The organism is Citrobacter sp. Igbk 17 (assembly GCF_028069775.1).
In the GTDB taxonomy this organism is placed as follows: Bacteria; Pseudomonadota; Gammaproteobacteria; order Enterobacterales; family Enterobacteriaceae; genus Citrobacter.
Window position 1 is genome coordinate 1 of the sequence record NZ_JANEWI010000031.1, and the last position, 56,929, is coordinate 56,929.

Here is a 56,929-nt window from a genome sequence, read left to right on the forward strand (position 1 = left end):
TGACATTAAATATTCTATTGCAGATATTACTCAAACTTAAAAAGTAGCGAGAGTAATTCTTCCTTGCAGAAATATAATCTGCGATGAAGGTTTTTTGAGAATAAACCTGGTATAGATAATGAAAAAGTTAATCATGATAGCTGTGATGGGCGGGGTTCTGGCGGGTTGTTCTACCGAGGCTTCTCGCATGAATGACTGTGAGAACAAAGGTGTCAGCCGCGACGCATGCTACGTTGCTGAGCAGAATCGTCAGGCTACAATCAATGCTGCAGCGGAAAAACAGGCTATGGAAAATGCACAGAGCCTGTACAGCACAAATGACGGTAATTCCAGTCATCACCATAATCACAATAAATATTAAGGTTTTCCTCATGAAGAAATTAATTATTATCGCTGCGCTGGTGGCATCATCTGTTGCCCCTGCACATGCTATTAGCGAGGCTTATCGTCGTCAGTTACAACATGACCATAAAACCATGGTTAGTGAAGCGAATGCTCCAGTTAACACCAGTACGGTAAAACCCATACATGTGAAGAAACTGGGGGTTGATTTTAAACGTGGCACCGATGGTATCGCCTACATTAATGGTAGCCCGGCAGCAAATGATGAAAATAATGCAGATGCGCAAACCTATAGTGCAGGCTTGATTTCGGTTATTGTGTATAAGAACGGGAAAATAAACGCCATGAAAGAAGGTAAATATGTAGGCCGTTTAAAATAATCTCTGCACAGCTAACAAGTCATCTGTCTAAGCCCGGGAATAAATACTTTTCCCGGGTTTTTTATTGCATCTGATTAACGACGAACCCTCCAAATGAGGATGGTGCAATTTGTGCACCATCACAGGACACATCCCCCATGTTTTGCTTTACTGTGGTGCATGTACTCAGGGGGGAACTATGACAGTAAAACAGGTGATGTTTACCGAGCAGGTTTCGCTTCCTGCGATAGGGCAGGGAACATGGGACATGGGGGAGGATCCCTGCCGTCGTCATGATGAAGTCTCGGCGTTGCAGGCTGGCCTGGATCTGGGGCTGCGTCTGATTGATACGGCTGAAATGTATGCTGATGGTGCAGCAGAAGAAATTGTTGGCGAAGCTTTAGCGGGTCGGCGCGATGGTGCATTTTTGGTTTCAAAAGTTTATCCATGGAATGCTGGTGGCCAGAAAGCGATTGCTGCCTGTGAAGGCAGTCTGCGCCGGCTGAAAACCGACTATCTGGATCTCTATTTGCTGCACTGGACGGGGGACTTTACTTATGAAGAAACCGTCAGCGCCATGGAAAAACTCATCGCACAGGGGAAAATTCGTCGGTGGGGTGTTTCAAATCTCGATTATGACGAGATGCAGGCGCTATGGCAGGTTGCGGGTGGACAGCAATGCGCCACTAACCAGGTGCTATATCATTTAGCGTCGCGCGGCATTGAATATGACTTGCTGCCATGGTGTCAGCAACAGCAGATACCGGTTATGGCCTATAGCCCGTTGGCACAGGCAGGACGGTTGCGCAGTGGTCTGTTCACTCATTCGGTGATTAACGACATTGCACGTGCACATGATGCCAGTGCCGCCCAGATCCTGCTGGCATGGGTCATTCGTCAACCGGGTGTGATCGCGATTCCAAAAGCGGCGAGTGTGGCGCACGTCGAACAGAATGCGGCTGCGTTAGAGATAACGCTTTCTGCTGATGAGTTAAGGTTATTAGATAAGGCCTGGCCTGCTCCAGCAGGCAAAACAGCGCTGGATATGGCCTGATAGCGATGTTTACTTCTCTTATCCGGCCTATGCAATGCGTCGGTAGGCCGGATAAGTCGCCATCAGGCAACAGGCAAAATCTTATCGTTTCGCAACACGAATAGTTTGCGCCAGACGAGAAGGTTTCTCTTCGGTGGTTTTCTGCGGTGCGGTTGCGTACGCTGTTTCTACGCAAACAAACGTTTTGTAGCCATCGTCCGGCATGTCACCCATGCTGACCGACAGCGCCGGACCCGGGTTCCAACCCACAACGTTCAGATGGTGGTGGTGCACGACATCGATATTACGCTTGAGCGAACCATCATGGATGACGCTGCATGCTTCCGGGTTCAGATAAACGCGGTCAGTACGATCCGGGAAGGTCTGGATACCATCGGCCAGCATATCTTCTTTTGCATCGTTCACTTTATCGATCAGGCGGTCGCCAAGACCACTGACTTTCACTGCGGCAATATCACCTACGTTGAAGTAGGTATGCAGTGCGGAGGTAGTTTCAAACTCGCCGTGTGCTTCCAACTCGATTTCACAGGTTGCGCCGACTTTAAAGCGGGCAAGCAGGGTAAAGTCGTGTGGCCAAAGCTGACGCGTTTCAGCGTTGCTTTGCAGCTCAAACGTCAGAACCACGCCGTTGTCATCTTCGTTATGCGCCTTCAGCGTCCAGGGCAGGTTACGCGCGAAGCCGTGAGAAGGCAGACCTTGCTGAGTCGCCGGGCCAAACCACGGCCAACAAATCGGTACGCCACCCCGCAGCGCTACGCCAGTTTTAAACGGTGTGTTATTGCTTAACCAGAGAACTTCGTCCTCGCCGTTTGGTTTCCAGGACAGAAGGTGCGCGCCCTGCAGTGCGAAAGAGGCTTTAACCTGAGGGTGATCGACAACAATAACCTCCAGCTCATCAAGCTGGCGGCGGGAGAGAACAGGGGCAATTTGTTCGACTACCGGAAGTGCAAAAATTTTATTAATCATTACGCAATCCTTTCTTCAGGCAAAAAAAAGAGCGACCTGAGTCGCTCTTACAGATTACTGTCTCATCTCAACTTATTTGGAGATGTGAGCAATCAGATCCAGAACTTTGTTGGAGTAGCCAGTTTCGTTGTCGTACCAGGAAACCAGTTTCACGAAGTTGTCGTTCAGAGCGATACCTGCTTTAGCATCGAACACGGAAGTGCAAACTTCGCCGTTGAAATCGGTAGATACAACGTCGTCTTCGGTGTAACCCAGAACGCCTTTCATCGGGCCTTCGGAAGCAGCTTTGATTGCTTTCTTAATTTCTTCGTAAGAAGCAGCTTTTTCCAGACGAACGGTCAGGTCAACAACAGATACGTTCGGGGTCGGAACGCGGAACGCCATACCAGTCAGTTTGCCATTCAGTTCTGGCAGTACTTTACCTACAGCTTTAGCAGCACCGGTAGAGGACGGGATGATGTTCTGGGATGCGCCGCGGCCGCCGCGCCAGTCTTTGTGAGACGGGCCATCAACGGTTTTCTGAGTAGCGGTGGTCGCGTGAACAGTCGTCATCAGACCTTCGATGATGCCGAAGTTGTCGTTGATAACTTTGGCCAGCGGAGCCAGGCAGTTAGTGGTGCAGGAAGCGTTAGAAACGATGTCCTGGCCTTCGTATTTGTCAAAGTTAGCGCCTTTAACAAACATCGGAGTGTTGTCTTTGGAAGGACCAGTCAGAACAACTTTTTTCGCGCCAGCAGTGATGTGCTTACGAGCGGTTTCATCTGTCAGGAACAGGCCAGTAGCTTCAGCTACTACGTCAACACCAACTTCGTCCCATTTCAGGTTAGCCGGATCACGTTCAGCGGTAACACGGATTTTTTTACCGTTTACGATCAGATGACCGTCTTTCACTTCAACGGTACCGTTGAAACGGCCGTGAGTGGAGTCATATTTCAGCATGTAAGCCATGTAGTCAGCGTCTAACAGGTCGTTGATTGCAACGATCTCGATGTCAGAACGTTCTTGAGCAGCACGGAAAACAATGCGACCGATACGGCCAAAACCGTTGATACCTACTTTGATAGTCATATATTCCACCAGCTATTTGTTAGTGAATAAAAGGTTGCCTGTAAAATTACAAAAACCTTACGCAGCGTCAAGCGGAATCGTGTCAATCATTGCGACAAATCAAACTGCTGCTTAAGCTTTGCGCAACTGACTCGCCTCACTCTTCCTTTGGGCTTGAAACCACATGGGGGCGGCGGCCCGAATTTTAAAGGGCAATCAAGATAAAAACGTGATGTTGATCACGATTCCTGGGCTGCCATTTCGCACGGATCAAGTTTAGAACAAAAGTTCGCACTACGGTGTTAATGTTTTGTTAGAATCTGTCTCGCGATGTGAGTTTAGATAAAGCGAGATGTGAGCAAATGGCTAAGCAACCTTCCCCAGAAGAACTGAAAAAAAATTTGTCCGAAATGCAGTTTTACGTGACACAAAATCATGGGACAGAACCGCCATTTACCGGGCGTTTGCTGCACAATAAGCGTGATGGCATCTACCACTGTCTTATCTGCGATAATCCCTTGTTTCGTTCAGAGACAAAATACGATTCTGGCTGCGGCTGGCCTAGCTTTTACGAGCCGGTGAGCGAAGAGGCTATCCGTTACATAAAAGACACGTCTCATGGCATGCAGCGCATTGAAATCCGCTGTGGAAACTGTGATGCGCATCTCGGGCATGTCTTTCCGGATGGGCCTCAGCCCACAGGCGAGCGCTACTGCGTTAATTCAGCGTCATTGAACTTCACAGACGGCGAAAACGGTGAGCAAACGAAAGGCTGAAGAAACGATTCAGCTAATTATTCTACGGAGAGTGGATTTAACATGAATCTTGATGAGATGATCGACAGCATGACGCCGGAAGTTTATCAGCGCTTATCGACAGCCGTTGAACTGGGAAAATGGCCGGATGGCGTCGCGCTGACCGCAGAACAAAAAGAGAACAGTTTGCAACTGGTGATGTTATGGCAGGCACGTAACAACACGAATGCGCAACACATGACTATCGATACCAACGGTGAGATGGTGATGAAGAGTAAGCAGCAACTAAAAGTGGAGTTTGGCATTACGCCTGAGCCGATTGCGACGTTTAAATCCTGATGATAAATGCCCGGTGAGCGTTTATGCCGGGCATATGCAGTAGGCTACTTTTTGTTCATCATCGCTTTAAGGTCAGCAAACGGATTATATTTCGCTTCGCCGACGGCCTTCTGCGCATCTTCTCCGGCAACCACTGTTGAACCATACTGGTCCGCTTCCGTATATTTGGAATGCTCATGATCGTGGCAGTACAGGCACAACATCTCCCAGTTGCTACCATCTTCCGGGTTGTTAGAGTGGTCGTGATCGATATGGTGTACGGTCAATTCGCGCAGATTTGAGTACACGAACTCGCGGGAACAACGTCCACAGACCCAGGGAAAGAGCTTAAGTGCCTTTTCCCGATAACCGACTTCCAGACGGGCGTAATTTTTAGGGATGAAAGCCATACCAGCTCATGCCTCCAGTAGAAGATGAAAAGCTGCGCCAGAGAATGGCGCAGCGGATTGCGATAATCATAACCTATTGTGGCAAGCGTTGGGATCAGTGTTTGATACCCAACGAATCGGCCAACTGCTTCGCTAACTGGTTTTTATCATCCGCACCATACTCCCAGAACATAGCGCCTCCCAGTCCCTTGCTTTTGATGTAGTCCGCTTTGATGGCAACAGATCGCGGATTTTCGTAGGAGAGGGCGAAAAGTGCTTTTCCGTCGGCAGACTGCACCGACAACCACGGCACTTTTGCTTCATCGTCCCAGTGTTGGGTAAAGCGTTTTTGTGGATCGTTGATGAGCTTCGCCACAATGTCGTTGTACTTCACATAGGTATCTTTGCTCAGATCAACGCCCAGTGATTTGAACAGCGCAATGTGCTGTGGCTCAAAATAGGGCTGAGTGGCTGGATTTTTCTGTGCGTCGGGTTTGCTCCAGTCAATCCCTGGCTCAACGGCGCGTTTAGGCACGCGACCATAGAACCCAATACCCAGGTTCATCTGAGCAGGCTTTAGCCCTGCTGCGAGGTAGTTATTGACGACAAAATCGGCGCTGTACTTATCCGCTTCGGCGACCGTTGGCCACGCTGTCGAATCGTACAGGTTTGAGTTGAAGTACTGAGTACCGTAAGCCATATCGTAGGTCATCAGATTGATGTAATCGAGTAATGGCGCAATGGCTTTGACGTCTACCCAGCTTTTCGGGCTTTCAGCGTTTGCACCGACTGCGATGGTCACCAGTTTTTTATGGCCCACTGCGGCACGTAACTCCTTCAGCAGCGTAGTAAAGTTTGCACGATCGGTCGGTTTACTTTCAACTAACCCCCATGCACCGTTTACCGGATACTCCCAGTCGAGGTCGATACCATCCAGGCCATATTTCGCAATGATGTCTTGCACCGACTGAATAAATATCGCCCGGGATTCTTTTGTGGCCGCAGCGCCTGAGAATCCACGCGCCCCCCAACCACCAACGGAAAGCAGAACTTTAAGATTCGGGTTCTGTTTACGCAATTCCGGGATCTTATGCAGATCAGACTGCACTTTTTCTGAAAGCCAAATTTGATGCAGCTTACTGGCATCTTTTAGCGCGTCATTGGTTTCGTCCTTCTCGTTGTTATAGATCAGGCCAAATGAGTAGTTCAGGTGGGTTATCTGGCGAACATCCAGTTTGTCGATATCGCCGCCAGGACCGGCAGTGACGTCGCCGCCGCCGTTGAAGTAGCCGACAGACATCAATGAGTTAGCGGAAACAACGCTGGCACAGAGCAGGGGTAATGCTGCCAACAAAGGCAAAAGTTTCATCGGAGTTCCTCTTTGACAATTAAAAAAGCAAACACGCCACGGAAATGGCGTGGCGAAAAAAACAGCTCTTGTAGGTTAACAGTTTCATAACAGGAAAAATGCGAAGGGGTTCACGTCACTTTAGCGAAGCGGCTGCCATGTTCCTTTGTTTTTCAGTTCATCGTTGCACTTATTTGTGATCTGAGTTGTGAAATACAGAACTTTATCTGCGTTGTAAAGATTTGATGTTGACCTCAAAAATTATATGGATAAGTATGATGACCACTGATGCAAAACTAAACACAAAGGAAAATTCAATGAAAGCACTGGCAAGATTTGGCAAGGCCTTTGGTGGCTACAAGATGATTGATGTTCCGGAGCCGGTATGCGGTCTGGATGACGTTGTGATTGAAATCAAGGCGGCTGCTATCTGTGGCGCAGACATGAAACACTACAATGTCGACAGTGGGTCCGACCATTTTAATTCGATTCGTGGTCATGAATTCGCTGGGCAAGTTGTACAGGTTGGCGACAAGGTTAAGGACTGGAAGGTGGGGCAGCGAGTGGTGTCTGACAATAGTGGACATGTCTGCGGCGTTTGCCCAGCCTGCGAACAAGGCGATTTTCTGTGTTGTACAGAAAAAGTGAACTTAGGTCTCGACAACAACACATGGGGCGGAGGGTTCTCGAAATATTGCCTGGTGCCGGGGGAAATCCTCAAAATTCACCGCCATGCGCTGTGGGAAATCCCGCAGGGCGTTGATTATGAAGAAGCGGCAGTACTGGACCCCATCTGCAACGCCTACAAATCTATCGCCCAGCAATCTAAATTCCTTCCAGGCCAGGATGTGGTGGTTTTCGGCACCGGTCCATTGGGACTCTTTTCGGTCCAGATGGCGCGCATTATGGGGGCCGTCAATATCGTGATGGTCGGGCTGGAAGAGGACGTCGCCGTACGCTTCCCGATCGCCAAAGAGCTGGGGGCGACTGCGGTTGTCAACGGTTCCACCGAAGATGTGGTCGCGCGCTGCCAGGAAATCTGCGGTAAAGACAATCTGGGGCTGGTCATCGAATGCTCCGGTGCCAATATCGCCCTTAAACAATCGATCGAAATGCTGCGCCCAAATGGTGAAGTCGTTCGCGTTGGCATGGGCTTTAAACCTCTCGATTTCTCCATCAACGACATCACCGCGTGGAACAAAAGCATCATTGGTCATATGGCCTATGACTCCACGTCCTGGCGCAACGCCATCCGCCTGCTGGCCAGCGGCGCGATCAAAGTTAAACCGATGATCACTCACCGTATCGGCCTGTCGCAATGGCGCGAAGGCTTTGACGCCATGGTCGATAAAACCGCGATTAAAGTGATCATGACTTATGACTTTGATGAATAACTCCATTTATTAAAGGAAGGTTCCCGGATGGAACAGATAGCAAAACCGCACTGCGGCGCCAGGCTGGACAGGCTGCCTGACTGCCGCTGGCATTCGTCGATGTTTGCCATGGTCGCCTTTGGATTACTGGTGTGCTGGAGTAATGCCGTCGGCGGGTTAATTCTCGCGCAGTTAAAAGAACTTGGCTGGACCGATAATTCCACCACCGCTACGTTTTCCGCCATTACGACGGCGGGAATGTTTCTCGGCGCGCTTGCCGGGGGAATTATCGGGGATAAAACCGGGCGCAAAAATGCCTTTATCCTGTATGAAGCGATTCATATTATCGCCATGGTCGTGGGGGCGTTTTCGCCAAATATGACCTTCCTTATTGCCTGCCGTTTTGTGATGGGGGTGGGATTAGGTGCGCTGCTGGTGACTCTGTTTGCCGGGTTCACCGAATATATGCCCGGCAGGAATCGCGGTACCTGGTCAAGCCGGGTCTCGTTTATCGGCAACTGGTCTTATCCGCTCTGTTCGCTGATCGCGATGGGATTGACGCCGTTAATCAGCGCCGAATGGAACTGGCGCGTGCAGTTGCTGATCCCGGCCGTACTGTCGCTGGTGGCGACCGTTATTGCCTGGCGCTGGTTCCCTGAGTCGCCCCGTTGGCTGGAATCCCGCGGACGCTACGCTGAAGCTGAAAAGGTGATGCGGGCCATTGAAGAAGGGGTTGTTCAGCAGACCGGCAAGCCGCTGCCGCCTGTGGTAATTGAAGATGATGGCAAAGCCCCGCGCACGGTACCTTATTCGGCCTTATTAACGGGTGTGTTACTGAAGCGCGTTATTTTAGGTTCCTTTGTCCTGATTGCCATGAACGTTGTGCAGTACACCTTAATTAACTGGCTGCCGACCATATTTATGACTCAGGGTATTAACCTGAAAGATTCCATTGTTTTAAATACCATGAGTATGTTCGGTGCGCCGTTTGGAATTTTTATCGCCATGCTGGTGATGGATAAAATTCCCAGAAAGACCATGGGAGTGGGCTTATTAGTATTAATCGCCGTGCTGGGATATATCTACTCGCTGCAAACCAGCATGCTGCTGATTACGCTAATTGGCTTCTTCCTGATTACTTTTGTCTATATGTACGTTTGCTACGCTTCGGCGGTGTATGTACCGGAAATATGGCCGACCGAAGCGAAACTTCGCGGTTCTGGTCTGGCGAATGCGGTAGGGCGTATCAGCGGTATCGCCGCGCCTTATGCGGTCGCGGTATTGCTTAACGGTTATGGCGTAACGGGGGTGTTTGTCCTGCTGGGTGCGGTCTCCATTATTGTCGCTGTCGCCATTGCTACCATCGGAATTGAAACCAAAGGCGTCTCTGTCGAAAGCCTCGGTATTGATGCAGTTACCAGCAAATAATATTGATGGGGAAATAAAATGAAAAATTCAAAAGCGATATTAAAAACGCCGGGCACGATGAAAATTATTGCCGCCGATATCCCGGTACCCAAAGAGCATGAAGTACTGATCAAAATTGAATATGTAGGTATTTGCGGTTCAGATGTTCACGGTTTCGAATCAGGTCCCTTTATTCCGCCAAAAGACCCAAACCAGGAAATTGGCCTCGGACATGAATGTGCCGGTACGGTGGTGGCGGTAGGAAACCGCGTCAGTAAATTTAAACCGGGCGACCGGGTGAACATTGAACCCGGCGTGCCGTGCGGTCACTGCCGCTACTGTCTGGAGGGCAAATACAACATCTGTCCTGATGTCGACTTTATGGCCACGCAGCCTAATTATCGCGGCGCGCTAACCCACTATCTGTGCCATCCGGAGAGCTTCACTTACAAGCTGCCTGATAACATGGACACCATGGAAGGCGCGCTGGTAGAGCCTGCGGCGGTAGGGATGCATGCCGCAATGCTGGCAGACGTTAAACCGGGCAAGAAAATTGTCATTCTGGGGGCGGGCTGTATTGGTTTAATGACCCTGCAAGCCTGTAAATGTTTGGGTGCTACCGACATCGCCGTTGTTGATGTTTTGGAAAAACGTCTGGCCATGGCCGAGCAGCTTGGTGCGACGACGGTGATCAACGGAGCGAAAGAGGACACCGTTGCCCGCTGTCAGCAGTTCTCCGGCGATATGGGGGCTGACATTGTTTTTGAAACTGCCGGCTCGGCGATCACCGTTAAGCAGGCTCCGTACCTGGTGATGCGCGGCGGGAAAATCATGATCGTTGGGACGGTTCCCGGTGATTCGGCGATTAATTTCCTCAAAATTAACCGTGAAGTCTCCATTCAGACCGTTTTTCGCTACGCCAACCGCTATCCGGTCACTATTGAAGCCATTTCCTCCGGGCGTTTCGATGTCAAGTCGATGGTGACACATATTTATGATTATGAAGATGTTCAGCGCGCGTTTGATGAGTCAGTCAACAATAAACGCGAAATTATCAAAGGCGTTATTAAAGTTAACCATTAATTTATTGAAAAGGGAGAAACAACTATGCTGGCAGATATTAAATATTGGGAAAATGATGCCCAGAATAAACATTATGCGATTGCCCACTTTAACGTGTGGAATGCGGAAATGTTAATGGGGGTGATCGATGCGGCGGAAGAGTCTAAATCGCCGGTGATTATTTCATTCGGTACCGGCTTTGTGGGTAATACCTCGTTTGAAGATTTTTCGCATATGATGGTTTCGATGGCGAAAAAAGCCTCGGTGCCGGTTATTACCCATTGGGACCACGGGCGCAGCATGGAAATTATCCATAACGCCTGGACCCACGGCATGAATTCGCTGATGCGCGATGCCTCCGCCTTTGATTTCGAAGAGAATATTCGCCTGACTAAAGAGGCAGTGGATTTCTTCCATCCGTTGGGTATTCCGGTCGAGGCGGAGCTGGGCCACGTGGGGAATGAAACGGTTTATGAAGAAGCGCTGGCGGGCTATCACTATACCGACCCGAGCCAGGCGGCGGAATTTGTCGAGCGTACCGGCTGCGATTCTCTGGCGGTAGCGATTGGTAACCAGCACGGTGTCTATACTTCAGAGCCGAAACTGAATTTCGACGTGGTCAAACGCGTGCGCGAGGCGGTATCCGTTCCGCTGGTGCTGCACGGCGCGTCCGGCATTAGCGATGCGGATATCAAAAAGGCCATTTCATTAGGTATTTCGAAAATCAATATTCATACCGAACTGTGCCAGGCGGCAATGGCGGCGGTGCAGGAGAACCAGAATCAGCCGTTCCTGCACGTTGAGCGTGAAGTTCGCAAAGCGGTAAAAGAGCGCGCGCTGGAGAAAATTAAACTGTTTGGTTCTGACGGTAAAGCGGAATGACAATATGGATAATATCGAGGTTATTTGTATCGGGGCGGCTATTGTTGATATTCCCTTGCAGCCAGTAAGTAAAAATATCTTTGATGTAGATTCTTATCCTTTAGAACGTATTGCGATGACGACGGGAGGCGATGCGATTAATGAAGCGACGATTATTTCTCGTCTCGGACATCGTACTGCATTAATAAGCCGGGTCGGTGACGATGCTGCGGGACATTTTATTGTCGACCATTGTCGTCGGGAGAATATTGATATTCAGAGCCTGAAACAGGATGCGGATATTGATACTTCTATTAACGTGGGTTTAGTCACCGCCGATGGTGAGCGCACCTTTGTCACCAACCGCAACGGCAGCCTGTGGAAACTGAATATTAACGATGTTGATTTTGACCGTTTCTCGCAGGCAAAGCTGCTGTCGCTGGCGAGTATTTTTAACAGTCCGCTGCTTGATGGTCAGGCGTTAACGGCCATTTTCACGCAGGCGAAAGCGCATAAGCTCATTATCTGCGCGGATATGATTAAACCGCGGCTGAATGAAACGCTGGACGATATCCGTGAAGCGCTGAGCTACGTGGATTATCTGTTTCCCAATTTTGAGGAGGCAAAACTGCTCACCGGGAAAGAGACGCTGGATGAAATAGCCGATAGTTTTCTGGGCTGCGGCGTGAAAACGGTAGTCATTAAGACCGGCAAGAGAGGCTGTTTTATCAAAAGTGTCGATATGAAAATGGAGGTCCCGGCGGTGTCAGGAATTACCGCCATCGACACCATCGGCGCAGGGGATAACTTTGCTTCAGGATTTATCTCCGCGCTGCTTGAAGGCAAACCGCTTCGCGACTGCGCGCTGTTTGCTAACGCCACGGCGGCGATATCGGTACTGAGCGTGGGCGCGACGACCGGCGTGAAGAACAGAAAGCTGGTGAAACAACTTCTCGATGAATACGAAGGGTAATAACGGCAGATGAAAATGATTCCTTTAGGCAGTACGGATATTACGCTTTCCCGCATGGGATTAGGGACATGGGCCATTGGCGGCGGCCCGGCATGGAACGGCGATCTCGACCTGCAGATTTGCATTGACACCATTGTTGAAGCACACCGCTGCGGTATTAATCTCATTGATACCGCGCCTGGCTACAACTTTGGCAACAGCGAAGTGATTGTCGGGCAGGCGCTGAAAAAGCTGCCGCGCAGCGAGATCGTTGTTGAAACCAAATGCGGCATCGTCTGGGAGAGAACAGGCAGCCTGTTCAACAAAGTAGGCGATCGTCAACTGTATAAAAACCTCACGCCTGAGTCGATTCGCGAAGAGGTGGACGCCAGTCTGCAAAGATTGGGCATCGATAGCGTTGATATTTATATGACCCACTGGCAGTCGGTTGAGCCCTGTTTTACGCCGATTGCGGAAACCGTTAATACGCTAAACGCCCTAAAGAAAGAAGGGAAAATTCGGTCTATCGGCGCCGCCAACGTGGATGCCGGGCATGTCAGGGAGTACATCAAGTATGGCGAGCTGGATATCGTGCAGGCCAAGTACAGCATTCTTGATCGCGCGCTGGAAACTGAACTGCTGCCGTTATGCCAGCAGAATGGCATTGTTGTGCAGGTTTATTCCCCACTCGAGCAGGGGCTCCTGACCGGGACTATTGATCGAGATTATGTCCCTAGCGGTGCGCGGGCCAACAAAGTCTGGTTCCAACGGGACAATATGCTGCGGGTGATTGACATGCTTGAGCAATGGCAGCCACTGTGCGAGAAATACCGCTGCACAATCCCCGCGCTGGCCTTGGCATGGATTTTAAAGCAAAGCGATTTAATTACCTTACTGAGCGGCGCAACCGCGCCTGAACAGGTTCGCGAGAATGTCGAGGCGTTGACCATTCCTCTGACAGATGATGATTCATTATTGATGAGGCAAATGGCAGAGGCGTTGGATAGCAAATAAGCCAGCAGATAGGATTGACCTCTGTTTCTGTGTAAAAGAGTATTGAAATCTGTGATTCAGACATGTTCTTTTGAAAATAAACATAGCCTGTGAGATACTAGGGTCTTATTATTACTTTGCAGGAAACAGAGGTGTCATCGTGGCGGCAAAAGACAGGATTCAGGCCATTAAGCAAATGGTGGCTAATGATAAGAAAGTGGCGGTATCTAATTTAAGTTCAATCTTTCAGGTAACTGAGGAAACGATTCGCCGCGATCTTGAAAAACTGGAAGATGAAGGTTTTCTGACCCGAACATATGGCGGTGCAGTGCTCAATACTACCGCGTTGTCCGACAATATTCATTTTTATAAGCGTGCAAAATCTTTCTTCGAAGAGAAGCAGATCATTGCCCGTAATGCGTTACCGTTTATTAAAAATAAGACCACGATGGCTGCCGACTCCAGCAGTACTGCGATGGAATTATTAAAGCTATTGAAGGAAAGAAACGATCTGACGTTGCTGACGAACTCAGCGGAAGCGTTTCATGAATTAGCGCAATCTGAGATTAATGTGGTTTCGACTGGGGGAGAGTTAAATAAGAATACACTGTCACTTCAGGGCCGTATCACCAAAGAGATTATCAGCCGCTATCACGTTGATATCATGGTGATGAGCTGCAAAGGGCTGGACATTACAAGCGGTGCGCTTGATTCAAACGAAGCAGAAGCTGAGATCAAAAAAACAATGATTCGTCAGGCGGCAGAGGTCGCTCTGTTAGTCGATCACTCAAAGTTTGATCGTAAAGCATTTGTCCAGTTAGTGGATCTTAGCCATATTAATTACATTATAACAGATAAAGCACCGGGTGCTGAGTGGGTTGAATTTTGCAAGAAAAATAATATCCAGCTTGTGTACTAATGCAGGGCTAAGTAGTCGATATTTTTTAGATTGCATCCGGTTAATGCCAAATAAAAATGATGATGGTAAATGCGACAGATTTACACTGTCGCCTATTGCCATAACAAGTTTATTATATTTTGCTGCATTTGAGGCACCCAGATGGAACAATATGAACATATCGGCGCAAGGCTGGATCGCTTACCTTTTTCAAAGTTTCACTTTCGTATTTTTGGTATTATCAGCTTTGGTTTGTTGCTGACGGGCTTTCTGAGTTATTCCGGTAATGTGGTATTAGCTAAACTGGTTAGTAATGGCTGGTCGAATAACTACCTTAATGCGGCATTTACTTCAGCGCTAATGTTTGGTTATTTTATTGGCTCATTGAGCGGTGGGTTTATCGGCGATTATCTTGGGCGGCGGCAAGCGTTTCGGATGAATTTGCTGATAGTCGGTATTTCTGCAACTGCCGCCTCTTTTGTTCCCAATATGTATTGGTTAATCTTCTTCCGTGGGCTTATGGGGGTAGGAATGGGGGCGCTGATTATGGTGGGTTATGCCTCCTTTACTGAGTTTATTCCCCCGGTGGTACGCGGTAAATGGTCTGCTCGTTTGTCTTTTGTCGGCAACTGGTCACCCATGCTGTCTGCGGCTGTCGGTGTTGTCGTCATCGCCTGTTTCAGCTGGCGAGTGATGTTTTTTCTTGGTGGTGTGGGAATGCTGTTGGCCTGGTATCTGTCAGGAAAATACCTTATTGAGTCTCCCCGGTGGCTGGCAGGCAAAGGTCTGCAAGAAAAGGCGGAAAAGCATATCCTGGATGTAGAACAACAGGTCGAGAAAGAAAAAAAGATCATCTTGCCGCCATGTCCAAATCCTCGAGAAAAAACGGGGTTAAGCACGGTAAATGATTCGTTTTGGTTGTTATTCAAGGGGCAAATGTTACGCCGGACGCTGGTGGCGATCACAGTACTGATCGCGATGAACATCTCGCTGTATACTATTACCGTCTGGATCCCGACAATTTTCGTTAACACCGGTTTTGATGTGACGAAATCTATTTTCATGACCTCGATTATTATGATTGGGGCACCGGTAGGCATTTATATTGCCGCATTAATTATTGACCGCTTCCCACGACGGTTATTTGGCTCAACGCTGCTGATTATTATTGCTATCCTGGGATATTTTTATTCGATTCAAACACAGGAATGGGCGATTTTAAGCTATGGCCTGGTGATGATCTTTTTTTTGTATATGTATGTCTGTTTTGCTTCTGCGGTGTATGTCCCGGAACTTTGGCCAACCCATCTTCGATTGCGAGGTTCCGGTTTTGTGAATGCCGTGGGGAGAATTGTCGCTGTATTTACACCGTACGGGGTTGCTGTATTACTCACTCAGTATGGCGCGGTCACCGTGTTTATTGTGCTCGGCGCTATGCTGGTGGTGTGCTCACTGATCCTGTTTTGTTTTGGTATTGAAACCCGCAGGGTTTCGCTGGAGCAGATATCGAGCCTGGGGTGAGTTTTGCCTGACAGTACGCCATCAGGCAAAACGTTAGCGCTGCGTTTCTTCCCAGTCAGCCAGCGTGTACAGCGTTGCTCCGGCTGCAGCCATTTCCATAAAGGCGTGCGCGCTGTCTTCTGGCTGAATATTTACCCCACGGCAACCGTCAGTAATAACGCTGACGGTATAGCCAAGATCGAGCGCATCCAGTACGGTAAATTTTACGCAATAGTCGGTTGCCAGACCCATGATGATCAGTTCAACCATGCGATTTTCCAGCAGCCATGCATTAAGCGCGGTTGCCTGACGACGGCCGTTATCAAAAAAGGCGCTGTAACTGTCGACCAGTGGATTTTCACCCTTGGTGAAGGTTTGAGAAATCGCACGCTGGTTCAACAGCGGATGCAGGGCAGCACCTTCGCTGTTTTGCACACAGTGATCGGGCCAGAACGTCTGTGGCAGTCCGTCCAGTTGCCCCTGACTGTAAGGCGCAACCTGATGCTGGCTGGCAAAACTACCGTGATTCGCCGGGTGCCAGTCCAGACTGGCAACGACGGTGTCACCGCGTACGGCACACCAGTCGATCAGACGGTTGGCAATATCGATTGTGCTGTCGCCTTGCGGGACGGCAAGTGCGCCACCGGCACAAAAATCATTCTGTAAATCGACCAGCAATAAGGCTCGGGCCATCGTCATAGACTCCTTTACTCGTCCGGTGTGAGCTCACCACGCAGATTTTGCGTCATCGCTTCGCGAATTGCCTGGGTATCCAGGTTCTGGCTCAGCAAATAATGCAGCTTGGTAAGCGTAGCTTCGACGGTCATGTCCGCGCCGCCAATAACTCCCGCGTGCGCCAGCGCATTCCCCGTCGCGTAACCGCCCATATTGACCTTCCCGGACATGCATTGGGTGAGATTCACCACCACAATGCCACGCGAACTGGCATCTTCAAGCTCTTTCAAAAACTCTTTGTTTTGTGGTGCATTACCGACACCGTAGGATCGAAGAATTAACGCTTTCACGGGCTGGCGCAGGAAATTTCGCACCACGTCAGCAGAGATCCCTGGGTAAATCGTGACCACGCCGATCGGCTGCGGGGTGATGGGGTGAACAATCAGTGAGCCCACACCATGCGGTGCGGGTGGAGTCCCCAGCCGGCGGATGTGGATTCCCGCTTCCAGTAGTGGAGCAAGGTTCGGTGAGGCGAAAGCGTCAAAACCGTCAGCATGTGCTTTGGTTGTACGGTTGCCACGAAACAGGCGATTGTTGAAAAACAGGGTGACTTCATTAATCGGGTAATTTGCCGCAACGTACAATGCATTCAGCAAATTGATTTGTCCGTCCGAGCGTAGTTCTGCTAGTGGAATTTGTGACCCTGTCACAATGACCGGTTTACCCAGATTTTCCAGCATAAAAGAGAGCGCCGACGCGGTAAACGCCATAGTGTCGGTACCGTGCAGAATGACAAAACCATCGTAATCGTCATAGTGGGCTTTGATGTCTTCGGCAATATGTTGCCAGTCTTCCGGCGTCATATCGGAGGAATCCATCAGTGGGACGTATTCATGGATGGTGAAGTCTGGCATCTCAGGGCGGTGGAATTCAGGCATCAATGCCAGTTGGCGCTGCAGATGACCCGAAACCGGAATGTAACCCTGTTCAGAGCGCTGCATACCTATGGTACCGCCGGTATAGGCAACGTAAATCGATTTCTTTTGCATGACGATTTTCTTAAGGAGTCAGGATATTAATATAGCCGGATGGCTGCTATGCCTTATCCGGCCTAAAAGTTGCGCGATATTCGTAGGCCGGATAAGACGCCTTAGCGTCCTGTCCGGCAATAGCGACTTAACGGACGTTGGCGCAGGTCAGGCAGAACGCATAACGGTTTTGCGGGTCGTTAAACGCAGCCAGTTTATCTCCTTCAGCTTTTACCGCGCTGGCAGCAGAAGCCAGCGGTGCCGGGAGCATTGCCTGAAGGGCTTCTGGCAGCATGGCGCGCACCGAACCTGACATACTGTCCATGACCATATCCACGAAGGTAGGCTCGTCCTGATAATACTCAATGTGCCATTGTTTCAGTTTTGCCAGCTCTGCAGCTTTCGCGACGGCATCATCGAAATCGCCTAGGCTGTCTACCAGTCCGTTTGCTTTCGCATCCTGACCGGTCCAGACATGACCCTGAGCAATTTTATCAATCTGCTCCGGTGTCGTCTTACGCGCATCCGCAACCAGCGTGATAAAGCGCTTATAGCCGTTCTCGATGCTTAACTGCATCATTTGCTGTACTTCCGACGGTAACGCTTTGGTGATGGAGATATCCGCCAGTGGGGACGTTGCAACACCGTCAGTATGTACGCCAATTGAATCCAGGCTGTTTTCTACGGTATTGATAACACCAAAGATGCCGATGGAGCCGGTCAGGGTGCTGGGGTTTGCCACGATGTAGCTTGCAGGCGTGGAGATCCAGTACCCCCCGGACGCCGCCATGCCGCCCATGGAAACGACAACCGGTTTGCCCGCTGCTTTTGCCGCTGCCAGCTCAGAACGGATCACTTCCGAGGCGCTGACGCTACCGCCTGGGCTATTCACGCGCAGGACAATGGCCTTCACTTTCGGATCGAGGCGTGCTTCACGGATCTGTGCGGCGGTCGTATCGCCACCCACATTCCCTGGCGTTTCCTCTCCGTCCATAATGGCACCGTTGGCGAAGACGACACCGATGCTGTCTCCGGTATCAGCAGGTGTTTTCAGTGTGTAATCGTAGTAGCTGACAGAGCGGTAGTTTTTATCCGCTTTGCTCCAGCCAAACTGTTTGGTCAGCAACTTTTCGATTTCAGCGCTGGAGGCGAGAGCATCCACCAATTTGTTATCGAGAGCATATTTCGCCGTATCACCGTCGACTTTCGTCAGGCCGTCCAGCATCGCTTGCGCGCCAGGGAATACCTGTTGCGCCGGGATTTGTCGGTTAGCGGCGACCGTATCGAGATAGTTCTGCCACAGTTCGCCAATCCAGCGGCTGTCAGCCTCACGCGCGGCAGGTGACATATCATCACGGATAAACGGCTCGACGGCGGATTTATAGGTGCCCACGCGGAATACGTGCGTTGAGACCTTCAGCTTATCCAGCAGGGATTTGTAGTACAGACCGTTGGTGGCAAAGCCGTGCAGATCAACGGAACCCTGCGGGGATAGCCAAATTTTGTTGGCAAAACTTGCCAGGTAATACTGCCCCTGGCTGAAGTTATCGCCTACAGCAAAGACAGGCTTACCGCTGTCGCGGAACTCGCGTAGCGCTTTACCGATATATTGCATCGACGGTTGGTCGGCACCGGCGAAGTTTTTCAAGTCCATCACGATGCCGGTAATGTTGCGGTCATCTTTGGCCTGTCGAATGGTATTCACGATATCGAACAGGGAGTTTTCCTGTAGACGATCGGAACTTGCGCCAAACAGCTGACGACCGATGACACTTAACCGACTGGTGCTTGACGGTTTATCAACAATTACCCCCGAGATATCCAGCAGCAGTGCGCCACGTTCAGCATGTTCGCTGGTGTTGCTGCTACTGACCTGCATCCAGATCCCAACACCCACCAGTACTAAAAAGATAAAGAACAGGTTAAGCACAAATTCACGGACGAAATTGAGTAATCGCCATGTCCATTTAAAAAATCCGGCAATAAATCGCCACAGGGTTCGCATGTATTCTCCCTATCGATTAACAACACGCCCCCGTGAGCCACGAGAAAGGCGTTAAGATGTGGCTATCGTAATGACCCGACAGGCACTTGTCAGCAGGAATCACCACCTGTGCTGTAACAAAATCCGCCCGCGTGTTAATTTTGTGAACAAATATCATTGTTGGAGTTAAGCAAATGGATGCACTCGAATTACTTATGACCCGTCGTAGCGCTTCTCGTCTTGTCGAACCGGCCCCGGTGGGAGAGCAACTGCAAAATATCCTGCGCGCCGGTATGCGTGCGCCAGACCACAAATCGCTACAACCGTGGCAATTTTTTGTGATTGAAGGCGAAGGGCGCGAACGTTTTAGTGCCGTGCTTGAAAAAGGTGCGATTGCTGCCGGAAGTGATGAAAAAGCACAGGAAAAAGCCCGTACAGCACCGTTTCGCGCGCCGCTGATTATCGCTGTGGTGGCGAAATGTGAAGAAAGCGACAAGGTCCCGATGTGGGAACAAGAAATGTCTGCGGGCTGTGCGGTAATGGCGATGCAAATAGCGGCGATTGCGCAAGGGTTTGGCGGGATCTGGCGCAGCGGAGCCTTAACGGAAAGTACGGTAGTCCGCGAAGCGTTTGATTGTCGTCCACAGGATAAAATCGTCGGTTTTCTCTATCTGGGAACGCCGCAGCTAAAAGCCTCCACCTCGATTAATCTTGCCGATCCGACCTCATTCGTCCGTTATTTCTGACATCAACGGCAAAACTGTCTGGATTATGAGCAAAGACACCCTAATTCAGACAGTCACTCTTACCACATCATGGAATGAGCGCTACCATATCCGCATTGCAATGACAGGAGATGTCCATGAGCGAGAACGCTATTCGTTTAACACAATACAGCCACGGAGCCGGTTGCGGTTGTAAAATTTCCCCGAAAGTGTTGGAAACCATCCTGCACAGCGAGCAGGCGAAGTTTGTTGATCCGAATTTACTCGTGGGTAATGAAACCCGCGATGACGCGGCGGTGTACGATCTGGGTAACGGCACCAGCGTTATCAGTACCACCGATTTCTTTATGCCGATTGTCGATAATCCGTTTGATTTTGGCCGCATTGCTGCGACCAACGCTATCAGCGACATTTTTGCAATGGGCGGCAAACCGATTATGGCAATCGCTATTCTGGGCTGGCCTCTTGATAAGCTGGCACCGGAAATAGCCCGCGAAGTGACCGAAGGTGGGCGTTTTGCCTGTCGTCAGGCGGGGATTGCACTGGCGGGTGGACACTCTATTGATGCCCCTGAACCAATCTTTGGACTCGCTGTGACGGGTATTGTGCCAACCGAACGTGTGAAGAAAAACAGCACCGCTGAGGCTGGATGTAAGCTGTTCCTCACCAAACCACTGGGTATTGGTGTACTGACCACCGCAGAGAAGAAATCGCTGCTGAAACCGGAACACGTCGGACTGGCGACAGAAGTGATGTGCCGTATGAACAGTGCCGGTGCGGCATTTGCCGATATCGACGGTGTGAAAGCCATGACCGATGTAACCGGTTTTGGTCTGCTGGGTCATTTGAGCGAGATGTGCCAGGGGGCCGGCGTTCAGGCGCAGATCGTCTACCAGGACATTCCTAAGCTTCCCGGTGTTGAAGAATACATCGCACAGGGCGCAGTGCCGGGCGGCACGCAGCGTAACTACGCGAGCTATGGACACCTGATGGGGGAAATGCCGCAATCGGTACGCGATCTGCTGTGCGATCCGCAAACTTCCGGCGGCTTGCTGCTGGCGGTAACACCTGAATCTGAAGCTGAGGTCAAAGCCGCAGCTGCGCAGTTTGGTATCGATCTCACGGCTATCGGTGAGCTAGTGGAAGCCCGCGGCGGTCGCGCCATGGTTGAGATTCGTTAACCCGATGCGGTTGTTTATTGCCGAAAAACCGAGTCTGGCGCGCGCCATCGCCGATGTGTTACCCAAGCCACATCGTAAAGGTGACGGTTTCATTGAATGCGGAAATGGGCAAGTGGTGACCTGGTGTATCGGTCACTTGCTCGAACAGGCGCAGCCAGACGCCTACGACAGTCGTTATGCTCGCTGGAGCCTGGCCGATCTGCCGATTGTTCCGGAAAAGTGGCAACTGCAGCCGCGTCCCTCTGTGACCAAGCAACTCAACGTCATTAAACGCTTTTTACATGAAGCCAGCGAAGTTATTCACGCCGGAGACCCCGATCGAGAAGGACAACTGCTGGTGGACGAGGTGCTGGATTACCTGCAGCTTGCTCCCGAAAAACGCCAGCAGGTGCAACGCTGCCTGATTAACGACCTCAACCCACAGGCAGTGGAGCGGGCGATAGAGCGTCTACGTGCGAACAGCGATTTCATCCCACTGTGCGTGTCGGCACTGGCACGCGCACGCGCGGACTGGCTGTACGGCATCAATATGACGCGTGCTTACACTATTCTCGGGCGCAACGCAGGGTACCAGGGCGTTCTTTCTGTTGGCCGTGTACAGACACCGGTGCTTGGGCTGGTTGTACGTCGCGATGAAGAGATCGAGAACTTTGTCGCTAAAGATTTTTTTGAGGTGAAAGCGCATATCGTGACACCCGCCGATGAGCGTTTTACCGCCATCTGGCAACCCAGCGAGGCCTGTGAACCTTATCAGGACGAAGAAGGGCGTTTACTGCATCGCACGCTGGCTGAGCATGTGGTGAAGCGCATCAACGGTCAGCCGGCGATAGTCACCAGTTATAATGATAAACGGGAATCAGAATCCGCGCCGCTGCCGTTTTCGTTGTCGGCGCTGCAGATTGAAGCCGCGAAACGCTTCGGTTTAAGTGCGCAAAATGTTCTGGATATCTGCCAGAAACTGTACGAAACCCACAAGCTGATTACCTATCCGCGTTCGGACAGTCGCTATCTACCGGAGGAGCACTTTGCCGGACGTCACGCGGTGTTGAACGCGATTAGCGTTCATGCCCCGGATCTGTTGCCGCAGCCTGCTGTGAATCCCGATACGCGAAATCGTTGTTGGGACGATAAAAAGGTGGATGCGCACCACGCTATTATTCCAACAGCGCGTAGCTCAACCATCAATCTCAATGACAATGAGTCGAAGATTTACAACCTGATTGCGCGTCAGTATCTGATGCAGTTTTGCGCGGATGCTGTTTTTCGTAAGTGCGTCATTGAACTGGATATCGCCAAAGGTAAGTTTGTTGCCAAGGCGCGTTTCCTGGCCGAGGCCGGATGGCGTACGCTGCTCGGTAACAAAGAGCGCGATGAAGATAACGACGGTACGCCGCTGCCAGTGGTGGCAAAAGACGATGCGTTGCTGTGTGAAAAAGGCGAAGTGGTTGAACGTCAGACCCAGCCGCCGCGCCACTTTACCGATGCGACGTTGTTGTCGGCAATGACCGGGATAGCGCGTTTTGTGCAGGATAAAGATCTGAAAAAGATCCTCCGCGCGACAGACGGACTGGGGACAGAAGCAACACGAGCCGGGATTATCGAATTACTGTTTAAACGCGGATTCCTGGTGAAAAAAGGGCGCTATATCCATTCGACCGATGCCGGAAAAGCGCTGTTCCACTCGCTGCCTGAAATGGCGACACGCCCGGATATGACCGCGCACTGGGAGTCGATTCTGACCCAAATTAGTGAAAAACAGTGTCGATATCAGGACTTTATGCAGCCGTTAGTCGGAACGCTGTATCAGTTAATCGACCAGGCCCGGAGTACACCCGTTCGCCGGTTCCGTGGGATTGCTGCACCTGGCGGTAGTGAGAAGAAAAAGAGTGTGCCGCGTAAACGTCCGGCAAAAAAAAGCCCGCCAGCAGATGAGGCGAGCGTGTAGTGTATTCGTAGGCCGGATAAGGCACGCGTGCTGCATCCGGCAATGCCTGATGGCGCGACGCTTATCAGGTCTACGGGAGCTACAGTTCTGAATTAAATCACACCCTGGCCCAGCATCGCGTCGGCAACTTTCACAAAGCCTGCGATGTTGGCGCCGCGCACATAGTTGGTTTGTTTGCTTTCACCGCCGTACTCGACACAGGCGTGGTGAATATCCAGCATGATATGGTGCAGACGGGCATCGACTTTCTCTGCCTTCCAGCCCAGACGCGCGGCATTCTGCGCCATTTCCAGACCGGATGTGGCGACACCACCTGCGTTAGCGGCTTTGCCTGGCGCAAACAAAACGCCTGCTTCCAGGAACAGATCGGTGGCCTCGATGGTCGTCGGCATATTTGCGCCTTCGGCGACGGCTTTTACGCCATTGGCGATCAGTACGCGTGCGGCATCGACATCCAGTTCGTTCTGGGTTGCGCATGGCAGGGCGATATCAACCGGAACAGACCAGGGTTGTTTACCTTCCAGATAGGTCAGACCAAACTCACGGGCGTAATCCGCCACGCGACCGTCACGGCTGTCTTTAATCGCGCACAGACGCGCCAGTTTTTCTTTTGTAAAACCACTTTCATCAACCACGGTACCGCTGGAGTCGGAGGCGGTAACCACGCGCGCACCAAACTCCATCGCTTTCTCAATGGCGAATTGTGCAACGTTACCGGAGCCGGAAACGGCCACACGCATTCCTTCAAAACCCAGACCATGGCGTTTGAGCATCGCTTCGGTGAAGTACACCAGACCGTAGCCAGTTGCTTCCGGGCGAATCAGGCTGCCACCGAAAGAAAGGCCTTTTCCGGTGAAGACGCAGGCGCTGTTATTGGACAGCTTTTTCATCATCCCGGCCATAAAGCCGACCTCACGACCGCCCACGCCGATATCACCCGCAGGGACGTCGGTATCGGGTCCTAAATGGCGGAACAGTTCGGTCATCAGCGCCTGACAAAAACGCATGATTTCGCCTTCGCTTTTACCTTTCGGATCAAAGTCGCTACCGCCTTTACCACCACCCATTGGCAGCGTGGTGAGTGCGTTTTTAAAGGTCTGCTCGAAGCCGAGGAACTTCAGGATCGACAGGTTCACCGAAGGATGGAAACGCATGCCGCCTTTGTACGGGCCAATTGCGGAGCTGAACTGTACGCGCCACGCACGGTTAACCTGTACCTGATTGCGATCGTCGAGCCAGACCACGCGGAACTGGATCACGCGCTCAGGTTCAACCAGACGCTCCAGCAAGGACATTTGACGATAGCGCGGGTTTTGCTCAAGGAACGGCCACAGTGTCGTCATTACCTCACGAACGGCTTGCGCGAACTCGGTCTGATTCGGGTCGCGCTTTTGTACATGGTTGAGAAACGACTCCAGAGAACATGTCTGATCCATAGATATAAGAACCTCTTATGTATTGATATGGTTATATTTTTGATATTTGTGTTAAGTGTTTTGCAGTTTTTGACTATACCATCAGCAGTGTGACGAGACGCAAGAAAAAATTAATCCCGCTAAGTAAATTAATATCGCGGCGTTGCTCATAACCAAAAACGATGATCGAGGAACTAAAGTTTCTGCCGGTTTATACCGTTATACTGAGCATAGATGTCAGTTAAAAAGGAAAGAATATGCGCCGTTTAATCATGGCAGGTGCGTTGGTGATGTTATCCAACGGGGTACTGGCAAATCAGCTTTATCGTCCGGATGTGCAAGTGAATGTGCCGCCGGAAGTGTTCAGTTCCAGCGGCCAGCGCGCGCAGCCCTGTAATCAGTGCTGCATTTATCAGGATCAAAACTATTCAGAAGGGGCGGTGGTGAAAGCCGATGGCGTGCTGCTACAGTGCCAGCGCGATGAGAAAACCATCAGCACGAACCCGCTGGTCTGGCGGCGTGTAAAAGAATAAACGCTTCTAATAGCGGGATATCGGCAGGCGCGAGTGGATAACGCAGCGCCTCTTCGGGTGAGCACCAGACCAAATCCTGATGCTCATGGGCGTAAAGCTCGCCCTGATAAGCCGGCACGTGCCAGGCATGCAGATGTATCAATCGGCCTGATACTTCGCGCTGATGACTGGCGACGTAATTCCCAACGATAGCCTCGATACCCAGTTCCTCACGTAATTCACGGACCAGCGCTTGTGGTTGGCTCTCTCCAGGTTCAACCTTACCACCAGCAAATTCCCACATACCGGATTGATCTGCATGCTGCGGGCGTTGAGCCAGTAAAATTTTGCCATCACGTTCAATAATCGCGGCGACCACGTCGAGGGTTTTCATCATATTCATCAAGATCTAACAGCAGAAAATGACATAATATAGTTAACCATGGGTTTGACCAAAAGTATTCAGGAGCAACCGTTGAATGAACCTCAGTCATGGGTAAAACCGTTGACGCGCATCCCTTCCAGTTTGAAACCGCTTGTTGCAACACAGAAAAAACACTATGGCGATGTGCTACATCCCACGCGCTGGTGGGGGCGAATGCCATTTCTGTTCTGGCTGGTGGCGCTGTTTGTTGGCTTCCTGGAGCGTAAGCGGGCGCGCTTAACGCCGGTGATGCGAGCATTGTTGATGACACGTGTTTCTCAGGTGTGCCATTGCGCCTTTTGTGTGGATGCCAACAGTTTACGTCTGGCTGAACGCTGTGGCGCACTGGATAAAGTATTACAAGTGGCTAATTGGCAGGAATCGACGCTGTTCAGTGAAGAAGAACGTGTCGCACTGGCTTATGCGGATGCCGTTACGGCCACGCCGCCTCGGGTTGATGAGGCATTAAAGGCGCAAATGAAGTTGCATTTTACCGAGGATGCCATTACTGAAATGACCGCGCTGATTGCGTTCCAAAATCTCTCGGCGCGCTTTAATGCCGCCCTTGATATTCCTTCGCAGGGACTGTGCGACACCTTCAAAGGACGCCCACATGCTTGACTGCCATCTTCATCCGCGCTTAAAACCGCTTTTGCATCGGTGTGTGCGGGTTATCGATAAGCCTGCAATTACGCCGGATGGCCTGACACTGGTTGGTTTTGCCATTGGTGTGCTGGCGTTGCCGTTTCTTGCTTTAGGCTGGTATCAGGCGGCGTTGGTGGTTATCGTGCTAAATCGTCTGTTTGATGGGCTGGACGGTGCGCTGGCGCGGCGCAGGGGGCTTACTGATGCCGGCGGGTTTCTCGATATCTCGCTCGACTTTCTTTTTTACGCCTTAGTGCCGTTCGGTTTTATTCTGGCCGCACCGGAGCTGAATGCGCTGGCTGGCAGCTGGCTGTTGTTTGCCTTTATCGGAACGGGGAGCAGTTTTCTCGCCTTTGCCGCGTTGGCGGCGAAACACCAGATTGATAATCCGGGTTATGCGCATAAGTCGTTTTATTATCTGGGCGGGCTGACCGAAGGAACCGAGACCATTTTGCTGTTTGTGCTGGGCTGCCTGTTCCCAGGCTATTTTGCCCTGATGGCATGGATATTTGGCGCGCTGTGCTGGATGACAACACTCACCCGGATCTGGAGTGGATATTTGACGCTGAAAGCGGCTCAGCGTCAGGCGTAACGTATTGCGTTGCCGGATACGCTTATCCGGCAATCATGCCAATCTTACTTGCTGCTGTCCGGACCACGTTCACCGCTGGCTACCGGGTTCTTCGGATCGCTGCTCCACTCATACCAACCGCCATCATAGACCGACACGTTTTGCCAGCCCATTGCGCGGGCGTACATAAAGGTTTCAGAGGCGCGCCAACCGGTACCGCAATAGAAAGAGACCTGCTGATCCGGCAGAATGTTCCATTGCTTCCACATTGCGGCGATGTCGTCTGCACTGCGCATCGTGCCATCCGGATTATGGAAATCTTCCATGTGGGTGGAGTCACTTCCCGCATGGCCCCAACGAGCGCCAGCGATTTCACCTTTTGGCTTGATGTAGCTGTATCCACTGGTGGTACCGATAAACTCTGGCCATGAACGGATGCTGACCAGTGACGCATCCTGGCGATGCAGCAAGCCGCGAGCCTGTGTCATATCCAGCATCAATTGTGGTTGGGCGGGGATCGTGACGCCAAAATCCGGTTCTGGTTTGACCGTCGGCGGGGTGCCGCGTTCGACGGGTAAACCTGCGTCGGACCAGGTTTGCCAGCCACCGTCGAGCAGGCGCACATCTTTTACACCCGCATACAGCATGATTTGCGCCACGCGTGCAGCGGCGTACACATCGCGGCCATACAAAATGACCGTGGTGTCGTGGCGGATACCGTGTTTAGCCAGCATCGCTTTTAGCTGTTCGTCGGAGACTTTATTCCACAGCGGTTCGCTTTCCACTTCGTTAGTGTCAATGTATCCCGCACCCGGAATATGGCTCAGCAGATAAAATTTTGGCGCACCCCAGGCCGCTTCAATGACTTTCCAGTCACCAGCCGGTTTTGCGGTAACGTCTTTACCTTGCTGAAGATCGTGCAGCCATTGTGGGTAGACCAACTGTTCGAAGTGCGGCAGGCGCTGCAAGCGTGCAGGGTCCTGTAGCGCATCGCTAAGGGTCGAAATATGGTTAAAACCCACTTTTTGCAGGCGGTTTTTGACGGCTTTCACATCGCTGTCGTTGCCATACAGTGCCACTGGCACATCGGTTTTTAACTGATGTGCCTGAACCCAGGCGCTAAGTTGTTCATCGTTCATCTTGTCGAGCCAGGCGGCAGACAGATTCAGTGCGGAGGGTTCGTGCCCGGAAGGGCCATTGAGCGACTGAGGCCAGCCATTATAAAAAGCGCTCTGACGGGTATCGATTGCCGCGCCTTGTTTTTGCTGTAATTGGTTGAGGGTAAGCGTCTGTGCTGTTTCAGCAGCCCAGGAAGAAGCGCAAGCGAGCCCTAAAGCCAGTGCCAGCGCGGTCATTTGAGAAACACGTTTCATCGAATAGCCCGACGTTGAAAAAAAGAGGACGACATTGTGTGCCGCCGGTTAAGTAAAATCCTTGCGTTAACGCAGCATAACGCCACATTCACGCCCAGGAATCCATTTGTACTACACGGCCTGCCGGGGGGACGTCTTGCGTATCGTGGGTGACTTGCACCACAGGTATCCCCAACTTCCGCACTTCGGTGAAAACCCACAGGCGAAACGTATCCCGCAGTGACGCATCCAGGCGACTGAAGGGTTCATCCAGCAGCAAAGCCTGCGGTTGTGCCAGCAAGGCGCGAAGCAGGGCGATGCGTGAGCGTTGCCCTCCGGACAGCGATGCCGGGTCGCGGTGATAAAAGCCTGCCAGGTCCGCGCGCTCAAGGGCATGTTCCACTTCATCGCGTCTCGCCGTACCTTTCAGGTCAGCGGGTAGTGCCAGTGATAAATTTTGCCCAACACTGAAATGATCAAACAGCAGGGCATCCTGGAACAGAATACCAATCTGGCGCTGTGCGGTAGGTAATGTGTCAATGCGCCGTTCATTGAGCCATAGTTGACCGGAGGCACGAAATTGATCGGGGAGCGCACCAATCATCCACGAAAATAGTGAAGACTTGCCGCTACCCGAAGGCCCCATAATAGTGACGATGTCACCTTTATTGACCTGAAGGTTGACGCCTGTCAGCAGGGGTGTTGAACCCAGGTACAGGGAAACATCTTTCACTATGAGCATTAGCGGAGTCCTTGTCGAAAGCGGCCAACCCAGGCGGAAAGCGAGGCTGCGAGTGCGAAAACAACCAACGGTAACAGCAATTGCCATAGCGCCTGTGCCGCCAGAATAGCGGTGCTGCCACCGCTGCTTAATGCTACGGCTTCGGTCGTGAGTGTGGGATAACGACCTGCGCCCAACCATAATGTTGGCATGTACTGGGCAATACTCACCGAAAATCCTACGGCGAAAGCAATCAGTGCCGGGCGCAGAATCAACGGGCATTTTACCTGCCAGAAGATGCGGTTTTGTGTCCAGCCCAGCGTTTGCGCAATCACAATAAGGCGCGAGTCAATACGCTGCCATGCAGGCTTAAGCACAAACAGCATCCACGGTGTTACCCACAATAAATGCCCCCAGACCACCGTGATGAACTGGCCATCCTGTTGGGCATATAGCGCCAGCGTATATTGCCCGGTGACCAGCGGTAACGCGGGTAAGATAATGGGCAACCAGACCCAACGGTGCCCGGTTTGTGGCCCCCATTCCAGCCATATCAACAGCGTGGCTAGCGCAAGCGTACTGGCCAGAAGCCCCATTAGCAGGCTATTGATCAGCGCATCTCGGTTCAGCGATGAGTATTCTGCCATCAGGAGCAAAACGACTGCGCACACAATGCCGCTGAGGGGCAGAAGCTGTATCAGCGAGCGTCCGGCTGTACAGGATGAAAAATGCAGGCGTACACCGCTGATTGCCGGAATTGTGCGCCGCCAGCCGCGCCAGAGCAGATAGCCCGCCAGCGCAAAAATGACCAGTAACAGCACCAGCAGCAAACTGGCGAGAGCGCCTTTTGTCTGCTGGTCGGCGTCGCCCTGACTTAACCATTGCCAGCTCAACACTGCGAGTGTTGGCGGGTTGCCGGGCCCAAGGACGATCGCGACATCCACGACGGAGAGCGACCACGCGACAATCGCCAGCATAACTTTCCCTAGCGCTGGCGCGATAGAGGGCAATACCAGCCAGTTCAGACACTGCAACCGGTTGTAACCCAGTGAGTCCAGCACGATGACCTGTTGCGACAACTGCTTGTCACTCAATAAAGCGGAAAGGATCCAGAGCAAGAAAGCGCTTTCTTTCACCGCCAATGTGATGCCCAGACCCACACCGTAGCGGTCCAATAGTGGGCTGAGAAACGGCAATAGACGGTAGAGCATGCCGCCTTCGGCAAAAAGTAACAGCGTGCTGGTGGCAAAGGCAACGTGCGGAACCGCCAGCAGCCAGGGGAGGTGAGTACAAAGCCGCACCCATCTGGCGCCGGGCCAGAATGCAAGAACGGTCAGCAGGGCGATACTGAGCGCGCCAATGGCTGCCAGCGTGACAGAAACCAGTGTCGCCAGTAACGCTTGCAGGAGTTGGGGATCGGCAAACAGCGCCAGCCAGTGTGCAAGGGAAAGCGCTGGCGCAATTAGCGTAAAAGCCGCAGGGACCAGCGGCAAATAGATTGCCGTCATGAAGGCCCAGAGCAGCAGAATTAATGCGTACCGTAACGGCGTAGCCATTCTTGTTCCAGTGCATTTACCCAGGCTGCGTGTGGCTCAGGCAGGACAGCGGGGAGTCCTTTCGGGATTCGAGCCAGTAGCGCCTCCCGCTGTTCGGCTGGTAATTTTTTGGGGTCAAGCACTGAAGGATCGCCCCAAAAGGTGGGGTCAGCTTTGCGGAGCTGCGCTTCAGGCGAGAGCAGGAAGTTAGCCACCACTTTCGCCCCGGCACTGGCACGCGCATTAGCGGGAATGGTGACAAAATGCACATTGCCCAGCATGCCCTGAGAGAAGCCAAAACTATAGCTATTTTTCGGTAACTCGCCGCGAGCGATTTTTTGCTGTGCATGCGCGGGGTTAAAGGTTAACGATATCCGCAGCGTGCCGCTATTCAGCAGGGCATCCATCCGCGCAGGCGTAGGGGGAAAGTCTTTCCCTTCGCGCCACAGTACGGGATGTAAAGCGTCAAGATACTGCCACAAGGGGGCGGTAACCTCGGCGAACGTGGCTGCATCGGGAGCACTTTTCAGTGCTTGTGGTTTTGCAGTGAGCGTAATCAGCAACTGTTCGAGAAAAGCGGTACCGGTAAAGTCGGGTGGGCGCGGATAGGTCACCGTGCCGGGATGCGCTCGCGCAAACTCCAGCAGTGCCTGCGCAGAGCGAGGGGGGTGTTCTGTGATATCCCGATTGGCGATAAAGGTTAACTGCGCGCTACCCCACGGAGATTCAGCACCTTCAGTTGGAATGGCGAAGTCTTCAGTCACCGGTTGTTGGGTATCCACGTAGCGCCAGTTGGGCAGCATTTGCGCCCACTGCGTTTGCAGCAGGCCAGCGTCTTTCAGCGTGCGAAAATTCTCACCATTGACCCACAGGAGATCAACCGAACCGCCTGTTTTACGCCCTGATGCCGCTTCGGTTTGGATGCGTTTTACAGCATCGGCGGCATCCGCCAGACGGACAATTTTCAGGTTAATGGCATAGTGTGTTTTCATCTCACCGCTAACCCAGTCGAGATACTGATTAACGGCGTTATCGCCTCCCCAGGCGTTAAACCACACCGTCTGACCCCGGGCGTCGTTTTTGATGTGCTGCCAGTTATCACTCTGCGCAAAGGTCGCCAGCGGAGAGAACAGCAAACTCAGGCACAATAAACAGTAACGCATAGTATCTCCAGTCGTTTATGGAGGCTTCAGGAACGCTTCCTGTGCCGCTCAAGATAAAGGCCTCTTGCCACTGAAATCACGACACTCAGGGCAAACAGAATAAACAGCCCGGTCACGAACCAATATGTGCCGCCGGTCAGCAGGCTACCAGCCCATGAGTAAACGATAGTGGCAGGTAACTGGCCAAGACCGGTGGCGATGAAAAAATGACGAAAGCGGATGGACGTCAGGCCAGCGGCGTAACTGACCGGATCGAATGGAACGAAAGGTAACAGGCGGCAGACCAGAATGGCGTGTTTACCGTAGCGCTCAAAAAAGGCGTCCATATTTTTCAACACCGTTTTACCGGTTAATCTTTCTACTGTGCTGCGGCCGAACACCCGGGCGATAAAAAAGCAGAGTGCTGCCCCCGCCATCGCACTGGTCCAGGAGAGAACACCTCCCCAGAATGCGCCAAACAATGAGGCATTCGCAAAGGTGATCAGGAAGGCGGGAAGTGGGGCGATGATCGCCTGTAAAATCATCAGGAAGAACGATACGACCGCGGCCTGGGGACCCCAGGAACGAATGAAATTTTCAAGAGCATGCTGATCAAGCGTGGTAAACGCAGTCAGGCTCTGTGTGAGAAAGTCTCTCACGTCGGGCAGCCATGCCCACGCCATTAACGCGACTACCAACAGGGCAATGAACCCAGCCCGGCAACACTTTCTGAACTGTGTCTTATTCAGCGTTCTCATTTACCGGCAAGCTCTCGATTTGCAGAGGGGTCGACATGTTTATATCGGGCCCAGGCTTTTGCCGCCTGCACGAAGGCAAACAAGGCAAAGCCTGCAACACTGAGTTTAACGATAAACGCCCAGGTGATGCCTTCACTGGCGAGTTCGTGTGACATCAGCGTATAGATAAAGATACCAGGTAACGTGGTGACAGCTGAAATCAGAGTAAATGACCAGAACGGAATGGCCGTCAGTCCGTAAGCATAGTTTTGAATATTATAAGGAAACAGGGGGACGAGACGGGTCAGGATCAGAAAGTCGATACCGCTATGGGCAATCCCTTTTTCGATCGCCTGAAACGTCGCCGTATGCCCGACGTGTTTCAGTAATAGTTCCCGCCCAAGCCAGCGTGCCAGTAAAAATGACAATGCCGAGGCAACGGTTGCTGCCAGTAAAGAGATGAGCGTGCCAACCAGTGGGCCGAAAAGGATACCGCCGACAATCACCAGAATGCTGCCTGGTATCAGGCACAGCGCCGCGACGATAAAGAGCAGAATATAAAGCGCGTAGCCGAACAGCCCGCTTTGGCGGATGACATCTTGTAAATGATGGAGATTGGTTATCAGGTCAGACAGACCAAAATAGTGGAAAACCCCAGCCAGGGCGCAGAATAGCACTGCCACAATCAGCAGTCGGTATTCTGCCTTATGCGAACTTCTTTTTCATGGGGGGTCTCCTGTAAATCCGTGGGTGATGAAGCGCTTTCACCAGCGAAAAGTGCGCGCGAAGATATATTAAAATCCGGCTCGCAACAATGTATTACCGTCGCTTTATTGATTTTGCACAGAATATACTGACTCTCCAGGCGAGGCCCGGAGAGCGAAAAAATGCTGATGATTAGACGCGGAATTTTGCCCACACTGGCGCGTGGTCGGACGGTTTTTCCATGCTGCGGATCTCATAGTCGATACCCGTTTCTTCGCAACGTTCCGCCAGCGGATTGCTTGCCAGCAGCAGGTCAATACGCAGACCACGGTTATCGTCGAAGCCTTTCGAGCGGTAATCAAACCACGAAAACTGGTCGTTTTTATCAGGATGCGCGTGACGATAGGTGTCCACCAGTCCCCAACCTAACAGACGTTCCATCCACTCGCGTTCTTCCGGCAGGAAGGAACATTTCCCGGTACGCAACCAGCGTTTGCGATTCTCTTCGCCGATGCCGATATCCAGGTCGGTTGGGCTGATATTCATATCACCCATGATCAGCACCGGATTATCGCGTTTCAGCTCCGTCTCAAGATAGTTTTGTAAGTTCTGATAGAACGCCGCTTTTGCCGGGAATTTAGTTTCATGGTCGCGGCTTTCGCCCTGTGGGAAGTAGCCGTTGATGACGGTGATGTTGCCAAGCGGAGACGGGATCTCCGCCATAATGATACGGCGCTGAGCCTCTTCGTCATCATTCGGGAAACCACGGCGCACTGCAATCGGTGTTTCTTTGGTTAACAGTGCCACACCGTAATGGCCTTTCTGACCGTGATAGAAAACGTTGTAGCCCAATTTTGCTACCTCTTCGAGAGGGAACATATCGTCGTGAACTTTTGTCTCCTGTAAGCCAATAACATCCGGTTGGTGTTTTTCGACAATGGCTGCCAGTTGATGAGGACGGGCACGCAGGCCGTTGATATTAAAAGAGACAAATTTCATAGTCGCTGCCACTTTGTAAGATGAATAGTGCAAGGATGGTAGCAGAATTTCCACGAACTGACTGCTTCTTGTCACCTGATTCCAACAATGATTGCTAATGGTGTTAACGATGGAGCAAAAACTGCACCGTTTTGGCGCGAAGCGCGTCGCTATGGGGCAATAATTTCCGATAAATTTCGTATACGATCACAATTCCAGAATTATATTTGGCGACTGAATAAAATTGCGGTTTTTCCTCTATTTAGTCCTCTGATACGCAAACATATTCACTTTATATGCACGGATGGTGAATATCGTTGTGTTGTAACTTGTTGATATTCCGTTTAACGACTCCGTTTATGCACTTTTTTCGCTGGCTGGCACGAACCCTGCAATCTACATTTACACCGCAAACACTATATTTATTAACATATAAATAACCTTTTATTTACCGTTGAGGTCGCTATGTCTCTGTCAGTTACGCGTGAAAATTTTGATGAATGGATGATGCCTGTCTATGCCCCAGCGCCTTTTATTCCGGTGCGTGGTGAAGGTTCACGTCTGTGGGATCAACAGGGTAAAGAGTATATCGATTTCGCGGGAGGCATTGCGGTTAACGCACTGGGACATGCGCATCCGGCATTGCGTGAGGCATTAAACGACCAGGCCAGCAAATTCTGGCATACCGGCAACGGTTACACTAACGAACCGGTATTACGTCTGGCGAAGACGCTTATCGACGCGACGTTTGCCGAGCGTGTTTTCTTCTGCAACTCCGGCGCAGAGGCTAACGAAGCCGCACTAAAACTGGCGCGTAAATTTGCCCACGATCGGTTTGGCAGCCAAAAAAGCGGCATTGTGGCATTTAAAAACGCCTTCCACGGTCGCACGCTGTTTACCGTCAGTGCCGGGGGGCAGCCAGCCTATTCACAGGATTTCGCACCACTGCCGCCGGATATCCGTCATGCGGTGTATAACGATCTTGACTCCGCCAGCCAATTGATTGATGACACCACCTGTGCGGTTATTGTGGAGCCAGTGCAGGGGGAAGGTGGCGTCGTGCCGGCAACCACCGCGTTTTTACAGGGGCTGCGTGAATTATGCGATCGGCATAATGCGCTGTTGATTTTTGATGAGGTACAGACTGGCGTCGGGCGTACCGGCGAACTGTATGCCTATATGCACTACGGTGTGACACCAGACCTGCTGACGACGGCCAAAGCGCTTGGTGGTGGATTCCCTATTGGCGCGTTATTGACCACAGAACGTTGCAGCAGCGTGATGACCGTGGGCACTCACGGCACAACTTACGGCGGAAACCCATTAGCCACTGCCGTAGCGGGTAAGTTGCTGGAAATTGTTAACACGCCGGAAGTCCTCAATGGTGTGAAACAGCGCCATGACTGGTTTGTGGAGCGTATTAACGCTATTAACGAACGTTTTGGATTGTTTAGTGAAATCCGTGGCCTTGGGCTGCTGATTGGTTGTGTGTTGAATGCGGAATTTGCCGGAAAAGCGAAACAGATCTCCCAGGAAGCGGCCAATGCAGGCGTCATGGTGTTGATTGCCGGCGGTAACGTGGTGCGTTTTGCGCCTGCGCTAAATGTCAGCCAGGAAGAGGTGGCAACCGGACTCGATCGTTTTGCGCTGGCATGCGAACGCATTAAAGCAGGAGGTTCATCATGATGGTGATCCGTCCTATTGAACACGCGGATATCACCGCGTTAATGCAGCTTGCCAGTAAGACCGGCGGTGGGTTGACGTCATTGCCCGCAAATGAAGCCACGCTGGCGGCGCGTATTGATCGTTCGTTGAAAACCTGGCGTGGCGAGTTGCCTAAAAGCGAGCAGGGCTACGTTTTTGTATTGGAAGACAGTGCCACCGGAACCGTGGCGGGGATTTGTGCGATTGAAGTGGCGGTAGGGCTTAACGATCCCTGGTACAACTACCGTGTTGGCACGCTGGTTCATGCTTCGAAAGAGTTGAATGTCTATAACGCATTGCCGACGCTGTTTCTCAGTAATGATCACACCGGAAGTAGTGAGCTTTGCACCCTGTTTCTCGATCCGGACTGGCGTAAAGAAGGTAACGGCTATTTGCTGTCGAAGTCGCGCTTTATGTTTATGGCGGCGTTTCGTGACCGTTTTAACGAAAAAGTCGTTGCAGAGATGCGGGGTGTCATTGATGAACACGGTTATTCACCATTCTGGCAAAGCCTTGGCAAGCGCTTTTTCTCGATGGAATTCAGCCGCGCAGATTTTCTCTGTGGCACCGGACAAAAAGCGTTTATTGCAGAGCTGATGCCTAAACATCCTATATATACCCACTTCCTGTCGGAAGAAGCGCAAAGCGTGATTGGCGAAGTGCATCCGCAAACGGCGCCAGCCCGTGCGGTGCTGGAGAAAGAAGGGTTTCGCTACCGCAACTACATCGATATTTTCGACGGCGGGCCGACGCTGGAATGCGATATCGACCGGGTACGTGCTATCCGCAAAAGTCGACTGGTGGAAGTGGCTGAAGGTCAGCCTGCACTGGGCGAATTTCCTGCCTGCCTGGTGGCTAATGAAAATTACCAAAACTTCCGCGTCATGTTAGTGCGTGCCGATCCGAATACCCAGCGACTGGTACTGACGGCAGCGCAACTGGACGCCCTGAAATGCCACGCGGGTGACCATGTACGTTTTGTGCGTCTTTGTGCAGAGGAGAAAGCAGCATGACATTATGGATAAACGGCGACTGGGTGACCGGGTTGGGCGCACGTCGGGTGAAAACGAACCCGGTGAGCGGGGATGTGCTGTGGCAAGGCAATGATGCCGATGCGACTCAGGTAGCACTGGCATGCCAGGCGGCGCGGGCTGCCTTTCCGGGCTGGGCAAAACAGGCTTTTGCTGCCCGCCAGGACATTGTCGAGAAATTCGCGACGCTGCTGGAGAGTAATAAAGCAGAACTGACGGCGATCATTGCACGGGAAACCGGCAAGCCGCGTTGGGAAGCTGCAACCGAACTGACGGCGATGATCAATAAAATTGCCATCTCAGTGAAGGCGTATCACACCCGTACCGGAGAACAGCATAACGCGCTGCCAGATGGCGCAGCGACGTTACGTCATCGCCCACACGGTGTGCTGGCCGTGTTTGGCCCGTATAACTTCCCCGGTCATTTACCTAATGGTCATATCGTTCCGGCGTTGTTGGCTGGCAATACGCTGATTTTCAAGCCCAGCGAGCTGACGCCGTGGACCGGTGAGGCGGTGATCAAACTGTGGGAACAGGCGGGATTACCGCCGGGCGTATTGAACCTGGTTCAGGGGGGGCGTGAAACAGGACAGGCACTGAGTGCGCTGGAGGACCTTGATGGTCTGTTGTTTACCGGTAGCGCAAATACGGGTTATCAGCTGCATCGTCAGCTATCTGGCCAGCCGGAAAAGATCCTCGCGCTGGAGATGGGCGGGAACAACCCGCTGATTATCGAGAACTCCGAAGATATTGATGCGGCGGTACATCTGACTATTCAATCAGCGTTTGTTACAGCCGGGCAACGGTGTACCTGTGCCCGTCGTCTGCTGGTTAAAAAAGGGGCGCAGGGCGATGTGTTTCTGGCGCGGCTGGTGGATGTCTGTCAGCGTTTAATACCGGACAACTGGGATGCACAACCGCAACCGTTTATTGGTGGGCTTATTTCTGAACAGGCGGCGCAACATGTTTGTGACGCCTGGCAACGCCTTGCAGCGCAGGGAGGGCGAACCCTACTGGCACCACGGCAGGTATGCGCGGGGACTTCACTGTTGACTCCCGGCATAATTGAACTGACCGGCGTGGCGAATGTCGCGGATGAAGAGGTCTTCGGCCCGCTGCTCGGTGTCTGGCGTTATGACAGCTTTGATGATGCGATTCGCATGGCCAACAATACCCGCTTTGGTTTGTCGTGCGGGCTGGTTTCGCCGGATCGCAATCAGTTTGACCAATTGCTACTGGAAGCTCGTGCGGGCATCGTCAACTGGAATAAGCCGCTAACCGGGGCGGCAAGCACCGCGCCGTTCGGTGGGATTGGTGCTTCAGGCAACCATCGCGCCAGTGCGTGGTATGCCGCAGATTATTGCGCCTGGCCGATGGCGAGCCTGGAATCTCCGACCCTGACGCTGCCGACAGCGCTTAGCCCAGGACTCGATTTTTCACGCGAGGATAAGCCATGAAAGCGCGTGAAGTAAATTTCGACGGCCTGGTGGGACTGACTCACCATTATGCGGGGCTGTCATTTGGTAATGAGGCCTCAACCCGGCACCGTTTCCAGGTGTCGAATCCCCGTCTGGCGGCGAAACAGGGCCTGTTGAAGATGAAGGCGTTGGCCGATGCCGGATTCCCGCAGGCGGTGATCCCACCTCACGAGCGTCCCTATATTCCCGTGCTGCGCCAGTTGGGATTTAGCGGCAGTGATGAACAGGTGCTGGAAAAGGTGGCACGGCAGGCACCTCACTGGCTCTCCAGTGCCAGTTCCGCTTCGCCGATGTGGGTGGCGAATGCGGCCACGGTCTGTCCTTCGGCAGATTCGCTGGACGGGAAAGTGCATCTGACCGTCGCCAACCTGAATAACAAGTTTCACCGTTCGCTGGAGGCTTCGACCACTGAAGCGTTGTTAAACGCGATCTTCCGTGATGAGAGCCGCTTTACGATCCATAGTGCATTGCCACAAGTTGCGTTACTGGGTGATGAAGGTGCGGCTAACCATAACCGCCTCGGCGGTGATTATGGTGATCCCGGCGTGCAGGTGTTTGTCTATGGTCGTGAAGAGGGCAACGGCGCGCAGCCGAAGCGTTATCCGGCGAGGCAATCACGTGAGGCCAGCGAAGCTGTTGCGCGCCTGAATCACGTGAACCCTAAGCAGATTATCTTTGCTCAGCAAAACCCGGATGTTATCGATCTTGGTGTGTTTCATAACGATGTTATTGCGGTATCAAATCGTCAGGTGCTGTTTTGTCATGAATTGGCGTTTGCCAACCAGCAGGCGTTGTTAGAGCAGTTACGTAGCCAGGTGGCGGGATTTACGGCGCTGGAAGTTCCCCTGGCGGAAGTGTCAGTGCAGGATGCTGTGGCAACGTATCTGTTTAACAGCCAGCTACTCAGTCGTGATGACGGTTCAATGATGTTGGTCTTGCCGCAGGAATGCCGGGAGCATGCAGGGGTATGGCATTATTTAAACCATCTGCTTGAAGATGACAACCCGATTGACGATCTACGGGTATTCGATCTGCGCGAAAGCATGTCCAACGGTGGTGGCCCGGCGTGTCTGCGCCTTCGGGTCGTGTTAACCCCACAGGAGCAACAGGCGGTGAACCCGGCGGTTCTCATGAATGATGTGCTGTTTAACACGCTGAATAACTGGGTTGATCGTTACTATCGCGATCGCCTTACCGCAGCCGATCTTGCTGACCCGCAGTTGCTGCGCGAAGGGCGTGAAGCATTGGATACGTTGACACAATTACTCAAGCTCGGTTCGGTGTATCCCTTCCAGCAGGAGCGTACACGTCATGGATAATTTCCTTGCGCTGACGCTTGCGGGGGACTCGCCAGATACCTCCCGGGGGAAAGCTCACGGTTTTGACTGGCAATGGATTGGACATGGCATGCTGGAACTGACGCCGGTTGTTCCGGTTGAGCGTTCGCTGGTTTTGTCTGCGGGCATTCATGGTAACGAAACCGCACCAGTCGAAATACTGGATACATTGCTGTCCGGGGTGTTTAGCGGCAAGCTGCCGCTGACATGGCGGCTATTGGTGATCCTGGGCAATCCGCAGGCGTTAGCTGCGGGCAAACGCTATTGTCATAGCGATCTGAACCGTATGTTTGGTGGCCGCTGGCAACTCTTCGATGAGAGTGGTGAAACACGGCGTGCCCGCGAGCTTGAACTGTGTCTGGAAGATTTTTACGCGCGGGCAAAGGCACCTGTTCGCTGGCATCTCGATCTCCACACGGCTATTCGCGGGTCACATCATTTGCGTTTTGGCGTGCTACCGCAGCGTGATGTGGCATGGGATGAGGCGTTCCTTCACTGGCTGGGGGATGCGGGGCTGGAGGCTCTGGTTTTCCACCAGGCACCAGGCGGAACGTTTACCCATTTTAGTGGGGAGCATTTTGGCGCGCTGGCCTGCACGCTGGAGCTGGGCAAGGCGCTGCCGTTTGGGCAAAACAACCTGTCACAGTTTGCTCACACTGCGCAGGCGCTGGCAATGTTGTTGACAGGCAGACCCGCAGCGGCAGCTGAGACGCCGCCGTTACGTTATCGCGTGGTAGCGCAAATTACACGGCGCAGCGACGATTTCATTCTCTACATGGACAACCAGACACTTAACTTTACCGCATTTAAAGAGGGAACCGTACTGGCTCAGGATGGTGATGAACGTTTTATCGTCACCCATGACGTTGAATATGTTCTCTTTCCTAATCCCAATGTGGCCTGTGGTTTACGTGCGGGACTGATGCTGGAAAGGTTGTAAAAGATATATCCGCCCTTGGGTTAATCTCTGAGGGCTTATTTTTGCGTGCTGTTTATATTTATTACGGATTATTCCTGGTAAGTTGCTTTCTTAATAACCAGAGTTCAGGTATAGTTCTTCATAATCCTTTCAAAATCATCCTGTTGTAATTTTTTATTTCAACTCTCCGCAATTTATTCTTTTTTTCTTCATAATTGATGGAAGTTTGTTTTTTACACTTTCATTGTTTTACCGTTACTCTGATTAATTGACGCTTAAGCCGGTAAAGTTAATCCCGTCAACACGACATCACATTGCATAAGAGTCGCATGAATGTCGTAAGAATAACTGAAAGGAAGGATAGAAATTATGCGTAAACTGACTGCTCTGTTTGTTGCCTCTACCCTGGCGCTGGGCGCTGCAAATCTGGCTCATGCCGCTGACACGACCACAGCCGCTCCGGCAGATGCCAAACCGATGGTGCACCACAACGGTAAGTTTGCCCCGCATCATGACATGATGTTTAAAGACCTGAACCTGACCGATGCACAGAAACAACAGATCCGCGACATCATGAAAGGTCAGCGCGATCAGATGAAACGTCCTCCGCTGGAAGAACGCCGTGCAATGCACGATATCATCGCCAGCGATAGCTTCGATAAAGCGAAGGCTGAAGCGCAGATTGCGAAGATGGAAGAACAGCGCAAAGCTAACATGCTGGCGCATATGGAAACGCAGAACAAAATCTACAACATTCTGACCCCGGAACAGAAAAAACAGTTTAATGCCAATTTTGAGAAGCGTCTGACAGAACGTGCAGCGCAGAAAGGTAAAATGCCACAGGCTGCTGAATAATCGGTAGGCGTCTATACTCAAACATTCACGTTGTGTCGGAGCAGATTGCCCCGCACAGCGTGAAAAAAAACTCAAGACCGCCGGCCTTGTCCACAACACGTTTAACGATGTGGGCAGGATCGGCGGTTTTTTCTTTCCTACCTCTTGCACAGCGCTTCGGACACGTTATGCTCCTGAAGCCCGCGAAAATGCTACCTGGATCAGCGCGTTAAACTTTTTTGCAAAACGCCATGGTCATCGCTAAGGCAAATCAACTCTGCTGCCGATAACAACGAGCAGGGTGAATGATAACAATGATGATTTGGCTGCCTGATGACGGCATGTCGGCGCACAGTGCCTTTCTGGAGGGATGATGGAGTACTTTGATATCCGCAAAATGCCGGTTAATCTCTGGCGTAATGGTGCGGGAGAAACGCGTGAAATATGTTGTTTTCCGCCAGCAACGCGCGACTTTCACTGGCGGGCGAGTATTGCCTCCATTGCTGCGAACGGCGAATTTTCACTCTTCCCCGGCGTTGAGCGCGTTATTACGCTGCTCGAAGGGGGAGAAGTCACGCTGGAAGGCGCTAACACGCTACCGCATACGCTAAAACAGCATCAGCCTTTTACTTTCGCCGGTGACCGCGTGGTAAAAGCGAAGCTGACGGAAGGGCAGATGTCGATGGATTTTAATATCATGACCCGTCGGGATGTTTGCCAGGCGAAAGTTCGTGTGGCTGACAGGACGTTTACGACCTTTGGTTCGCGTGGCGGCGTGGTATTTGTGATTAGCGGAGCCTGGCAACTGGGGGATAAGTTGCTGACGGCTGACCAGGGGGCGTGCTGGCATGACGGTAAGCATACGTTGCGACTGTTGGAGCGTGAGGGGAAGTTGTTGTTTAGTGAGATTAACTGGAAGCCTGGTTTTTCGCCTGATTCGGTGCAATGACGTCGTTTGGGCCGGATAAGCCCTTTTGTGGTTATCCGGCACGGGTAAATCAGCGAATTACGCTTTTTTCCAGAAGTCGTCAAACACCGTAATCGGTGGGCGGCGTTTGTGTTCTGTCTTCACGTACCAGCCTTCAATTTTCTTCGCAACGTCGGCATCCAACGTTTTTCCTTCCAGATAATCGTCAATGTTGTCGTAGGTAACGCCTAATGCGGCTTCATCGGGCAGAGAAGGACGATCGTCTTCGAGGTCGGCGGTTGGCGCTTTCTTGTATAAATGTTCAGGGCAACCTAATGCCGCAAGAAGCTGCTTACCCTGACGCTTGTTGAGGCGAAATATTGGGTTAATGTCCGTGCCGCCATCGCCATACTTGGTAAAGAATCCGGTAATGGCTTCTGCGGCGTGATCGGTACCCACGACAACACCGCTGGTCATTCCGGCGATACTGTATTGTGCCTTCATACGCTCGCGGGCTTTTTCGTTGCCGCGCACAAAATCGCTCAGTTCAATACCTGCTTCCCGCAATGCCTGCTCGCTGGCCAATACCGCGCCTTTGATGTTGACGGTGAGTACACGGTCAGGTTGTATGAACGCGATCGCGTCCTGACAGTCCTGTTCATCGGCCTGCACACCATAAGGCAGGCGCACGGCAATAAACTGCAAAGCATCGTTACCCGTTTCTTCACGTAACTCGGAAATCGCCATTTGGCATAACTTTCCGGCCAGGGTGGAGTCCTGCCCACCGCTAATCCCTAACACCAGTGATTTAAGGAAAGGGTAGGTTTTGAGGTACGATTTCAGAAAATCCACGCTGCGGCGAATTTCCTCTTCTGCATTAATGTGTGGTTTGGCGCCAAGTGCCCGGATTATCTCTTGCTGCAGAGTCATTTAACCCCCTCCAAAAAATGAAATGATCAAAAATAATGATGTGTTAAAGCTAACGCGTTGACGCCCAAACGACAAGGGATGCAGCCGGATATAACATCATTTTGTTTTGATAGAATTTTCTGAAATGACCCGAGTATCCACTGACAGCTTGAAAAATGCGTTGTTGTGCTCCAGGCTTATATAACACGCTGAAAAACAAGAGGACGGAATATGAACAAGAATCTAACAGGAATTCTGAGCGCAGCGGCGGTATTGACTATGCTGGCAGGGTGTACGGCTTACGATCGTACCAAAGACCAATTTGTGCAGCCCGTGGTGAAAGATGTGAAGAAAGGGATGAGCCGGGCGCAAGTGGCGCAGATTGCCGGCAAACCGTCATCTGAAGTCAGCATGATCCATGCGCGTGGTACATGTCAGACCTACATCCTGGGTCAACGAGATGGTAAAGCAGAGACCTATTTTGTTGCATTAGATGATACTGGGCACGTGATTAATTCCGGCTACCAGACCTGTGCGGAGTACGACACCGACCCGCAGTCTGCGAAGTAGTTGCATCTGTTTATTGCCTGAGCACTCTGCAGAACCGGCCACTGTGCCGGTTTTTTTGTGTCACGCGATCTTATTTATTGTCGCGAATTATTTGCCTGAAGTGTGAGGGGTGTCATAACCACAGGTCAAGGAGAGACAATTTAGTTGGTCAATGAAATACCATCCGCTGATGCAATCCCGTATACTCATTTCAGCCACCTAAAAAAGTAATTTAGCTGACGCAAGTTACCCAGAGCATGGATGCAGGTTATGGCTTGCGGAGTGTCTGGTACACAGATAATCGCACATGAGGATCGTTTTAATGGAAAAGAAACACATTTATCTGTTTTGTTCTGCGGGCATGTCGACTTCTTTGTTAGTCTCGAAGATGCGTGCTCAGGCTGAAAAATACGAAGTGCCGGTTATCATTGAAGCGTTTCCCGAAACGCTGGCCGGAGAAAAAGGCCCAGTAGCTGATGTTGTGTTATTAGGTCCACAGATTGCTTATATGTTGCCCGAAATTCAGCGTTTGTTACCTAACAAACCTGTAGAAGTGATTGACTCGCTGTTGTATGGCAAAGTCGATGGTTTAGGCGTGCTTAAGGCTGCAGTTGCAGCAATTAAAAAAGCCGCAGCAAATTAATTATTTTATTTTAAATTTTCCCGTCAAAGAGTTATTTCATTAACATTCACCGCAATTGTTAATTGCGGTATTTAAGGGTATTTTTCTATGAGTAACGCTATTGCTTCACTTGAAAAGGTACTCCTTCCTTTTGCTGTAAAAATTGGAAAGCAGCCACACGTTAATGCAATCAAAAACGGTTTTATTCGTTTAATGCCGTTAACCCTCGCAGGGGCTATGTTTGTGTTAATCAATAACGTTTTCCTGAGCTTTGGGGAGGGGTCGTTTTTTTATTCCATGGGCATTCGACTTGATGCTTCAACTATTGAAACGCTAAATAGTTTAAAAGGCATCGGTGGGAACGTCTATAACGGTACGCTGGGTATTATGTCATTGATGGCGCCATTCTTTATCGGTATGGCGTTGGCAGAAGAACGCAAAGTCGATGCACTGGCTGCTGGTTTATTATCTGTCGCCGCATTTATGACAGTCACACCTTACAGCGTGGGCGAAGCCTATGCCGTGGGTGCTAACTGGTTGGGCGGTGCAAACATTATTTCCGGTATTATTATCGGCCTGGTGGTCGCGGAAATGTTCACCTTCGTCGTGCATCGTAATTGGGTTATTAAATTACCTGATAGCGTTCCGGCTTCTGTTTCTCGCTCGTTTTCCGCACTGATTCCTGGCTTCATTATCCTCTCTATTATGGGGATCATCGCCTGGGCGTTGAACACCTGGGGAACGAACTTCCACCAGATCATCATGGATTCCATTTCAACTCCGCTGGCGTCACTGGGTAGTGTGGTGGGTTGGGCGTACGTGATTTTTGTTCCGCTGTTGTGGTTCTTTGGTATTCACGGTTCTTTGGCACTGACTGCACTGGACAGCGGTATCATGACCCCCTGGGCACTGGAAAACATCTCTATCTACCAACAGTTTGGTTCCGTAGACGCGGCACTGGAAGCGGGTAAGACGTTCCACGTCTGGGCGAAGCCGATGCTGGACTCCTATATTTTCCTGGGAGGGAGTGGGGCAACGTTGGGTCTGATTATTGCTATCTTCCTGGCTTCTCGTCGCGCTGATTATCGTCAGGTAGCAAAACTGGCACTGCCATCAGGTCTGTTCCAGATTAACGAACCCATTCTGTTCGGTCTGCCGATTATCATGAACCCGGTTATGTTTATTCCATTCATCCTGGTTCAGCCGATTCTGGCAGCGATTACACTGGCTGCGTATTACACAGGCATTATTCCACCGATTACCAACATTGCACCGTGGACGATGCCAACCGGGTTGGGCGCATTCTTTAACACCAACGGTAGCGTCGCTGCTCTGCTGGTCGCGTTGTTTAACCTTGGTATCGCAACGCTGGTGTACCTGCCATTCGTGGTCGTCGCCAACAAAGCTCAGAACGTGATTGATAAAGAAGAAAGCGAAGAAGATATCGCTAACGCATTGAAATTCTAAATTTAATCCGGCATGGCTATGCGGCCATGCCGGACTGAACCAGAGGAAAAGAGTATGTTAGATATCGAAAATATCGTCGATACGCAGTCAGAGGCTGAAGAGCTTGAAGAAGTGGTGATGGGGCTCATCATCAACTCGGGTCAGGCACGTAGTCTGGCGTACGGCGCGCTCAAATTGGCCAAACAGGGTGATTTTGAGTCAGCGAAGACCATGATGGAGCAGTCTCGCATGGCGCTGAACGAAGCACACCTTGTCCAGACCAAACTGATTGAAGGCGATCAGGGTGAAGGTAAAATGAAAGTCAGCCTGGTGCTGGTCCATGCACAGGACCACCTGATGACGTCGATGCTGGCACGTGAACTGGTGACAGAACTGATTGAGCTTCACGAGAAGCTGAAATAGCGAGGAGTGCAGAATGCAGCTACAGATTAACGCACCGGAAATCAAAACCGTCTATGAGCAGCAGCTTTTTAATGGCAAAAATTTTCATGTGTTCATCTATAACAAAACTGAGAGCATCAGTGGGCTGCATCAGCATGATTACTACGAATTTACCCTTGTCTTAACTGGACGTTACTATCAGGAGATCAACGGTAAGCGTGTACTGCTTGAGCGTGGGGACTTTGTCTTTATCCCGTTGGGATCGCACCATCAAAGTTTCTATGATTTCGGCGCGACGCGAATTCTTAACGTTGGCATCAGTAAACGTTTTTTTGAACAGCACTATCACCCGTTGCTGCCATTTTGTTTCGTTGCATCGCAGGTGTATCGGGCGAACAGCTCGTTTCTTACCTACATCGAAACGGTTATAGCATCACTGAATTTTCGTGAAAGCGGACTGGATGAATTTGTAGAAGTGGTCACCTTCTACATTATTAATCGGTTACGCCATCATCGGGAAGAACAGGTGCTGGATGATATTCCACAATGGCTTAAAACTACCGTGGAAAGCATGCATGACAAAAGGCAGTTCAGCGAAAATGCGCTGGAAAATATGATACACCTGTCCGCAAAATCCCAGGAGTATCTGACCCGTGCAACCCAGCGTTATTACAGTAAAACGCCAATGCAGATTATTAATGAAATTCGCATTAATTTTGCTAAAAAACAGCTGGAAATGACTAACTATTCTGTAACTGATATTGCCTATGAGGCTGGTTACAGTAGTCCGAGCCTGTTTATTAAAACGTTTAAAAAGCTGACGTCGTTTACACCCAATAGCTACCGTAAGAAATTAACGGAATTTAATCAGTAGATTTTATTTACCAATAACCAATTTTTATAGCTTGCCCAAAATAGCGCTGGGACTGCCACGCTATACCTGACGAATGGGTTGAGCATAATACGTGTCAGTGTTTTTACACTGAAGGGAGAAATTATGAGCCAGAAATTAAAAGTCGTCACTATCGGTGGCGGGAGCAGCTACACCCCTGAATTACTTGAAGGCTTTATTAAGCGTTATCATGAATTACCGGTCTCTGAATTGTGGCTGGTGGATGTCGACGGTGGTAAAGAGAAGCTGGACATTATTTTTGACCTCTGCCAGCGCATGATTGATAAAGCTGGCGTCCCGATGAAAGTGTACAAAACGCTGGATCGCCGAGAAGCGCTGAAAGATGCTGATTTTGTCACCACGCAGTTGCGCGTAGGGCAACTTAAGGCTCGTGAACAGGATGAACGTATCCCTCTGAGCCATGGTTATCTGGGGCAGGAAACTAACGGTGCTGGAGGCCTGTTTAAAGGACTACGTACCATTCCGGTGATCTTTGACATTGTGAAGGATGTGGAAGAACTGTGCCCGAATGCGTGGGTGATTAACTTCACTAACCCGGCTGGCATGGTAACTGAAGCGGTCTATCGCCATACTAACTTCAAGAAGTTTATCGGCGTGTGCAATATTCCAATCGGTATGAAGATGTTTATCAGCGACGTCCTGGCGCTGAAACAGAGTGATGATTTATCCATCGATCTGTTTGGTCTGAACCATATGGTCTTCATTAAGGATGTTCTGGTCAACGGTGTGTCACGTTTTGATGAACTGCTGGACGGCGTAGCGTCGGGTCAGTTGAAAGCCTCTGGCGTGAAGAACATCTTCGATCTGCCGTTCAGTGAAGGGCTGATTCGTTCACTGAGACTGCTGCCGTGCTCGTATTTGCTGTATTACTTCAAGCCAAAAGAGATGCTGGCGATTGAAATGGGTGAATATTACAAAGGTGGCGCACGCGCACAGGTAGTACAAAAAGTTGAGAAGCAACTGTTTGATCTGTATAAAAATCCTGAGTTGAATGTTAAGCCGAAAGAGCTGGAACAGCGTGGCGGGGCTTATTACTCTGATGCCGCGTGTGAAGTCATCAATGCTATCTACAACGATAAACAGACCGAGCATTACGTCAACATTCCTCATCATGGCCATGTTGATAATATTCCTGCGGACTGGGCTGTTGAGATGACCTGCACGCTGGGACGCAATGGTGCAACGCCGCACCCACGTATCACCCATTTCGATGAAAAGGTCCTGGGCCTTATCTATACCATTAAAGGTTTTGAAGTGGCGGCGAGCAACGCAGCACTGAGCGGCGAGTTGAATGATGTACTGTTGGCGTTAAACCTGAGTCCACTAGTGCATTCAGACACTGATGCTGAAATTCTTGCCCGTGAGCTGATCCTGGCGCATGAAAAATGGCTGCCAAATTTCGCTGGATGCATCGAGAAGCTTAAAAGCGAACAACACTAACTGAGGTTGGCTATGGAACGCGTACTGATTGTGAATGCGGATGATTTTGGCCTGAGCAAAGGGCAAAACTACGGCATTGTTGAAGCCTGTCGCAATGGCATTGTCACCTCAACCACTGCTCTGGTGAATGGCGAGGCGATAGAGCATGCGGTACAGCTTAGTCGCGATTTACCGGAACTTGCCGTTGGGATGCACTTTGTCCTGACGCTTGGCAAACCGTTAACGGCGATGCCGGGTCTGACGCGTGACGGTGTGTTAGGAAAATGGATCTGGCAGATGGCAGAGGAAGATACATTGCCGCTGGACGAGATTTCTCAGGAGCTGGCTGCACAGTATCAGCGTTTTATTGACCTGTTCGGGCGGGAGCCGACGCATCTGGATAGTCATCACCACGTGCATATGTTCCCGCAGATTTTCCCGATTGTCGCCAGTTTTGCCGCGGAGAGGGGTGTTGCGTTGCGGATCGATCGGCAGACGGTGTTCCTGGCGTCCGATTTACCGGAAACGTTGCGTACCTCCCAGGGATTTAGCAGTGAGTTTTATGGCGACGCGATTTCTGAGGCCCTGTTCTTGCAGACGCTGGACGCGTCCGCAGACCGGGGAGAGTCCTCGCTGGAAGTGATGTGTCATCCGGCGTTTATCGATGACATCATTCGACAAAGTGCCTACTGTTACCCCCGCTTAACTGAGCTTGACGTACTGACGTCTTCGTCATTGAAATACGCTATTGCGGAGCGCGGTTATCGTCTTGGCAGTTTTCTGAACGTTTAATTCCTGAGTTGGCGGCGCGTCGGTGCGCCGCATTTTTTTGTCTGCGTCATTGATATTTGCCGCAACCAGTCCGTCCCCCCCGTTATCGCCACCCACTTCACGAATTCACTGTTTTTGCACCGTCCGAGGGTAAAATCAGCTAAGATAGCGTTTTTCAGATTTTTAGAATTTGTCTTTAGTGAAGCAACTGATTATGAAACCTCTTCGCCAACAAAATCGTCCGGTTATCAGCTATGTTCCTCGTGTGGAGCCAGCTCCACCAGAGCATGCGGTGAAAATGGATGCGTTTCGTGACGTATGGATACTGCGCGGAAAATATGTCGCTTTTGTCTTAATGGGGGAGGCGTTTCAGCGTTCGCCTGCATTTACGGTTCCGGAGTCGGCACAGCGCTGGGCTAACCAAATTCGCCAGGAAAACGAACTGAGCGATTAATTAGATATAAAAAAACCGCCGGGGAATAACTCACCGGCGGTTTTTTGTTTTATACAGACAGGCTTTTAGCGATGCGCCAGTTCGGCGTGATCGTCGCTGTCCAGAATCGTTTTATCGGTCTGTTTCAGCCATTGGCTGGTAAGCGTACCCGCGGTCATGGAACCGCTAACGTTCAATGCAGTACGGCCCATATCGATCAGTGGTTCAACAGAAATCAGCAGAGCAACCAATGTGACCGGCAGACCCATGGCAGGCAGTACGATCAGTGCCGCGAAGGTCGCGCCACCGCCCACACCCGCAACCCCTGCGGAACTGACGGTCACGATACCCACCAGTGTGGCAATCCACATTGGGTCCAGCGGGTTAATACCGACAGTCGGTGCCACCATCACGGCCAGCATCGCCGGGTACAGACCCGCACAACCGTTTTGACCAATCGTTGCACCAAAAGAGGCGGCAAAGCTGGCAATGGACTCAGGGACGCCCAGGCGACGGGTTTGTGCTTCGACGTTCAGTGGAATAGAAGCGGCGCTGGAGCGGCTGGTGAAGGCGAAAGTCAATACCGGCCAGACTTTGCGGAAGTATTTCAGTGGGCTAACGCCGTTAATACCCAGCAGGATGCCGTGTACGACGAACATAATGCCCAGGCCGAGATACGAGGCAACGACGAAGCTGCCCAGCTTGATGATGTCCTGCAGATTGGAACCGGCAACCACTTTGGTCATCAGCGCCAGAACACCGTACGGAGTCAGTTGCATCACCAGACGAACCAGCTTCATCACCCAGCTCTGCAGGGTATCGATAGCCGTTAATACGCGCTCGCCTTTTGGCGCATCATCTTTCAGCAGTTTAAGTGCCGCAACGCCCAGGAAGGCCGCGAAAATAACGACGCTGATAATCGACGTCGGGTTTGCACCCGTAAGATCGGCAAATGGGTTTTTCGGGATAAACGACAGCACCAACTGCGGCACGCTGAGGTCGGCAACTTTACCCACATAATTGGTTTCAATGGCGGTCAGGCGTGCGGTTTCAGCGCCGCCTTGCACCAGCCCTTCAGCAGTCAGACCAAACAGGTTTGTCACCAGAACACCCACCAGTGCGGCGATCAGCGTGGTAAACAGTAGCGTTCCGATAGTGAGGAAACTAATTTTGCCCAACTGAGAGGCGTTGTGCAGACGCGCAACGGCACTGAGAATAGAAGCAAAAACCAGCGGCATAACAATCATTTGCAGCAGTTGTACGTAACCGTTGCCGACAATGTTAAACCACTGTACGGAATCTTTCAGTACCTGGCTGTCGGACCCGTAAATGGTGTGCAGGGCGAGACCAAACACCACGCCCATGACCAGACCGACCAGTACTTTTTTGGCCAGACTCCACTGTTTGTGGCGGGCTTGCGCCAGCACGAACAGCAGTACTACGAACACGATAATGTTCGCGATTAATGGAAAGTTCATCCCCGTTCTCCTGATCTTATTATGCGTATCACCATGTAATGGTGATTCTGTTGGCGCAAGATTAGCAGAACTGTGACTTGCCTCTTATATTCAAATGGAATTGTTTATACCTAAAATGACATTTTGGCTGTTTTATTAATCAGCCTGGTGCTTTATAAACCGATTAAACTGCATCTGTAGCGTGTTAATCATCTGCGATGACCAGCGCACTGCGCTGTTTTCCGGCATCGTCTGAGGCATCCAGATGGCCCAGGCAAACAGCGCCATGCACAAAAAGCGCTCCAGCTGATTTCCCTTCTGCGGGACGAGGATTGGCAGACGAAAGCGCCAGCGACAGGGCCAAAGCAGGGGAACGCCTGCCGGGGTCAGCATATCGGCCAGTATGTGACTGAGATAGCCCAACACCATACCTTGTAGCGCATCGGCCGGGATTATCCAGCTATCCGGAACTTTCAGGTAAAACGTGGCCAGCAGGGCAAAGACGGCCAGCAGGCTGTGTGTAAACCCGCGATGGCCAAATGCCCGGGCAATAGGCTTTGATATCCACTTCAGCCGCTGCCCAAGCAGGGATTTCGGGTGATCGATATCGGGCAGCAGACACGTTAGAATGGCCGAAGGCACAATATGCCACCAGTCACCCTGAGCGAGAACGGGTGTCAGCTCGGCATTTTTGGCAAATACCGCACAGGCAATAGAAAAAAGAAGGTGGCCTTCCGCCGTCATGATAAAACCCAATAAACTGTCAATTCATACAGTATAGGGGTTTTATACAGTAGGCGGAAGAGGTGACGTTGTAACCCTTTGTCACAAATGCACGATTAACGCGCCAACCAACCGCCGTCTACGGCAAGCGTGTAACCATTAATATAATCAGAAGCCTGGCTGGCGAGAAAAACGACCGGGCCTTGTAAGTCATCCGGTGTTCCCCAGCGCCCCGCGGGAATACGATCGACGATTTGCTGATTACGCGTACTGTCTTCGCGCAACTGCTGCGTATTGTTTGTCGCCATATAACCTGGTGCGATGGCATTGACATTAATTCCCTGAGCTGCCCACTCATTAGCCAGTAGGCGGGTGATCCCAAGCACGCCGCTTTTTGATGCGGTGTAGGACGGAACGCGGATTCCCCCCTGAAAAGAGAGCATTGAGGCAATATTGATAATTTTACCGCCATTACCCTGCGCCAGGAACTGACGCGCCACCGCCTGCGACAGAAAGAAAACGGATTTGAGATTCAGGTTCATTACGTCATCCCAGTCTTTTTCACTAAAATCCAGCGCGTCCTGGCGACGAATCGTACCTGCATTGTTGACCAGAATATCGACCCGACCAAATACCGCAACAGTTTGCGTCACGATGCTGGACAGCGCCTCCTGTTGGCTGAGGTCGGCCTGAATGGCCATAAAACGCCGACCAACTGCGGTGATTTTTTCCTCGGTGTCATGCGGGATTTTGCGGTTTACGCCAACCACGTCACATCCGGCTTCAGCCAGCGCCAGGGCCATACCTTGCCCAAGCCCGGTATCACAACCGGTGACGATTGCGACTTTATCCTTAAGACGAAACGCGTCCAGAACCATGTTCACCTCAGCTATTTTTACTGTTAATGCATTGCGATAGCAGAAGGATAGAAGAGGTTGAACAAAAATACAATAAAATTGAAACGGTGTTTTAATTTTATTGATCAAGCAAAGAAAAGGGCAATATGGTCATTGCCCGGAGGGAGATTAACCGTGAAGATGCCCGGCAGTGAGCTCCGTCAATGAGGCCAGTTTGACGTCGGCAAGCACAAAACGGGGATCATCCTGATTTTCATGGGCGGGGACAACAATTGAGCGCATTCGAGCGGCTTTCGACGCAATCATCCCGTTCACGGAATCTTCCAGCGCAACACAAGATAACGGGGGTACCCCCAGCTTCTGGGCACAATCGAGGTAAACCTGCGGGTGTGGTTTGCTGTAAGGTAATTTTTCTGCCGAGGCCAGTGCGTCAAAGCTATCGCGCAGATCAAACATGGTCAGCACTTTTTCCAGCATATGCAGCGGTGACGCTGAGGCCAGTCCTACCAGCATCCCCTGGGATTTGCATAGCGCTACAGCTTCACGTACGCCCGGCAACAGTGGTCTTGTTTCTTCTACCAGTGCAATGGCCCGTGTAATGATGCGTTCCGTCACCTCCTGACGAGAGGGACCGTTCCACGGTTGCTGTGCGAACCAAAGATCAACAACCATATCGATACGTAAACCGAGCGTATCGGGAAGTTCATGGCGGCGGGTGATATCTACGCCTAAACTTGCAATCACATCCAGTTCAGCCTGATCCCAGAGCGGTTCTGAATCGACCAGTAATCCATCCATATCGAAAATTGCAGCAAGAATTTGACGCGGGGTTGACATCACAACCTCTCCTTTAGGGTGATAACAGGGATTAAGAGCCCACCAGAACGAGCTCTAAGCGTTCATTATGGCTAATTTGGCAGTATACCGCCTTTAAAGATCAGGCGAAAACGGTTATCAACGGGTAAACTTAGGCCAAAATGACACGTCTTTATCAAGGGGAACTCATGACGTATCAACAAGCTGGACGCATTGCTGTCTTGAAAAGGTTGCTGGGATGGGTGATTTTCATCCCGGCGCTGATTTCAACACTGGTTTCAGTACTGAAGTTTATGTACGCGCACAGCGAAAAGCAGGAAGGGATTAATGCAGTAATGCTCGATTTTGCCCATGTGATGATCGACATGATGCGTGTGAATACGCCGTTTCTTAACCTGTTCTGGTATAACTCGCCGACACCGAATTTTCAGACCGGACTGAATCTTGTTTTTTGGTTGATTTTCATTCTGATATTCATCGGTCTGGCATTGCAGGACTCTGGCGCCAGAATGAGTCGTCAGGCGCGTTTTTTACGCGAGGGCGTTGAAGATCAGTTGATTCTGGAACAGGCAAAAGGCAGTGAGGGGTTATCGCGTGAGCAAATAGAGTCGCGTATTGTCGTGCCACACCATACGATCTTTTTACAAATCTTCCCGCTCTATATTTTGCCGGTGATCGTTATCGTGATCGGCTATGTCTTCTTTTCATTACTGGGCTTTTTGTAAGTCCGATATTATCAGGCCTGGGTTACGTGAAGCATCAGGCCTGATAAACAAAGCCGCCTTCGGGCTATCTATACGTTAAGCCGCCAGTAACCTTTCCATCGCTTTTTGCGCCACCACCAGATGCTGCCCGCCAAACAGAATTGCCCGATTAAGCAGCGTATACAACTGATAGATAGGCTGCCTGTCGAGAAAATCTAACGGTAGCGGCGAGACAGACTGATAACCGTCATAAATCTGCGGTGGCTGATCGGTATGTAACGGCAACATTGCCAGGTCGCACTCTCTGTCGCCCCAGTAACAGGCGGGGTCAAAAATGTAGGGGCCATTCGGTCCGAGCGCACAGTTTGCCGACCACAAATCGCCGTGCAGGAGAGAAGGCTGTGGCTGATGGGAGGAGAGTCGCTGCTGAACGTGATCGACAATGGCGTCAATATTGCCAAACGCGATGCCTTTTTCCGCCGCAAGTTCCAGTTGCCAGCCGATGCGTTGTTCGGCGAAGAAGGTTGACCAGCGACGCTGCCAGGCATTGGGTTGCGGTGTAGTGGAGAGTGCATTATCGAAGTCGAGGCCGAACTGTGGCTGATCGCTCCATTCGTGCAAATGTGCAAGTTGTTGTCCGAGAATAAACGCGTTGTGGGCATCAAGCGGGCGGGGAGGGAGGAAGTCCATAACCAGAAAACTGTAATCTCTGTCTGCACCCACTGCCCAGACTTTGGGAACAGAAACGGTTTGACTTCGGGAAAGCAGTTCTAACTGGTCTGCCTCCGCCGTAAAGCCAGACAACAGCTCTCTTTCATCACATTTGACGAAAAAATCGCGCCCCGCATAGCGTAAATGCCATGCGGCGTGGATCTCTCCGCCGGGCAGTTCATTACGCAGTTCGATTTCGCCTTCACCTAATTGCTCGCTTAAAAGACGACTGATAGCCTGCCACATGATGTCTCTCCCCATGTTGTCTGCCAGATCATAAGGTTAGCGCAAGAATGCGGTAAAAAAACACGAACTGACGCACACCGTAGACGCGTCATCGCGGGAAAGGCACTTATTGTATGTCGTGCTTCCACACCTCCCTGAGAAATGACGACTTTCGGTTTAACATGATTCACTTCTTTGTAATCACGTGATTTTTTATCATAGACGCATAATACACATGTCGACAGTTTTGTCGGTAAATCCCCCTTAATGCTTGATAAGGGGGATGGTGTAATCACTGGGCAAGATACGAATATATTTTTTGCGTATCGTCCAGCGCGCACAGACGAGTGCCCTGATTCAGCGTTGCTGCGCTACCCGCAGCGACGCCAAAACGCACAATCTCTTCAAACGGGGCATTTTCTGCCAGTTTCAACGTCATCGCGCCGACCATACTGTCGCCTGCGCCAACGGTACTTTGGCTTTTCACCGGCGGTGGGACGACCTGGACGCATGTTTCTTTATTGACGCCCAATGCCCCTTGTGGCCCAAGAGAGACCACAACGCGAAGCGCTTTGCCGCTTTGTATAATCTCCTGTGCTGCTTTGCGAACGTCATCGGGTTGTGTGAGTTCGCGTTTCACCAGTGCACTCAATTCTTTGAGGTTGGGTTTTACCAGTTCGATACCGCCGATGGCTAATGCCGCTGTCAGCGCCTCACCAGAGCTATCGACAATGCAGCGAATACCCTGTTTTTGTACGGTGGTGATGAGCCGTGTCAGTTTCTCTATTTGTACACCGGGCGGCAAACTGCCGCTAATGACCAGTATCGCACCCGATTCAATTTCCAGTACCTGATCCTGCAGTTGGTAGAATTCGTCATCAGTCAGCGCGGCACCGGGCATGACAAAACGATACTGCTCACCGCTGGATTCGACGTGGACATGGAGATTTTGTCGGGTCCAGTCTTTGGCTTCGATAGTCGAGACGGGAACATTTTCGTCGGCAAGTAAAGAAACTAAGTGCTCGCCAGTCGCACCACCGACCGGAAAGATGGCCGTTGCAGTTCCGCCAAGATGTGCAATGGCACGGGCGACGTTGATGCCTCCACCGCCAGGTTCAAAAACCGGTGAGGTACAGCGAAGTTTACCTTCGGGGTAGATTTGTGGGGTGATTGTTGCGCTATCGAGAGAGGGCGCAAGTGTTAACGTATAGATACGTACCATCTTTACCTCCTGTTAGGCTGACCCCAGTCTGGCACTTAACGTCACGAAAGTGAAGTAATTAACAACATGATTTCTCGCAGCTTTATTTAAAATTCTCGTGCCAAAGATATATAAATAAAATAAAGGATTAAGAACGCTCTTATTCAAAAAATGAAATAAGAATTTATTGCTATGTTATTCGAGTCTTTTTATAATTTGTTACCTTTCAAGGGTCTTTTGTCATTGATCCACATGAAAGTTTCCGAGACCGTTATGGTCTCTTTTTTTGTTGTACGGACTCTTTATAAATGAAGCTTTTGAAGACAGTGCCCGCAGCAGTATTGCTGACGGGGTGCGTGTTTGCGTCAATGCATGCCGCCGCCGATGATTCCGTTTTTACTGTCATGGATGACCCTTCCAGCGCGAAAAAACCCTTTGAAGGTAACCTGAACGCGGGATATCTTGCCCAGTCAGGCAACACAAAAAGTTCTTCTTTAACCGCAGACACCACCATGACCTGGTATGGTCAATCTACGGCGTGGTCTCTGTGGGGAAATGCCAGCAACACCTCCTCAAATGATGAGCGTTCATCTGAGAAATATGCTGTAGGTGGTCGTAGTCGTTACAACATGACTGACTATGACTATCTCTTTGGTCAGGCC

General features: G+C 51.2%; 59 protein-coding genes (1 of these 59 cut by a window edge). 36 read left to right on the plus strand and 23 right to left on the minus strand.

Features of this window, described 5'->3' with window-relative positions:
- Positions 1–118 precede the first annotated feature (118 nt).
- From NNO08_RS17135 to NNO08_RS17145, 3 genes are all read left to right on the plus strand, one after another.
- Positions 119–361, plus strand: a complete 243-nt coding sequence (locus NNO08_RS17135; protein ID WP_271441154.1) for a hypothetical protein — start codon at positions 119–121, stop codon at positions 359–361.
- A gap of 10 nt (positions 362–371) precedes the next feature.
- Positions 372–722, plus strand: coding sequence for a hypothetical protein (locus NNO08_RS17140; protein WP_271457164.1), 351 nt, complete (start codon positions 372–374; stop codon positions 720–722).
- Positions 723–900: 178 nt separating this feature from the next.
- Positions 901–1,755 (plus strand): aldo/keto reductase, encoded by an 855-nt coding sequence (locus NNO08_RS17145; protein WP_271457165.1) that lies wholly within the window; start codon positions 901–903, stop codon positions 1,753–1,755.
- 81 nt (positions 1,756–1,836) lie between these two features.
- Here the strand turns inward: NNO08_RS17145 and NNO08_RS17150 are convergent, their stop codons facing one another.
- Together NNO08_RS17150 and gapA are read right to left on the minus strand one after the other, a co-directional pair.
- A complete protein-coding gene (locus NNO08_RS17150; RefSeq protein WP_271457166.1) occupies positions 1,837–2,721 on the minus strand; it encodes a D-hexose-6-phosphate mutarotase in 885 nt (294 codons plus the stop codon).
- Positions 2,722–2,793: 72 nt separating this feature from the next.
- Entirely contained in the window at positions 2,794–3,789 is a 996-nt protein-coding gene (gene gapA / locus NNO08_RS17155) for a glyceraldehyde-3-phosphate dehydrogenase (protein WP_003030697.1), read from the minus strand.
- Between the two features lie 341 nt (positions 3,790–4,130).
- On the opposite strand from gapA, the gene msrB reads away from it, so the two are divergent.
- Both msrB and NNO08_RS17165 read left to right on the plus strand, forming a co-directional pair.
- On the plus strand, positions 4,131–4,544 hold the full coding sequence (msrB, locus tag NNO08_RS17160; protein ID WP_040233651.1) for a peptide-methionine (R)-S-oxide reductase MsrB: 414 nt from the start codon (positions 4,131–4,133) through the stop codon (positions 4,542–4,544).
- Positions 4,545–4,586: 42 nt separating this feature from the next.
- Positions 4,587–4,862 (plus strand): YeaC family protein, encoded by a 276-nt coding sequence (locus tag NNO08_RS17165; RefSeq protein ID WP_271441150.1) that lies wholly within the window; start codon positions 4,587–4,589, stop codon positions 4,860–4,862.
- 44 nt (positions 4,863–4,906) lie between these two features.
- Here NNO08_RS17165 and yajD read toward each other — a convergent pair whose 3' ends face one another.
- The gene (gene yajD, locus NNO08_RS17170; protein WP_003832478.1) at positions 4,907–5,251 is read right to left on the minus strand and encodes an HNH nuclease YajD; all 345 of its coding nucleotides are present in this window, start codon (positions 5,249–5,251) and stop codon (positions 4,907–4,909) included.
- 94 nt (positions 5,252–5,345) lie between these two features.
- Complete coding sequence (locus NNO08_RS17175) at positions 5,346–6,599, minus strand: glycoside hydrolase family 18 protein (RefSeq protein WP_271457167.1); 1,254 nt, start codon at positions 6,597–6,599, stop codon at positions 5,346–5,348.
- A gap of 296 nt (positions 6,600–6,895) precedes the next feature.
- Between NNO08_RS17175 and NNO08_RS17180 the strand changes: the two genes are divergently transcribed.
- The 8 genes from NNO08_RS17180 to NNO08_RS17215 all read left to right on the plus strand — a co-directional run bounded on the left by NNO08_RS17180 (position 6,896) and on the right by NNO08_RS17215 (position 15,645).
- Entirely contained in the window at positions 6,896–7,972 is a 1,077-nt protein-coding gene (locus NNO08_RS17180; protein ID WP_271457168.1) for a zinc-binding dehydrogenase, read from the plus strand.
- 27 nt (positions 7,973–7,999) lie between these two features.
- On the plus strand, positions 8,000–9,379 hold the full coding sequence (locus tag NNO08_RS17185) for an MFS transporter (RefSeq protein WP_271457169.1): 1,380 nt from the start codon (positions 8,000–8,002) through the stop codon (positions 9,377–9,379).
- Positions 9,380–9,397: 18 nt separating this feature from the next.
- The gene (locus NNO08_RS17190; protein WP_003832485.1) at positions 9,398–10,441 is read left to right on the plus strand and encodes an NAD(P)-dependent alcohol dehydrogenase; all 1,044 of its coding nucleotides are present in this window, start codon (positions 9,398–9,400) and stop codon (positions 10,439–10,441) included.
- Between the two features lie 24 nt (positions 10,442–10,465).
- Positions 10,466–11,302, plus strand: coding sequence for a ketose-bisphosphate aldolase (locus NNO08_RS17195; RefSeq protein WP_079938513.1), 837 nt, complete (start codon positions 10,466–10,468; stop codon positions 11,300–11,302).
- Positions 11,303–11,306: 4 nt separating this feature from the next.
- Positions 11,307–12,254: a carbohydrate kinase family protein gene (locus NNO08_RS17200; RefSeq protein ID WP_139537905.1), complete on the plus strand. Its 948-nt coding sequence runs from the start codon at positions 11,307–11,309 to the stop codon at positions 12,252–12,254.
- A gap of 9 nt (positions 12,255–12,263) precedes the next feature.
- On the plus strand, positions 12,264–13,247 hold the full coding sequence (ydjG, locus tag NNO08_RS17205) for an NADH-dependent methylglyoxal reductase (RefSeq protein WP_271457170.1): 984 nt from the start codon (positions 12,264–12,266) through the stop codon (positions 13,245–13,247).
- Between the two features lie 139 nt (positions 13,248–13,386).
- Positions 13,387–14,145 carry a DeoR/GlpR family DNA-binding transcription regulator gene (locus NNO08_RS17210; RefSeq protein ID WP_137383429.1) on the plus strand — a complete coding sequence of 253 codons (759 nt, stop codon included), beginning with the start codon at positions 13,387–13,389 and terminating at the stop codon, positions 14,143–14,145.
- A gap of 141 nt (positions 14,146–14,286) precedes the next feature.
- Positions 14,287–15,645, plus strand: a complete 1,359-nt coding sequence (locus NNO08_RS17215; protein WP_137383428.1) for an MFS transporter — start codon at positions 14,287–14,289, stop codon at positions 15,643–15,645.
- 33 nt (positions 15,646–15,678) lie between these two features.
- Here the strand turns inward: NNO08_RS17215 and pncA are convergent, their stop codons facing one another.
- The 3 genes from pncA to sppA form a co-directional block, all read right to left on the minus strand.
- A complete protein-coding gene (gene pncA / locus NNO08_RS17220; RefSeq protein ID WP_271457190.1) occupies positions 15,679–16,317 on the minus strand; it encodes a bifunctional nicotinamidase/pyrazinamidase in 639 nt (212 codons plus the stop codon).
- A 14-nt stretch (positions 16,318–16,331) separates the two neighbouring features.
- The gene (ansA, locus tag NNO08_RS17225) at positions 16,332–17,348 is read right to left on the minus strand and encodes an asparaginase (protein ID WP_202038841.1); all 1,017 of its coding nucleotides are present in this window, start codon (positions 17,346–17,348) and stop codon (positions 16,332–16,334) included.
- Between the two features lie 127 nt (positions 17,349–17,475).
- Positions 17,476–19,332: a signal peptide peptidase SppA gene (gene sppA / locus NNO08_RS17230; protein ID WP_271457171.1), complete on the minus strand. Its 1,857-nt coding sequence runs from the start codon at positions 19,330–19,332 to the stop codon at positions 17,476–17,478.
- A gap of 173 nt (positions 19,333–19,505) precedes the next feature.
- On the opposite strand from sppA, the gene NNO08_RS17235 reads away from it, so the two are divergent.
- The 3 genes from NNO08_RS17235 to NNO08_RS17245 all read left to right on the plus strand — a co-directional run bounded on the left by NNO08_RS17235 (position 19,506) and on the right by NNO08_RS17245 (position 23,162).
- A complete protein-coding gene (locus NNO08_RS17235; protein ID WP_271457172.1) occupies positions 19,506–20,057 on the plus strand; it encodes an NAD(P)H nitroreductase in 552 nt (183 codons plus the stop codon).
- A 116-nt stretch (positions 20,058–20,173) separates the two neighbouring features.
- Positions 20,174–21,217: a selenide, water dikinase SelD gene (selD, locus tag NNO08_RS17240; protein WP_271457173.1), complete on the plus strand. Its 1,044-nt coding sequence runs from the start codon at positions 20,174–20,176 to the stop codon at positions 21,215–21,217.
- Between the two features lie 4 nt (positions 21,218–21,221).
- A complete protein-coding gene (locus NNO08_RS17245; RefSeq protein WP_271457174.1) occupies positions 21,222–23,162 on the plus strand; it encodes a DNA topoisomerase III in 1,941 nt (646 codons plus the stop codon).
- Positions 23,163–23,254: 92 nt separating this feature from the next.
- Here the strand turns inward: NNO08_RS17245 and gdhA are convergent, their stop codons facing one another.
- Positions 23,255–24,598 carry an NADP-specific glutamate dehydrogenase gene (gdhA, locus tag NNO08_RS17250; protein ID WP_003832501.1) on the minus strand — a complete coding sequence of 448 codons (1,344 nt, stop codon included), beginning with the start codon at positions 24,596–24,598 and terminating at the stop codon, positions 23,255–23,257.
- 236 nt (positions 24,599–24,834) lie between these two features.
- Here gdhA and NNO08_RS17255 point away from each other — a divergent pair, with 236 nt between their 5' ends.
- On the plus strand, positions 24,835–25,110 hold the full coding sequence (locus NNO08_RS17255) for a YnjH family protein (RefSeq protein WP_137383420.1): 276 nt from the start codon (positions 24,835–24,837) through the stop codon (positions 25,108–25,110).
- Here the strand turns inward: NNO08_RS17255 and NNO08_RS17260 are convergent.
- On the minus strand, positions 25,070–25,483 hold the full coding sequence (locus tag NNO08_RS17260; protein WP_271441176.1) for a pyrimidine (deoxy)nucleoside triphosphate diphosphatase: 414 nt from the start codon (positions 25,481–25,483) through the stop codon (positions 25,070–25,072). The genes NNO08_RS17255 and NNO08_RS17260 overlap by 41 nt on opposite strands.
- Before the next feature lie 81 nt (positions 25,484–25,564).
- Between NNO08_RS17260 and NNO08_RS17265 the strand changes: the two genes are divergently transcribed.
- Both NNO08_RS17265 and NNO08_RS17270 read left to right on the plus strand, forming a co-directional pair.
- Complete coding sequence (locus NNO08_RS17265) at positions 25,565–26,134, plus strand: carboxymuconolactone decarboxylase family protein (protein ID WP_271441141.1); 570 nt, start codon at positions 25,565–25,567, stop codon at positions 26,132–26,134.
- Positions 26,127–26,750, plus strand: coding sequence for a CDP-alcohol phosphatidyltransferase family protein (locus NNO08_RS17270; protein WP_271457175.1), 624 nt, complete (start codon positions 26,127–26,129; stop codon positions 26,748–26,750). Before NNO08_RS17265 ends, NNO08_RS17270 begins: the two co-directional genes overlap by 8 nt.
- 44 nt (positions 26,751–26,794) lie before the next feature.
- Here NNO08_RS17270 and NNO08_RS17275 read toward each other — a convergent pair whose 3' ends face one another.
- From NNO08_RS17275 to xthA, 7 genes are all read right to left on the minus strand, one after another.
- Complete coding sequence (locus NNO08_RS17275; protein WP_271441139.1) at positions 26,795–28,102, minus strand: sulfurtransferase; 1,308 nt, start codon at positions 28,100–28,102, stop codon at positions 26,795–26,797.
- An 88-nt stretch (positions 28,103–28,190) separates the two neighbouring features.
- Positions 28,191–28,823: an ATP-binding cassette domain-containing protein gene (locus NNO08_RS17280; RefSeq protein ID WP_271457176.1), complete on the minus strand. Its 633-nt coding sequence runs from the start codon at positions 28,821–28,823 to the stop codon at positions 28,191–28,193.
- Complete coding sequence (locus tag NNO08_RS17285) at positions 28,823–30,358, minus strand: thiamine ABC transporter permease (protein ID WP_271457177.1); 1,536 nt, start codon at positions 30,356–30,358, stop codon at positions 28,823–28,825. Before NNO08_RS17285 ends, NNO08_RS17280 begins: the two co-directional genes overlap by 1 nt.
- Positions 30,331–31,500 (minus strand): ABC transporter substrate-binding protein, encoded by a 1,170-nt coding sequence (locus NNO08_RS17290; RefSeq protein ID WP_271457178.1) that lies wholly within the window; start codon positions 31,498–31,500, stop codon positions 30,331–30,333. The genes NNO08_RS17285 and NNO08_RS17290 overlap by 28 nt, the downstream gene beginning before the upstream one ends.
- Before the next feature lie 26 nt (positions 31,501–31,526).
- Complete coding sequence (locus NNO08_RS17295) at positions 31,527–32,228, minus strand: TVP38/TMEM64 family protein (RefSeq protein WP_442870786.1); 702 nt, start codon at positions 32,226–32,228, stop codon at positions 31,527–31,529.
- 5 nt (positions 32,229–32,233) lie between these two features.
- Complete coding sequence (locus NNO08_RS17300) at positions 32,234–32,893, minus strand: TVP38/TMEM64 family protein (protein WP_271457192.1); 660 nt, start codon at positions 32,891–32,893, stop codon at positions 32,234–32,236.
- A 220-nt stretch (positions 32,894–33,113) separates the two neighbouring features.
- Entirely contained in the window at positions 33,114–33,920 is an 807-nt protein-coding gene (xthA, locus tag NNO08_RS17305; RefSeq protein WP_116360166.1) for an exodeoxyribonuclease III, read from the minus strand.
- 444 nt (positions 33,921–34,364) lie between these two features.
- Here xthA and astC point away from each other — a divergent pair, with 444 nt between their 5' ends.
- From astC to ves, 7 genes are all read left to right on the plus strand, one after another.
- Positions 34,365–35,585, plus strand: a complete 1,221-nt coding sequence (gene astC / locus NNO08_RS17310; protein WP_271457179.1) for a succinylornithine/acetylornithine transaminase — start codon at positions 34,365–34,367, stop codon at positions 35,583–35,585.
- Positions 35,582–36,616: an arginine N-succinyltransferase gene (gene astA / locus NNO08_RS17315; protein WP_271441134.1), complete on the plus strand. Its 1,035-nt coding sequence runs from the start codon at positions 35,582–35,584 to the stop codon at positions 36,614–36,616. Before astC ends, astA begins: the two co-directional genes overlap by 4 nt.
- Positions 36,613–38,091: a succinylglutamate-semialdehyde dehydrogenase gene (gene astD, locus NNO08_RS17320; protein ID WP_271457180.1), complete on the plus strand. Its 1,479-nt coding sequence runs from the start codon at positions 36,613–36,615 to the stop codon at positions 38,089–38,091. Before astA ends, astD begins: the two co-directional genes overlap by 4 nt.
- Positions 38,088–39,431, plus strand: a complete 1,344-nt coding sequence (gene astB, locus NNO08_RS17325) for an N-succinylarginine dihydrolase (RefSeq protein ID WP_271457181.1) — start codon at positions 38,088–38,090, stop codon at positions 39,429–39,431. Before astD ends, astB begins: the two co-directional genes overlap by 4 nt.
- A complete protein-coding gene (gene astE / locus NNO08_RS17330; protein WP_271457182.1) occupies positions 39,424–40,389 on the plus strand; it encodes a succinylglutamate desuccinylase in 966 nt (321 codons plus the stop codon). The genes astB and astE overlap by 8 nt, the downstream gene beginning before the upstream one ends.
- A gap of 348 nt (positions 40,390–40,737) precedes the next feature.
- Positions 40,738–41,223 carry an ATP-independent periplasmic protein-refolding chaperone Spy gene (spy, locus tag NNO08_RS17335; protein WP_271457183.1) on the plus strand — a complete coding sequence of 162 codons (486 nt, stop codon included), beginning with the start codon at positions 40,738–40,740 and terminating at the stop codon, positions 41,221–41,223.
- Positions 41,224–41,575: 352 nt separating this feature from the next.
- Positions 41,576–42,151, plus strand: coding sequence for an environmental stress-induced protein Ves (gene ves / locus NNO08_RS17340; RefSeq protein WP_048211887.1), 576 nt, complete (start codon positions 41,576–41,578; stop codon positions 42,149–42,151).
- A gap of 57 nt (positions 42,152–42,208) precedes the next feature.
- Here the strand turns inward: ves and nadE are convergent, their stop codons facing one another.
- Complete coding sequence (gene nadE / locus NNO08_RS17345; protein WP_202038823.1) at positions 42,209–43,039, minus strand: ammonia-dependent NAD(+) synthetase; 831 nt, start codon at positions 43,037–43,039, stop codon at positions 42,209–42,211.
- Between the two features lie 210 nt (positions 43,040–43,249).
- Between nadE and osmE the strand changes: the two genes are divergently transcribed.
- The 8 genes from osmE (at position 43,250) to cedA (ending at position 49,594) form a co-directional block, all read left to right on the plus strand.
- Positions 43,250–43,588, plus strand: a complete 339-nt coding sequence (gene osmE, locus NNO08_RS17350) for an osmotically-inducible lipoprotein OsmE (protein WP_202038822.1) — start codon at positions 43,250–43,252, stop codon at positions 43,586–43,588.
- A gap of 301 nt (positions 43,589–43,889) precedes the next feature.
- Positions 43,890–44,210, plus strand: a complete 321-nt coding sequence (gene chbB / locus NNO08_RS17355; RefSeq protein WP_003832547.1) for a PTS N,N'-diacetylchitobiose transporter subunit IIB — start codon at positions 43,890–43,892, stop codon at positions 44,208–44,210.
- An 87-nt stretch (positions 44,211–44,297) separates the two neighbouring features.
- Entirely contained in the window at positions 44,298–45,656 is a 1,359-nt protein-coding gene (gene chbC, locus NNO08_RS17360) for a PTS N,N'-diacetylchitobiose transporter subunit IIC (protein WP_040233680.1), read from the plus strand.
- 54 nt (positions 45,657–45,710) lie between these two features.
- Entirely contained in the window at positions 45,711–46,058 is a 348-nt protein-coding gene (chbA, locus tag NNO08_RS17365) for a PTS N,N'-diacetylchitobiose transporter subunit IIA (protein WP_137383373.1), read from the plus strand.
- A 13-nt stretch (positions 46,059–46,071) separates the two neighbouring features.
- A complete protein-coding gene (gene chbR / locus NNO08_RS17370; protein WP_271454269.1) occupies positions 46,072–46,911 on the plus strand; it encodes a transcriptional regulator ChbR in 840 nt (279 codons plus the stop codon).
- Between the two features lie 123 nt (positions 46,912–47,034).
- Entirely contained in the window at positions 47,035–48,390 is a 1,356-nt protein-coding gene (locus NNO08_RS17375) for a 6-phospho-beta-glucosidase (protein WP_271449097.1), read from the plus strand.
- Between the two features lie 12 nt (positions 48,391–48,402).
- Positions 48,403–49,161, plus strand: coding sequence for a chitin disaccharide deacetylase (chbG, locus tag NNO08_RS17380; RefSeq protein WP_271441129.1), 759 nt, complete (start codon positions 48,403–48,405; stop codon positions 49,159–49,161).
- 169 nt (positions 49,162–49,330) lie between these two features.
- Positions 49,331–49,594 carry a cell division activator CedA gene (gene cedA / locus NNO08_RS17385; RefSeq protein WP_071887334.1) on the plus strand — a complete coding sequence of 88 codons (264 nt, stop codon included), beginning with the start codon at positions 49,331–49,333 and terminating at the stop codon, positions 49,592–49,594.
- A gap of 65 nt (positions 49,595–49,659) precedes the next feature.
- Here cedA and tcyP read toward each other — a convergent pair whose 3' ends face one another.
- The 4 genes from tcyP to hxpB form a co-directional block, all read right to left on the minus strand.
- Entirely contained in the window at positions 49,660–51,051 is a 1,392-nt protein-coding gene (tcyP, locus tag NNO08_RS17390) for a cystine/sulfocysteine:cation symporter (RefSeq protein ID WP_137383368.1), read from the minus strand.
- A 135-nt stretch (positions 51,052–51,186) separates the two neighbouring features.
- Positions 51,187–51,774 (minus strand): metal-dependent hydrolase, encoded by a 588-nt coding sequence (locus tag NNO08_RS17395; protein WP_170974385.1) that lies wholly within the window; start codon positions 51,772–51,774, stop codon positions 51,187–51,189.
- A 95-nt stretch (positions 51,775–51,869) separates the two neighbouring features.
- Positions 51,870–52,631 carry a 2-dehydro-3-deoxy-D-gluconate 5-dehydrogenase KduD gene (kduD, locus tag NNO08_RS17400; RefSeq protein WP_271441128.1) on the minus strand — a complete coding sequence of 254 codons (762 nt, stop codon included), beginning with the start codon at positions 52,629–52,631 and terminating at the stop codon, positions 51,870–51,872.
- Between the two features lie 147 nt (positions 52,632–52,778).
- Positions 52,779–53,447, minus strand: coding sequence for a hexitol phosphatase HxpB (gene hxpB / locus NNO08_RS17405; RefSeq protein WP_271457184.1), 669 nt, complete (start codon positions 53,445–53,447; stop codon positions 52,779–52,781).
- A gap of 167 nt (positions 53,448–53,614) precedes the next feature.
- Here hxpB and NNO08_RS17410 point away from each other — a divergent pair, with 167 nt between their 5' ends.
- Positions 53,615–54,151 (plus strand): YniB family protein, encoded by a 537-nt coding sequence (locus NNO08_RS17410; protein ID WP_271457185.1) that lies wholly within the window; start codon positions 53,615–53,617, stop codon positions 54,149–54,151.
- A 75-nt stretch (positions 54,152–54,226) separates the two neighbouring features.
- On the opposite strand, the gene NNO08_RS17415 is transcribed toward NNO08_RS17410, so the two are convergent.
- Both NNO08_RS17415 and pfkB read right to left on the minus strand, forming a co-directional pair.
- A complete protein-coding gene (locus tag NNO08_RS17415) occupies positions 54,227–55,087 on the minus strand; it encodes a fructosamine kinase family protein (RefSeq protein ID WP_101741711.1) in 861 nt (286 codons plus the stop codon).
- A 271-nt stretch (positions 55,088–55,358) separates the two neighbouring features.
- Positions 55,359–56,288 carry a 6-phosphofructokinase II gene (gene pfkB, locus NNO08_RS17420; RefSeq protein WP_271457186.1) on the minus strand — a complete coding sequence of 310 codons (930 nt, stop codon included), beginning with the start codon at positions 56,286–56,288 and terminating at the stop codon, positions 55,359–55,361.
- 287 nt (positions 56,289–56,575) lie between these two features.
- On the opposite strand from pfkB, the gene NNO08_RS17425 reads away from it, so the two are divergent.
- A protein-coding gene (locus tag NNO08_RS17425) for a DUF481 domain-containing protein (RefSeq protein WP_137383363.1) crosses the window boundary here: on the plus strand, positions 56,576–56,929 show its start. Its footprint extends 405 nt past the window's final position; 354 of the gene's 759 nt are visible here — the first part of the coding sequence; the start codon lies at positions 56,576–56,578; its stop codon lies beyond the right edge, outside the window.

Bases quoted from the DNA above. Each gene is read 5' to 3' on its own strand.
- NNO08_RS17410 (WP_271457185.1), top strand. From the start codon at position 53,615: ATGACGTATCAACAAGCTGGACGCATTGCTGTCTTGAAAAGGTTGCTG.
- tcyP (WP_137383368.1), bottom strand. From the start codon at position 51,051: ATGAACTTTCCATTAATCGCGAACATTATCGTGTTCGTAGTACTGCTG.
- astC (WP_271457179.1), top strand. From the start codon at position 34,365: ATGTCTCTGTCAGTTACGCGTGAAAATTTTGATGAATGGATGATGCCT.
- spy (WP_271457183.1), top strand. From the start codon at position 40,738: ATGCGTAAACTGACTGCTCTGTTTGTTGCCTCTACCCTGGCGCTGGGC.
- NNO08_RS17375 (WP_271449097.1), top strand. From the start codon at position 47,035: ATGAGCCAGAAATTAAAAGTCGTCACTATCGGTGGCGGGAGCAGCTAC.
- astA (WP_271441134.1), top strand. From the start codon at position 35,582: ATGATGGTGATCCGTCCTATTGAACACGCGGATATCACCGCGTTAATG.
- NNO08_RS17180 (WP_271457168.1), top strand. From the start codon at position 6,896: ATGAAAGCACTGGCAAGATTTGGCAAGGCCTTTGGTGGCTACAAGATG.
- NNO08_RS17235 (WP_271457172.1), top strand. From the start codon at position 19,506: ATGGATGCACTCGAATTACTTATGACCCGTCGTAGCGCTTCTCGTCTT.
- xthA (WP_116360166.1), bottom strand. From the start codon at position 33,920: ATGAAATTTGTCTCTTTTAATATCAACGGCCTGCGTGCCCGTCCTCAT.
- NNO08_RS17280 (WP_271457176.1), bottom strand. From the start codon at position 28,823: ATGCTCATAGTGAAAGATGTTTCCCTGTACCTGGGTTCAACACCCCTG.
- NNO08_RS17200 (WP_139537905.1), top strand. From the start codon at position 11,307: ATGGATAATATCGAGGTTATTTGTATCGGGGCGGCTATTGTTGATATT.
- NNO08_RS17245 (WP_271457174.1), top strand. From the start codon at position 21,222: ATGCGGTTGTTTATTGCCGAAAAACCGAGTCTGGCGCGCGCCATCGCC.
- NNO08_RS17150 (WP_271457166.1), bottom strand. From the start codon at position 2,721: ATGATTAATAAAATTTTTGCACTTCCGGTAGTCGAACAAATTGCCCCT.
- NNO08_RS17185 (WP_271457169.1), top strand. From the start codon at position 8,000: ATGGAACAGATAGCAAAACCGCACTGCGGCGCCAGGCTGGACAGGCTG.
- NNO08_RS17215 (WP_137383428.1), top strand. From the start codon at position 14,287: ATGGAACAATATGAACATATCGGCGCAAGGCTGGATCGCTTACCTTTT.
- selD (WP_271457173.1), top strand. From the start codon at position 20,174: ATGAGCGAGAACGCTATTCGTTTAACACAATACAGCCACGGAGCCGGT.
- NNO08_RS17260 (WP_271441176.1), bottom strand. From the start codon at position 25,483: ATGAAAACCCTCGACGTGGTCGCCGCGATTATTGAACGTGATGGCAAA.
- chbB (WP_003832547.1), top strand. From the start codon at position 43,890: ATGGAAAAGAAACACATTTATCTGTTTTGTTCTGCGGGCATGTCGACT.
- NNO08_RS17145 (WP_271457165.1), top strand. From the start codon at position 901: ATGACAGTAAAACAGGTGATGTTTACCGAGCAGGTTTCGCTTCCTGCG.
- pncA (WP_271457190.1), bottom strand. From the start codon at position 16,317: ATGGCCCGAGCCTTATTGCTGGTCGATTTACAGAATGATTTTTGTGCC.
- NNO08_RS17140 (WP_271457164.1), top strand. From the start codon at position 372: ATGAAGAAATTAATTATTATCGCTGCGCTGGTGGCATCATCTGTTGCC.
- chbC (WP_040233680.1), top strand. From the start codon at position 44,298: ATGAGTAACGCTATTGCTTCACTTGAAAAGGTACTCCTTCCTTTTGCT.
- pfkB (WP_271457186.1), bottom strand. From the start codon at position 56,288: ATGGTACGTATCTATACGTTAACACTTGCGCCCTCTCTCGATAGCGCA.
- NNO08_RS17395 (WP_170974385.1), bottom strand. From the start codon at position 51,774: ATGACGGCGGAAGGCCACCTTCTTTTTTCTATTGCCTGTGCGGTATTT.
- gdhA (WP_003832501.1), bottom strand. From the start codon at position 24,598: ATGGATCAGACATGTTCTCTGGAGTCGTTTCTCAACCATGTACAAAAG.
- NNO08_RS17190 (WP_003832485.1), top strand. From the start codon at position 9,398: ATGAAAAATTCAAAAGCGATATTAAAAACGCCGGGCACGATGAAAATT.
- NNO08_RS17255 (WP_137383420.1), top strand. From the start codon at position 24,835: ATGCGCCGTTTAATCATGGCAGGTGCGTTGGTGATGTTATCCAACGGG.
- msrB (WP_040233651.1), top strand. From the start codon at position 4,131: ATGGCTAAGCAACCTTCCCCAGAAGAACTGAAAAAAAATTTGTCCGAA.
- chbG (WP_271441129.1), top strand. From the start codon at position 48,403: ATGGAACGCGTACTGATTGTGAATGCGGATGATTTTGGCCTGAGCAAA.
- NNO08_RS17195 (WP_079938513.1), top strand. From the start codon at position 10,466: ATGCTGGCAGATATTAAATATTGGGAAAATGATGCCCAGAATAAACAT.
- ydjG (WP_271457170.1), top strand. From the start codon at position 12,264: ATGAAAATGATTCCTTTAGGCAGTACGGATATTACGCTTTCCCGCATG.
- sppA (WP_271457171.1), bottom strand. From the start codon at position 19,332: ATGCGAACCCTGTGGCGATTTATTGCCGGATTTTTTAAATGGACATGG.
- NNO08_RS17175 (WP_271457167.1), bottom strand. From the start codon at position 6,599: ATGAAACTTTTGCCTTTGTTGGCAGCATTACCCCTGCTCTGTGCCAGC.
- kduD (WP_271441128.1), bottom strand. From the start codon at position 52,631: ATGGTTCTGGACGCGTTTCGTCTTAAGGATAAAGTCGCAATCGTCACC.
- NNO08_RS17285 (WP_271457177.1), bottom strand. From the start codon at position 30,358: ATGGCTACGCCGTTACGGTACGCATTAATTCTGCTGCTCTGGGCCTTC.
- chbR (WP_271454269.1), top strand. From the start codon at position 46,072: ATGCAGCTACAGATTAACGCACCGGAAATCAAAACCGTCTATGAGCAG.
- chbA (WP_137383373.1), top strand. From the start codon at position 45,711: ATGTTAGATATCGAAAATATCGTCGATACGCAGTCAGAGGCTGAAGAG.
- yajD (WP_003832478.1), bottom strand. From the start codon at position 5,251: ATGGCTTTCATCCCTAAAAATTACGCCCGTCTGGAAGTCGGTTATCGG.
- NNO08_RS17290 (WP_271457178.1), bottom strand. From the start codon at position 31,500: ATGCGTTACTGTTTATTGTGCCTGAGTTTGCTGTTCTCTCCGCTGGCG.
- ves (WP_048211887.1), top strand. From the start codon at position 41,576: ATGGAGTACTTTGATATCCGCAAAATGCCGGTTAATCTCTGGCGTAAT.
- gapA (WP_003030697.1), bottom strand. From the start codon at position 3,789: ATGACTATCAAAGTAGGTATCAACGGTTTTGGCCGTATCGGTCGCATT.
- NNO08_RS17270 (WP_271457175.1), top strand. From the start codon at position 26,127: ATGCTTGACTGCCATCTTCATCCGCGCTTAAAACCGCTTTTGCATCGG.
- nadE (WP_202038823.1), bottom strand. From the start codon at position 43,039: ATGACTCTGCAGCAAGAGATAATCCGGGCACTTGGCGCCAAACCACAC.
- NNO08_RS17275 (WP_271441139.1), bottom strand. From the start codon at position 28,102: ATGAAACGTGTTTCTCAAATGACCGCGCTGGCACTGGCTTTAGGGCTC.
- astB (WP_271457181.1), top strand. From the start codon at position 38,088: ATGAAAGCGCGTGAAGTAAATTTCGACGGCCTGGTGGGACTGACTCAC.
- NNO08_RS17165 (WP_271441150.1), top strand. From the start codon at position 4,587: ATGAATCTTGATGAGATGATCGACAGCATGACGCCGGAAGTTTATCAG.
- hxpB (WP_271457184.1), bottom strand. From the start codon at position 53,447: ATGTCAACCCCGCGTCAAATTCTTGCTGCAATTTTCGATATGGATGGA.
- astE (WP_271457182.1), top strand. From the start codon at position 39,424: ATGGATAATTTCCTTGCGCTGACGCTTGCGGGGGACTCGCCAGATACC.
- NNO08_RS17415 (WP_101741711.1), bottom strand. From the start codon at position 55,087: ATGTGGCAGGCTATCAGTCGTCTTTTAAGCGAGCAATTAGGTGAAGGC.
- ansA (WP_202038841.1), bottom strand. From the start codon at position 17,348: ATGCAAAAGAAATCGATTTACGTTGCCTATACCGGCGGTACCATAGGT.
- astD (WP_271457180.1), top strand. From the start codon at position 36,613: ATGACATTATGGATAAACGGCGACTGGGTGACCGGGTTGGGCGCACGT.
- NNO08_RS17135 (WP_271441154.1), top strand. From the start codon at position 119: ATGAAAAAGTTAATCATGATAGCTGTGATGGGCGGGGTTCTGGCGGGT.
- osmE (WP_202038822.1), top strand. From the start codon at position 43,250: ATGAACAAGAATCTAACAGGAATTCTGAGCGCAGCGGCGGTATTGACT.